The organism is Andreprevotia chitinilytica DSM 18519 (genome assembly GCF_000711875.1).
Classification (GTDB): Bacteria; Pseudomonadota; Gammaproteobacteria; order Burkholderiales; family Chitinibacteraceae; genus Andreprevotia; species Andreprevotia chitinilytica.
The window spans coordinates 1-57,671 of sequence record NZ_JONM01000008.1; the positions used below are offsets into that span (position 1 = coordinate 1).

At 59.9% G+C, this 57,671-nt stretch carries 51 protein-coding genes and 1 riboswitch (1 of these 52 running past the window's edge); of the genes, 20 read left to right on the top strand and 31 right to left on the bottom strand.

Going from position 1 to position 57,671, the window contains the following annotated elements; genetic code table 11:
* A partial coding sequence (locus tag BR41_RS23615; protein WP_156970670.1) for a helix-turn-helix domain-containing protein occupies window positions 1-188 on the bottom strand: 188 nt, incomplete at its 3' end.
* Between the two features lie 202 nt (window positions 189-390).
* Here BR41_RS23615 and BR41_RS11735 point away from each other — a divergent pair.
* A complete protein-coding gene (locus BR41_RS11735; RefSeq protein ID WP_084187079.1) occupies window positions 391-1,836 on the top strand; it encodes an MltF family protein in 1,446 nt (481 codons plus the stop codon).
* A gap of 180 nt (window positions 1,837-2,016) precedes the next feature.
* Here BR41_RS11735 and BR41_RS11740 read toward each other — a convergent pair whose 3' ends face one another.
* The 17 genes from BR41_RS11740 to def form a co-directional block, all read right to left on the bottom strand.
* Complete coding sequence (locus BR41_RS11740) at window positions 2,017-2,664, bottom strand: 4'-phosphopantetheinyl transferase family protein (protein WP_035056687.1); 648 nt, start codon at window positions 2,662-2,664, stop codon at window positions 2,017-2,019.
* Complete coding sequence (fabG, locus tag BR41_RS11745) at window positions 2,661-3,383, bottom strand: 3-oxoacyl-ACP reductase FabG (protein WP_035056689.1); 723 nt, start codon at window positions 3,381-3,383, stop codon at window positions 2,661-2,663. Before fabG ends, BR41_RS11740 begins: the two co-directional genes overlap by 4 nt.
* The gene (locus tag BR41_RS11750; RefSeq protein ID WP_051710781.1) at window positions 3,380-3,871 is read right to left on the bottom strand and encodes a hotdog family protein; all 492 of its coding nucleotides are present in this window, start codon (window positions 3,869-3,871) and stop codon (window positions 3,380-3,382) included. Before BR41_RS11750 ends, fabG begins: the two co-directional genes overlap by 4 nt.
* Entirely contained in the window at window positions 3,868-5,052 is a 1,185-nt protein-coding gene (locus BR41_RS11755; RefSeq protein ID WP_035056691.1) for a beta-ketoacyl-ACP synthase, read from the bottom strand. The genes BR41_RS11750 and BR41_RS11755 overlap by 4 nt, the downstream gene beginning before the upstream one ends.
* Before the next feature lie 10 nt (window positions 5,053-5,062).
* Entirely contained in the window at window positions 5,063-5,614 is a 552-nt protein-coding gene (locus BR41_RS11760; RefSeq protein ID WP_169741290.1) for a DUF3261 domain-containing protein, read from the bottom strand.
* A complete protein-coding gene (locus BR41_RS11765; RefSeq protein ID WP_035056696.1) occupies window positions 5,599-6,840 on the bottom strand; it encodes an NAD(P)/FAD-dependent oxidoreductase in 1,242 nt (413 codons plus the stop codon). The genes BR41_RS11760 and BR41_RS11765 overlap by 16 nt, the downstream gene beginning before the upstream one ends.
* Window positions 6,830-9,166 (bottom strand): MMPL family transporter, encoded by a 2,337-nt coding sequence (locus BR41_RS11770; protein WP_035056698.1) that lies wholly within the window; start codon window positions 9,164-9,166, stop codon window positions 6,830-6,832. Before BR41_RS11770 ends, BR41_RS11765 begins: the two co-directional genes overlap by 11 nt.
* An 84-nt stretch (window positions 9,167-9,250) precedes the next feature.
* On the bottom strand, window positions 9,251-9,814 hold the full coding sequence (locus BR41_RS11775; protein WP_051710783.1) for a LolA family protein: 564 nt from the start codon (window positions 9,812-9,814) through the stop codon (window positions 9,251-9,253).
* Between the two features lie 209 nt (window positions 9,815-10,023).
* Window positions 10,024-10,410, bottom strand: a complete 387-nt coding sequence (locus tag BR41_RS11780) for an acyl-CoA thioesterase (RefSeq protein WP_245615866.1) — start codon at window positions 10,408-10,410, stop codon at window positions 10,024-10,026.
* Window positions 10,411-10,576: 166 nt separating this feature from the next.
* Window positions 10,577-12,103 carry an HAL/PAL/TAL family ammonia-lyase gene (locus BR41_RS11785; RefSeq protein WP_035056700.1) on the bottom strand — a complete coding sequence of 509 codons (1,527 nt, stop codon included), beginning with the start codon at window positions 12,101-12,103 and terminating at the stop codon, window positions 10,577-10,579.
* Entirely contained in the window at window positions 12,100-13,032 is a 933-nt protein-coding gene (locus BR41_RS11790) for a lysophospholipid acyltransferase family protein (RefSeq protein WP_035056703.1), read from the bottom strand. Before BR41_RS11790 ends, BR41_RS11785 begins: the two co-directional genes overlap by 4 nt.
* Window positions 13,033-13,038: 6 nt before the next feature.
* Complete coding sequence (locus BR41_RS11795) at window positions 13,039-13,794, bottom strand: glycosyltransferase family 2 protein (RefSeq protein ID WP_051710862.1); 756 nt, start codon at window positions 13,792-13,794, stop codon at window positions 13,039-13,041.
* 7 nt (window positions 13,795-13,801) lie between these two features.
* Complete coding sequence (locus tag BR41_RS11800; RefSeq protein WP_051710785.1) at window positions 13,802-15,514, bottom strand: ApeI family dehydratase; 1,713 nt, start codon at window positions 15,512-15,514, stop codon at window positions 13,802-13,804.
* Complete coding sequence (locus BR41_RS11805; protein ID WP_035056705.1) at window positions 15,507-16,031, bottom strand: COG4648 family protein; 525 nt, start codon at window positions 16,029-16,031, stop codon at window positions 15,507-15,509. Before BR41_RS11805 ends, BR41_RS11800 begins: the two co-directional genes overlap by 8 nt.
* 18 nt (window positions 16,032-16,049) lie before the next feature.
* Window positions 16,050-16,322: a phosphopantetheine-binding protein gene (locus BR41_RS11810; protein WP_035056708.1), complete on the bottom strand. Its 273-nt coding sequence runs from the start codon at window positions 16,320-16,322 to the stop codon at window positions 16,050-16,052.
* A 26-nt stretch (window positions 16,323-16,348) separates the two neighbouring features.
* Window positions 16,349-17,107 carry a beta-ketoacyl synthase chain length factor gene (locus BR41_RS11815; protein WP_051710788.1) on the bottom strand — a complete coding sequence of 253 codons (759 nt, stop codon included), beginning with the start codon at window positions 17,105-17,107 and terminating at the stop codon, window positions 16,349-16,351.
* Between the two features lie 163 nt (window positions 17,108-17,270).
* Window positions 17,271-17,807 (bottom strand): peptide deformylase, encoded by a 537-nt coding sequence (gene def, locus BR41_RS11820; RefSeq protein WP_035056711.1) that lies wholly within the window; start codon window positions 17,805-17,807, stop codon window positions 17,271-17,273.
* 203 nt (window positions 17,808-18,010) lie between these two features.
* On the opposite strand from def, the gene BR41_RS11825 reads away from it, so the two are divergent.
* The 9 genes from BR41_RS11825 (at window position 18,011) to BR41_RS11865 (ending at window position 30,090) form a co-directional block, all read left to right on the top strand.
* Window positions 18,011-18,886: an NAD kinase gene (locus BR41_RS11825; RefSeq protein ID WP_035056714.1), complete on the top strand. Its 876-nt coding sequence runs from the start codon at window positions 18,011-18,013 to the stop codon at window positions 18,884-18,886.
* A gap of 10 nt (window positions 18,887-18,896) precedes the next feature.
* Window positions 18,897-20,552, top strand: coding sequence for a DNA repair protein RecN (gene recN / locus BR41_RS11830; protein WP_035056716.1), 1,656 nt, complete (start codon window positions 18,897-18,899; stop codon window positions 20,550-20,552).
* Between the two features lie 209 nt (window positions 20,553-20,761).
* Window positions 20,762-21,271 (top strand): tRNA adenosine(34) deaminase TadA, encoded by a 510-nt coding sequence (tadA, locus tag BR41_RS11835; RefSeq protein WP_035056719.1) that lies wholly within the window; start codon window positions 20,762-20,764, stop codon window positions 21,269-21,271.
* A 108-nt stretch (window positions 21,272-21,379) separates the two neighbouring features.
* Window positions 21,380-23,161 (top strand): glycoside hydrolase family 18 protein, encoded by a 1,782-nt coding sequence (locus tag BR41_RS11840; RefSeq protein WP_051710790.1) that lies wholly within the window; start codon window positions 21,380-21,382, stop codon window positions 23,159-23,161.
* Between the two features lie 118 nt (window positions 23,162-23,279).
* Window positions 23,280-24,200 (top strand): L,D-transpeptidase, encoded by a 921-nt coding sequence (locus BR41_RS23620; protein ID WP_084187124.1) that lies wholly within the window; start codon window positions 23,280-23,282, stop codon window positions 24,198-24,200.
* 249 nt (window positions 24,201-24,449) lie between these two features.
* Window positions 24,450-25,214 carry a substrate-binding periplasmic protein gene (locus BR41_RS11850; protein WP_035056721.1) on the top strand — a complete coding sequence of 255 codons (765 nt, stop codon included), beginning with the start codon at window positions 24,450-24,452 and terminating at the stop codon, window positions 25,212-25,214.
* A 121-nt stretch (window positions 25,215-25,335) separates the two neighbouring features.
* The gene (locus BR41_RS11855) at window positions 25,336-26,289 is read left to right on the top strand and encodes an Asd/ArgC dimerization domain-containing protein (protein ID WP_035056724.1); all 954 of its coding nucleotides are present in this window, start codon (window positions 25,336-25,338) and stop codon (window positions 26,287-26,289) included.
* A 14-nt stretch (window positions 26,290-26,303) separates the two neighbouring features.
* On the top strand, window positions 26,304-28,613 hold the full coding sequence (locus BR41_RS11860) for a Tex family protein (protein ID WP_035056726.1): 2,310 nt from the start codon (window positions 26,304-26,306) through the stop codon (window positions 28,611-28,613).
* 1 nt (window position 28,614) lies between these two features.
* Entirely contained in the window at window positions 28,615-30,090 is a 1,476-nt protein-coding gene (locus tag BR41_RS11865; RefSeq protein ID WP_035056729.1) for a tetratricopeptide repeat protein, read from the top strand.
* A gap of 120 nt (window positions 30,091-30,210) precedes the next feature.
* Here BR41_RS11865 and BR41_RS11870 read toward each other — a convergent pair whose 3' ends face one another.
* The 9 genes from BR41_RS11870 to dnaE all read right to left on the bottom strand — a co-directional run bounded on the left by BR41_RS11870 (window position 30,211) and on the right by dnaE (window position 43,160).
* Window positions 30,211-31,332, bottom strand: coding sequence for a porin (locus BR41_RS11870; protein ID WP_035056731.1), 1,122 nt, complete (start codon window positions 31,330-31,332; stop codon window positions 30,211-30,213).
* A 261-nt stretch (window positions 31,333-31,593) separates the two neighbouring features.
* Window positions 31,594-32,400, bottom strand: a complete 807-nt coding sequence (gene trpC, locus BR41_RS11875; protein ID WP_035056732.1) for an indole-3-glycerol phosphate synthase TrpC — start codon at window positions 32,398-32,400, stop codon at window positions 31,594-31,596.
* A 4-nt stretch (window positions 32,401-32,404) separates the two neighbouring features.
* Entirely contained in the window at window positions 32,405-33,433 is a 1,029-nt protein-coding gene (gene trpD, locus BR41_RS11880) for an anthranilate phosphoribosyltransferase (RefSeq protein WP_035056734.1), read from the bottom strand.
* A gap of 68 nt (window positions 33,434-33,501) precedes the next feature.
* A complete protein-coding gene (locus BR41_RS11885) occupies window positions 33,502-34,071 on the bottom strand; it encodes an aminodeoxychorismate/anthranilate synthase component II (protein WP_035056737.1) in 570 nt (189 codons plus the stop codon).
* Window positions 34,072-34,113: 42 nt separating this feature from the next.
* Window positions 34,114-35,583, bottom strand: a complete 1,470-nt coding sequence (trpE, locus tag BR41_RS11890) for an anthranilate synthase component I (protein ID WP_035056740.1) — start codon at window positions 35,581-35,583, stop codon at window positions 34,114-34,116.
* A 223-nt stretch (window positions 35,584-35,806) separates the two neighbouring features.
* Entirely contained in the window at window positions 35,807-36,958 is a 1,152-nt protein-coding gene (gene mltA, locus BR41_RS11895) for a murein transglycosylase A (protein WP_035056743.1), read from the bottom strand.
* A gap of 1 nt (window position 36,959) precedes the next feature.
* On the bottom strand, window positions 36,960-37,220 hold the full coding sequence (locus BR41_RS11900) for a PhaM family polyhydroxyalkanoate granule multifunctional regulatory protein (protein ID WP_035056745.1): 261 nt from the start codon (window positions 37,218-37,220) through the stop codon (window positions 36,960-36,962).
* 101 nt (window positions 37,221-37,321) lie between these two features.
* The gene (locus tag BR41_RS11905) at window positions 37,322-39,589 is read right to left on the bottom strand and encodes an NADP-dependent malic enzyme (RefSeq protein WP_035056748.1); all 2,268 of its coding nucleotides are present in this window, start codon (window positions 39,587-39,589) and stop codon (window positions 37,322-37,324) included.
* A gap of 133 nt (window positions 39,590-39,722) precedes the next feature.
* Window positions 39,723-43,160 carry a DNA polymerase III subunit alpha gene (dnaE, locus tag BR41_RS11910; protein ID WP_035056751.1) on the bottom strand — a complete coding sequence of 1,146 codons (3,438 nt, stop codon included), beginning with the start codon at window positions 43,158-43,160 and terminating at the stop codon, window positions 39,723-39,725.
* Window positions 43,161-43,263: 103 nt separating this feature from the next.
* Between dnaE and BR41_RS11915 the strand changes: the two genes are divergently transcribed.
* Window positions 43,264-43,458 carry a YjfB family protein gene (locus BR41_RS11915; RefSeq protein ID WP_035056754.1) on the top strand — a complete coding sequence of 65 codons (195 nt, stop codon included), beginning with the start codon at window positions 43,264-43,266 and terminating at the stop codon, window positions 43,456-43,458.
* Window positions 43,459-43,634: 176 nt separating this feature from the next.
* Window positions 43,635-44,177: a phasin family protein gene (locus BR41_RS11920; RefSeq protein ID WP_035056757.1), complete on the top strand. Its 543-nt coding sequence runs from the start codon at window positions 43,635-43,637 to the stop codon at window positions 44,175-44,177.
* 55 nt (window positions 44,178-44,232) lie between these two features.
* Here BR41_RS11920 and BR41_RS11925 read toward each other — a convergent pair whose 3' ends face one another.
* A complete protein-coding gene (locus tag BR41_RS11925) occupies window positions 44,233-44,967 on the bottom strand; it encodes a hypothetical protein (RefSeq protein ID WP_035056759.1) in 735 nt (244 codons plus the stop codon).
* 3 nt (window positions 44,968-44,970) lie between these two features.
* Window positions 44,971-45,717, bottom strand: coding sequence for a fumarate/nitrate reduction transcriptional regulator Fnr (fnr, locus tag BR41_RS11930; RefSeq protein ID WP_051710791.1), 747 nt, complete (start codon window positions 45,715-45,717; stop codon window positions 44,971-44,973).
* A 510-nt stretch (window positions 45,718-46,227) separates the two neighbouring features.
* Here fnr and BR41_RS11935 point away from each other — a divergent pair.
* The 8 genes from BR41_RS11935 to BR41_RS11970 all read left to right on the top strand — a co-directional run bounded on the left by BR41_RS11935 (window position 46,228) and on the right by BR41_RS11970 (window position 54,919).
* A complete protein-coding gene (locus BR41_RS11935; protein WP_035056762.1) occupies window positions 46,228-46,422 on the top strand; it encodes a hypothetical protein in 195 nt (64 codons plus the stop codon).
* 12 nt (window positions 46,423-46,434) lie between these two features.
* Window positions 46,435-46,983, top strand: a complete 549-nt coding sequence (locus BR41_RS11940; RefSeq protein ID WP_156970673.1) for a hypothetical protein — start codon at window positions 46,435-46,437, stop codon at window positions 46,981-46,983.
* A gap of 130 nt (window positions 46,984-47,113) precedes the next feature.
* A riboswitch (cyclic di-GMP riboswitch) is annotated at window positions 47,114-47,199 on the bottom strand.
* Window positions 47,200-47,536: 337 nt separating this feature from the next.
* Window positions 47,537-48,196, top strand: a complete 660-nt coding sequence (locus BR41_RS11945) for a sulfite exporter TauE/SafE family protein (RefSeq protein ID WP_035056768.1) — start codon at window positions 47,537-47,539, stop codon at window positions 48,194-48,196.
* Window positions 48,197-48,267: 71 nt separating this feature from the next.
* Window positions 48,268-50,190: a PrkA family serine protein kinase gene (locus BR41_RS11950; protein WP_035056771.1), complete on the top strand. Its 1,923-nt coding sequence runs from the start codon at window positions 48,268-48,270 to the stop codon at window positions 50,188-50,190.
* An 82-nt stretch (window positions 50,191-50,272) separates the two neighbouring features.
* Window positions 50,273-51,544, top strand: a complete 1,272-nt coding sequence (locus tag BR41_RS11955) for a YeaH/YhbH family protein (protein WP_035056773.1) — start codon at window positions 50,273-50,275, stop codon at window positions 51,542-51,544.
* Between the two features lie 145 nt (window positions 51,545-51,689).
* Window positions 51,690-53,240 carry a SpoVR family protein gene (locus tag BR41_RS11960; RefSeq protein ID WP_051710793.1) on the top strand — a complete coding sequence of 517 codons (1,551 nt, stop codon included), beginning with the start codon at window positions 51,690-51,692 and terminating at the stop codon, window positions 53,238-53,240.
* Between the two features lie 148 nt (window positions 53,241-53,388).
* Window positions 53,389-54,588 (top strand): PQQ-dependent sugar dehydrogenase, encoded by a 1,200-nt coding sequence (locus BR41_RS11965; RefSeq protein WP_035056775.1) that lies wholly within the window; start codon window positions 53,389-53,391, stop codon window positions 54,586-54,588.
* A gap of 127 nt (window positions 54,589-54,715) precedes the next feature.
* On the top strand, window positions 54,716-54,919 hold the full coding sequence (locus tag BR41_RS11970; RefSeq protein WP_035056776.1) for a hypothetical protein: 204 nt from the start codon (window positions 54,716-54,718) through the stop codon (window positions 54,917-54,919).
* A gap of 172 nt (window positions 54,920-55,091) precedes the next feature.
* On the opposite strand, the gene BR41_RS11975 is transcribed toward BR41_RS11970, so the two are convergent.
* On the bottom strand, window positions 55,092-56,981 hold the full coding sequence (locus BR41_RS11975; protein ID WP_084187088.1) for a M66 family metalloprotease: 1,890 nt from the start codon (window positions 56,979-56,981) through the stop codon (window positions 55,092-55,094).
* Between the two features lie 254 nt (window positions 56,982-57,235).
* Window positions 57,236-57,671, bottom strand: the final stretch of a protein-coding gene (locus tag BR41_RS11980; RefSeq protein ID WP_051710795.1) for a DUF2863 family protein. Its footprint extends 743 nt past the window's final position; the window shows 436 of its 1,179 coding nt (coding positions 744-1,179); its start codon lies off the right edge, out of view; its stop codon occupies window positions 57,236-57,238.

A 57,671-nucleotide genomic window follows, 5' to 3' on the forward strand; every position in this document is an offset into this window, starting at 1 on the left:
AGGGGTCGGCGGGAGCGATCCTGCAACCCGGCGGCGCCGTGTTCAGCGAAGCGGGCCAGCCATTTGTAGCCGGTCTTGGGGCTGATGTTGAAGGCGTGGCACAGCGCACGGACATTGGCGCCGGGGGCTTGGGCCAGCAAGACGAATTCGTGGCGTGAGGACATGGTGGAATACTCCTTCCAAGGCATCGCCTGCTCCTGTGAATGGTAAGGCGATGATCATAAAAGGTGTTACCCATGTCTCCCGACAAGTGTTACCTATGTCTCCCGGCTGAACACTGCGCTCAACCCAACCTACCGATGGCGATGGGTTTTCATGGCGGCAGGTAGAGCGACAGGCAAGTGAGATAACACCACCGGTATGACAAGAGGTTTCGGCTAGAATGGTCGAATGCGTCTGACATCAATCAGAACTACCTTATTTTTCATGGGTTTGGGGCTGGCCACCGTGCCGGCCTCTTCCGTCTGGGCCGCCCGGCATGCCAAGGCCAAAGTGGCCAAGGCGGCGCACAAGCCCGTGGCAGCTGCCGAAAATCCACAGCCGGATGCTGCACCAGCGAGCGAACTCGGTGATGCACCCTTCGACCCAGCCAAGCCGCCTGCGCGTCTACGGGTGCTGGTGGCGCAGGGCGCATCAACCTATTTCATCGCCAAGGGCAAGCCGCACGGTGTCGAATACGCCATGCTGCTGGAGCTGGAAAAATTCCTGAACAAGCAAAAAGCCAAGGGCGCGCAGGCGGTCAAGCTGCAGCTGATTCCGGTCGACTCCGGCGAGTTGATCCCGATGCTGAAGAATGGCGAAGGTGATATCGCAGCCGGCCTGATGCCGGTGAACGACGCCGCCAAAACCCTCGTCGCCTTCACCCAACCGTATCTGACCGACCGCTGGTGCGTGGCGCAGAACCGTAATGCGCCAGCGACGGATGAACCCTTCGACAAGTTGCTGCTGCCCGGTGCCAGCTACGGCAAGCGGGTGCTGGAAGACAGCGGCAAGTCGTATGAGGAAGCCCCGCTCGGCAGCAGCAGCGAAAAGCTGCTCGGCGGCCTGAACAAGCCGGGCGCGGACGGCAAAGCCACACTGGCAAGCCGCTACGTGCTCGATCTGTGGAGCAAGCGCTTTCCCAATGTGAAGGTCGGCAACTGTATCGATCAGCCGGGCTCGGTGGCTTGGGCGGTTTCGAAAGACCAACCGGTGCTGAAAGACACGCTGGACCGCTTCATCACCCAGCAAGGCCCGAAACTGGCCGAAACAGCGGCGAAGGTCACCCAGCGTTACCTCTCTGACGATGGCGCGGTGCCGACGCCGACCCAGATCGACCCGATCGACAAACTCGGCTTCTTCGCCCCGGCTTTTCAGTTGGTTGCCAGTGCCAATAACCTTGATTGGCTATTGCTCGCCGCCATCGGCCAGCGCGAAACCAAGCTCACGCCGATGGTGCGCAAGAACGGCGGCCCCACCGGAGTGATGCAGGTCAATCCACAAACGGCGCGCAAGATGGGCGTGACCGATCCGCACGGCAATGAAGGCAATATCACTGCCGCCGGGCGTTACCTTGCCTATCTGCGGCGGCTGTTCGACAACGCCGGCGTGTCAGACGATGACCAGCTGTATTTCATGATTGCCGCCTACAACGCCGGCGAAGGCCGCATCCAGCAACTACGCCGCCAAGCCGCCAAACAAGGATTGGACCCGAACCGCTGGCAGGGCAACGTCGAAACCGTCGCCCGCAAGAGCGTCGGCCCGCGCTTGCTGGATTACGTGAATACGGTCAGCCGCTATTACCTGGCGTATCAAAAGGCGGGCAAGGGCGCGGCGAGCGACGTAGCGGCGAAGTGATCGCGCAATCTTCCGCACGAGCCGTAGCCCGGACGGCATTGCCGGCCGGGGCCGCTATGTGAATGCCCCCGGGCCCGGGGGCGCTATGTAACCAACTTCCGGCCGGGGCCGCTGTGTGAGCAACCTCCGGCGGGGGGGCCTTAGCCAGCATCACATCCCCGGCCGGCAAAGCCGTCCGGGCTACGGTGGGACGCCAATATCCAGCAGCGCCAACTCGCATGGCTGCGGCCCGACAACCGTAATGCGATACGAGCCATGCATCGCGCTGGCCCAGCCCCATGCCGGTGAGATGTCTTCGTTGGTCAGCAGGCTGTCTCCGCCGACAACATGTTCACGCAACCCCGCTTTGAACGCTGCTTCCCGCAAAGTCCACAGCAGAAAGAAACGCCGCTTGGCCTCAATGGCATCTGCTTGGGCAATCCATTGCGCTTCATCGGCATGAAAGGCATGGGCCGAGAGCGCAATCGCATCGCGCTTTCTGGTGCAGTTCTCGATATCCAGCCCATAGCGATCCGCATTGACCGTGGCGGCAACAAGATCGCCGCTATGCGAGATGCTGCCCTGCAATTCCGGTGCGGTGGCAAAGACGGGATAAAGCGCACCCTCAACGATATCGACTAACGGATAGTCCCGGCCCAATTGGCGGGCAGCAGCTTGTGCCAATAACACCCGCCCGAGGATGAATTGCTTGCGGCGCACGGGGGCGTGGATTTGGGCGAGGCGGGTTTGGCTGGATTCCGACAGCTGCGCGATATCGGGTAGGTGCGCTGCACGATCCGAACGGCTATCGATCAGCAGCACAGTCAGAGCCGCAGGCAGCGTGGTCACGCCAACCCACCGTTCACCGAAATCACCTGCCGCGTGATGTAGCCGGCATCCGGCGACAGCAAAAAGCTCACTGCCGCCGCGACTTCCTCCGGCCGCCCGACCCGTTGTGCCGGGATCATTTTCATTGCCTGTTCCAGCACCAGCGGATCGACCATTTCGGTCTCGATCAGCCCCGGCGCGACGCAATTGACGGTGATGTTGCGCTTGGCCAGTTCCAGCGCCAGCGCCTTGGCCGCGCCGATGATGCCTGCCTTGGCGGCGCTGTAATTCACTTGGCCGCGATTACCGATCAGGCCGGAAACCGACGACAGCGCCACGATGCGGCCCGGCTTGCGGGTCTGGATCATCGGCATGGTCAGCGGGTGGAGTACGTTGTAGAAGGCGTCGAGGTTGGTGTGAATTACGCCGTCCCATTGCGCATCGGTCATGGCCGGAAACGCGTTGTCGGCGGCGATGCCGGCATTGCAGACCACGCCATACGGTGCGCCATATTCGGCAACATCAGCCTCAAGTGCCGCGCGAGTGGCGGCCCGGTCGGCGACATCGAATTGCAGGATGCGGGCGTTACGTCCCAGCGCGACGATTTCGGCAGCGACGGCTTCGGCTTCATCGAGGCGGCTGCGGCAATGCAGGATGACGTCGTAGCCATCACGTGCCAACCGCAAGGCGATGGCGCGGCCGATGCCACGACTGGAGCCGGTGACGAGGACGGTGCTCAAGCTTGTTGCTCCTGATTGTTCTGCAGCAGGGTGTCGAAGTTGTCTGGTTGCAAGACGGAGAGCGTAGCCTCGGCGAGCAGCTTTCCATCGGCAGCGCGGATCTCACAAGCCATCATTGTCATGCCGTTGCCAGCGGCGAAGTCATGTTTGGCATGGATCGACAGCGGTTCGCCCAGCGCAAAACCGCTCACGTGACAGACGTATTTGCGGGTGCCAAGCAGCAGCCCCGGTTTCACCGGTTCGCCGCGTTCGCGTGCTTCCCACCCCGCCAGCGCCGCCATCGCTTGCGCCATGTATTCGATCCCGACCCACGCGCCGATCTGACCAGTATTGCAAAACAGCGAATCCGCCCGAGGGGTGACGCCTGCGACAATTTCGCCGGGCGCGAGGGCCAGCACCGCATCCAGCAAGCGCATCGGGCCGGAATGGGGGACGAGTTCGGCGATGGTCGGCAGATTGTTTGGTATGGGGTCTGGCACGGAGGTCATCGGGTCAGCACCAGCGCAATATTGTTGCCGCCAAAGGCAAACGAATTCGATAGCGCGGCGCGGATTTCGCCAGTCTGGCCAACGTTGACCAGCGGCAGTGCTGGCAGGGCCGGATCAGCGACGCCGTCCCACACATGCGGTGGTAGGCGGTGCTCGGCATCGGTCAGCGCCAGCCAGCAGAAGGCGGCTTCGATTGCACCGGCCGCACCGAGCGTATGGCCGGTTAGCGACTTGGTTGAGCTGGCCGGCACACCCGGCAGCATGCCGGTGACGGTGAGGGCTTCCATTGCATCGTTTTGTGGTGTGGCTGTGCCGTGCAGATTGACGTAGCCGATGTCGGTCGCACTGAGATTGGCGCGGGCCAGCGCTTGGGTGATGGCCGCGATTGCCCCGGCCCCGGTCGGGTCTGGCGCGGAAATATGGTGGGCATCGGAGGTCTCGCCCCAACCGGCCAGTTGCACTGCGCCATCGTCGGGTTCGCGGCTCATCACGAACAAGGCTGCGCCTTCACCGATGTTGATGCCGCAGCGGGTGGCGGAAAACGGCCGGCAACGCGCTGCATCGACCGCCTCCAGTGACGAAAACCCGGCGATGGTAAATCGCGCCAAGGTATCGACACCGCCCGCCAAAACAACATCGGCCAAGCCGGCTTGCAGTAGTCGTGCGCCGCTGGCCAACGCCTTGGCGCTCGATGTGCAGGCGGTAGAAACGCAATACGCTGGCCCGCGCGTACCCAACTCGTATTGCAGCAGGGCCGCCGGCCCACCCAACTCTTGTTGCGCGTAATCGAACGCTGGAGGGAACTGGCCCGTGGTGGTGTGGGCCGCTATGGCAGCTTCGCCCTCGGCGATACCTGAGGTGCTGGTGCCAAGCACGATGGCGATGCGTTCTGGCGGTACGCCGGCACACAGCCGATCCAGTTCGGGGCGGATTTGCGCCAGCGCAGCCAGCAACACCGCGTTGTTGCGCGAGCGCAGGCCGATAGGCAGATGCGCGACGCTGGGGAGCGCTGCATCGATTAGCCCGAGCGTCAGCGTGCGACCGGGGCTGTAGGCATCCGTCTGTTGCATGCCGGGGCTGCTGCCGCTGAACAGATTGTGGCGCACGGTGGCCACGTCGTTGCCCAGCGCGCAGAGCAGGCCCAAGGCATTGAGATAAACGGGAGGGCGGGATGCGGTCATTCGAAGTCGCTCATTCGGAATCGGTCGCGGCGGAGTCGATGGTCAATATATAGCCCGCATCGCGGTGTTCCAGCTTGATGCGGCTGGCCCACGGTGCTTGGGCGGCGGGCGGATTGCCGGATAAGTAGGTCACCACGGCGACGATCTGACCGTTGCGCAGCAAGGTGCGCGTGTTGCCGACCGCATCGACGCTCCAGCCGCTTGGCAATGCGGCACGCAATGCATCGAGCGGGGTATAGGCCAGCAACAGGTCGTTGATGAGCTGCTCTGGCGGCAGCTTGAACGGCACGCTGCCTTTTTCGGCCTGTAGCGTGTCGCCGTCATAATCGAGGCTTAGCGCACGCAGGCCGAGTGCCATCAACACCACGCGCAGATGGTTGCTGTCGATCTCGGTGGCGGCGTCGATGGTCCAATGCTGGCCGGCGGCATCGATGCTGATCTGCTGGGCCATCGTGCGATCCGGGCCCAGCGATGATGGTGCAACGTGCCAGAGCGCGGGCGTGGTCAGCGCTGCGCATGCGGCCAGCGCTAGCGCCGCCAGTGCCATCAATCCGGCGCGCATGCTTTCACCAAGGCATTCAACCAGCGCTCCGGCTGCTGCACGCACGGGTTGGTCTGATCCCATGCATAGCCGGCCAGAATGGCGGAGATCATCCGGCGGATATCAGCGTTTTTGTCCTTGTAGAAGATCAACTGCTGGAAGCGGCCGTCGTACCACGCGTTGACGAAGGCGCGGAAGGTATCGACACCGCGTTTGAGCGGCACGGCATATTCGCTTTGCCAATCCACCGTTTCACCGTTGAACTGGCGCGCCAGCAAGCCTGCGGCCAGATGCGCCGAGGTCATGGCGATGGTTACGCCGCTGGAAAACACCGGGTCGAGGAATTCGCCGGCGTTGCCCAGCAGCGCGTAGTGCTGGCCCCACAAGGATTTGACGTTGGCCGCATAGCCGCTGATATGCCGCGCTGGCGTGTCCCATGTTGCATTTGCCAGCAAGGTGGCGAGTGACGGGTCTTCGTTCACCAGTGCCTGCAATCGTTCGGTATCACTGCCGGTGTAGCGATCCAGAAACGGTTGCGCGGCGACGACGCCGAGCGAGCAGCGGCCATTTGAAAACGGAATCAGCCAGTACCACACGTCCTGATGTTCAGGGTGGATGGTGACGCGGATCTTGTTGCGATCGAACGTACCCAGGGGAATGCCATCCGCAATATGGGTGAAGATCGCGCCACGCACCGGGAAGTCGGATGGTGTTTCCAGATCGAGCAGGCGTGGCAGGGTGCGGCCGAAACCGCTGGCGTCGAGCACGAAGGCTGCTTCGATCTCGTAGTCGTTGCCATCCGCATCGCGCACTTTCAGCCACGGCGCGTCGCCTTCCACATGCGCTTCCAACACTGTATGCCGGTAGCGGATATCCGCACCTTGCCTGGCTGCGCCATCAGCCAGCACCTTGTCGAAGGTGGCGCGCTGCACCTGATAGGTGGTGCCCCAGCCGGCAGAGAATTTGTCGCGAAAATCGAAATCGGTGTAGTCGTCACCGCAGACGAATGCCGCACCGTTCTTGTACTGGAAGCCGGCTTCGACCACGTCTTGCAGCAAGCCGGCTTTCTCGATCCATTCCATGCATTGGGGCAGCAGACTCTCGCCAATCGAAAAGCGCGGGAAGGTTTCCTTTTCCAGCACCACCACGTGCCGGCCTTGCCGACGCAAGAGCGCCGCGGCGACAGCACCGGCCGGGCCTGCACCGATCACCAGCACATCGGTTTGTTCGCGGGGTTTACTGCTCATGGGATGGGGTCTCGGTAAATAGGGCGACGTCTGCGCCGCTGCGGCGCAAACAAGGGGCGATCAACCAGGCAAGGCCAACGCCGGATAGCGTCGCGATGCCAAAGGTGGAGAGGGCCGGCGTGCGGCTGAATGCCAGCAGGCCGAAGGATAGGATGGTGCAGACTGCTGCGAGCGAAATGGCCAGCCGGATGCGGACCTCACCCGGATGCTCGTTGACGAAGATGCCGTAGTCGATGCCCATGCCGAGCAAGAGCAGCAAGGTCAGCACGGTGAGCAATTGCAGCGGAATGCCGATCCAGCCAAAGAGTGCCAGCGTGGCGATGCTGGCGAGGAGCGATGGCGCGAGTACGCGCCAGGTATCGCGCCGGTAGCGTCGCCATAGGATCAATGCGGTCAGCACATAAGCGGCGATCAGGCTCAGACCGAGCCGGTCGCGATAGCGGCCCAGCAGATCGGATACCTCTTGCGCCTTATCCACCCAGCGCACGCCGGGTAGCTGGAGCGCAGCCAAATTCTGCCGGGTCGCTGTATTCCAGAAGCCGCTCAGCATCACCATGCTGGCGTAACTGCCGTCCGGCATCTTGCCCAGCCACAGGTGACGGGCTGGCAGCGAGGCGGACGAGGCGAGCCAGTTTTCCAGCGTGAGGGGTGGTGTCGTAGTTTGTTGGCGGCGTATCCACTCGGCGGGCAAGCCGATGTCGTCGGCCAAGCTGTTGAGCAATGCCTGAGCGCGCAGGACTGCACGCTCATGCGCAATGGCGATTTGTTCAGTCAGCGGTGGCAGCCAGCGGGTGATGGCTTGGTAGCTATCGATTTCATGCCGGGCGACAAAGTCATCCAGCTGCCGCGCCAATGCCGTTTCACGCTCCAGCACTTGTTGCGGATCGTGCCCGGTGACGAAATAAAGCTGCGCGGGGCTGGCTAGTCCCAACAGCTTGCTGATTTCCATTTGCTCGGCCATCAATTGCGGATCGATGCCGGCCAGTGCGCGGACATCATCGCGGCGTTCCAGTTTCAGCAGCCCGCCAATCAACACCGGGGCAATCAGCAGCAACAGGATCAGCGCGGTACGGGGGCGCTGGATGCGTGGCCAATGGGCCAGTAGACGCAGAAGCTGTTCACCGAGCCAACCCGGCTCCAGCTTGGTTGGGGCAAGCCGGGGATACCACACCAGTTCGGATAGCCAAGCCGAAGCAATGCCAGTGGCAGCGAATACGGCCATTTGCGCCAGCCCGGGGAAGGGCGTGGCCATCAGCCACAAGTACGCCAGCGCGGTGAAGACGGTGGCGATCAACAGGCTGGGCAGCAAGCGCTCCAGCCGTTTGCCAGCTGGTACGGCTGCGCCGAGGCTGGTCGCGTGCAGCAACAAGCTGAAATCAACTGCTACGCCAATCAGGCTGGCGCCGAAGACCAGCGTCAGCATGTGGACCTTGGCGTAGACGGCGAACGTCACGGCGGCGGCAATGGTCGTGCCGGTGCCGATCGACAACGCCACCAGCGGCAAGGCCCGCCAGCCGCGAAACACCAGTAGCACCAGCAGCACGATGCCGATCAGTGAGCCGATACCGATGGTGGACATCTCGTGCTCGGCTTGCGCGGCAGCTTTGGCGGCGTGCAAAACGACACCGGCGCGCAACACAACGGCGTCGGGCTGTGCTGTCTTCAGGTCGGCAATGGCTTGATCCAGCCCGGCCGCCACGCGTTTTTGCACATCGAACGAAAAAGCGCTGCCCGCTACGGTGTACATCAATACCGCGTAATGACGGCCATCAGCTTCGACCCACAATTTGCCGCCATCCGGTCGCACCCGGCTCATGTCTCCAAGGCTGGCGAGCCAGTGGCCGAACAAGCCGAACGGGTCGTCTTGCCACGCCAGGCCGCTGGTCGAGACAGTGGCATAGGCATTGGCAAGCGCCTGGTTATGCCAGTCATAGGAGGACTGCAGCAGTTTGCGGTCGGCTGGGGTGACGAGGGCATCGCGGTACTGTGCGTAGAAATCACGCAGGGTGGCGAGATCGAGGCGGTTGCTTTCGTCACTGAGCGGCAAGGGCTTGAGCTTGGCGGCGATGAGATCAGCAGCGTGCGCGGCACGGGTTTTGTCCTGCGCGCCGACCAGTACGATCAGTTGCCGCTCGGATGCCTTGGCGAGTGAAGCCAGCGCTTTTTCGGCGACGGCATCGTGTTCATTACGCGGCAACAGGGCGAAGAGATCGGTATCGAGTCGTTGACCGAGTTGGGCGTGAGTGAGCGTCAGCCACCCGCCCGCCGTGAGCAGCACCAGTAACCAGACGAGGGCGAGCGTGCGCCAGAGGCGGGTTTCGGTCACCTGGGTGCTACGCCCCGCTGCAGGGTTTTACTTCCCCCTTCAAAAAAGGGGGGATGGAACAGCGAAAATTGAAATGTCCGGCTCTTATTCAAAATCAGCAATTTCCGCAGGGAGCAAAGCATCGCCATTGCTGACCTGACTGAAGGTGATGCGCGTGACATCGCCGCTGGCCGCATCCAGCTCGATCTGGTCGATGGCCTTGCTGCCATCGAGTTTCAGCCCGCGAATCAGTTTGGCGAGCGCCGCATCCTTGGGGGCGAGCTGCAGCTGCCAGCCTTTCACGCTGGCATCGCCAGTCACGTTGAAATAACGCTCCAGCGTGGCAAAGTCGCCGGCGAACAAGGCGAACAGCACAGTGCCGACGGTTTTTACCGCCGGCTCCTTGTCGGCCGAGAGTTGCATCAACACCTGATCGCCGCTCTTTTGCACGATCGCTTGCCGGCTGATTTTCAGCTTGCTGGCGAACGGTTTGATGGTCTGCCACACCACGCCGCGCTGCTTATCCACCACGAAATGGCCGGTGGATTTGAGCGGCTTCTTCACGCCGACCAGTTCGCGGGTTTGTGCGAAATCGCCGCGTACCACGCGGCTGTCGGTGACTTGTTTGGCGACGCGGTCGAGTAGGTCGCTGGCCTGGGCGCTTGTCATTGCGAACAAGAACAGGCATGCCCAAAGCAAGCAGCGAATTCTGCAGGAGCGAGCTTGTGCCCCACAAGCGTGCGATGGCTTGCCGTCGCTCAGCTTGGAAATACCCTTGGGGTGCTCGCGATGACGCTGCTTCGAATGACACATTGCCATCGCGAGCAAGCTCGCTCCTACAGGGGGGGCGATGCGATTTGCTAAGTCCGTGGCATGGTTCACGGGAGAGGTACTCCAAGCTTTTCAAACAGGATGGCTGGCGATACGAAGCACATCTCGCCGCTGGCAATGGCGACCGCGACCTGCACGGTATGGCCCTGCGTGAGCTTCTCGTCACTGGCTGCGTCGCGGATTTCGTACTGGACCTTCAACCGGTTCTGCCATTCGACCAGCGTTGCTTCGACGATGATTTTTTGCAGGTAGCCGATCGGTTTGGCGTAACGGATGTTCAGTTCGATCACGGGCCAGCTGTAGCCGGATGCCTGCATCTGCGGTACGTCGTAACCGATGTCTTGCAGCAGTGCCGTGCGGGCATGTTCGAAATAGCGTGGGTAGTTGCCGTGCCAGACGATGTTCAGCGGATCGAGATCGTGAAATTGCGGCACGAGCTCGACGCGTGCGCTGCGCAGTTTCGGGGACTGCTTGCTTCCCCCTTTTTGAAGGGGGATCGAGGGGGATTTCGAGGCTGCTGCAAGTTGAGATGTCGCAGAAACCCCCCCTAACCCCCCTTCAAAAAAGGGGGGAGGTGTTGAAGATTTCGACGGTCGCGTCTTAGTCATAAAGTGCCCAGCGGTGCGCCGCGATCGCCGCCAGCAACTCACGTAGCGTGGGCTCCAGCGCGCTGTCTTCGCTGATGAAAGGGATTTGGCCATTGAGGTCGGCGACGAACTGCGCCGCCGCCGCTTGCAACGGCAGAGCGCCGTTTTCGGTTCGCTCGCGCAAGGCGATGCCCTGGCGCACGGTGATCAGCATGGCGGCAACGACTTGCTCGGTGAGCGTGAGCACACGCAAGCAATCACGTGCCGCGATGGTGCCCATGCTGACCTTGTCCTGGTTGTGGCATTCGGTCGAGCGGCTGAATACCGAGGCGGGCATGGTCAGCTTCAGCGCTTCCGCAGTCCAGGCCGAGGCGCTGATCTGCAATGCCTTCAAGCCGTGGTTGATGGCAGCTCGCTCGCCGGTCGCGCCGGAAAGATTGGCGGGCAGGCCGTTGTTGTAGCGGGCATCGACCAGCAGCGCCATTTGCCGGTCCAGCAGATCGGCTACATTGGCGGCGAGGTTCTTGAGGCTATCCATGGCGAAGGCGATGTGGCCGCCGTAGAAGTGCCCGCCATGCAGTACCCGCTCGCCTTCACCATCGATGATCGGGTTGTCGTTGGCGCTGTTGAGTTCGTTCTCGATCATGCTGCGGAAGAATGGCAGCGCGTCTTGCAGGACGCCGATCACGTGTGGCGCACAGCGGAGCGAGTAGCGATCCTGCAAGCGATGATCCTGGCTGTTGGTATCCATCAGGTCGGCGCGCAAACGGGCGGCGATCGCTTGTTGGCCGGCATGCGGCTTGACCGAGAACAAGGTGGCGTCAAAGTGATACGGGTTGCCGCCAGCGGTGACGACTGCCAGGGCGGTGATGCGGGTCGCCAGCCGGGATAGATAGTCGGCACGCTGCCATGCCAGGCAAGCCAATGCGGTCATGACCGCCGTACCGTTCATGATCGCCAAGCCTTCCTTGGGGCGCAGCGTGAACGGTTTGCGCCCGACGGCCGCCAAGGCTTCGGCGGCCGGCACGATCTGGCCCCGGAAGCGCACGTCGCGTTCGCCGCACAGCGCGGCGGCCACGTAGGAGAGCGGGGTCAGGTCGCCGCTGGCACCGACCGAACCCTCGGCCGGGATCAGCGGCAGGATGTCGTGTTCCAGCAGCGCGGCGAGCTGTTCCAGCAAACCCCAACTCACGCCGGAAAATCCGCGCGTCAGTGATGCCAGCCGCGCGGCGAGAATCGCCCGCGTGGCCGGTGCATCGAAATGCTCGCCCAAGCCGCAGCCGTGATAGGTGTACAGATGGTGTGGCAGTTCGGCGACCAGATGCATGGGAATGCCAACGGTGCACGAGTCGCCATAACCGGTGGTAACGCCATAGATCACGCCTTCCTCCGCCAGCAAGCGATCCAGAAAGGCGGAGCCGGCATCGATGCGGGCGCGAAACGCTGGCGAGGAGTCGAGTACGGCGCGAGCGTTGCCGTGGGCGATGGCGACGATGTCGTCGATGGTGAGTGGTGCGGGGCCGAAGGGGATGTGTTTCATCGGGTCCAAAACGGGAAAAAGTTGAACCACTGGAATGGTGCGGTGCTGCATTCCTTAGCCATCATAGCTGCGAACGCTTGCGCGGGTTCGGCAGCGGCGGCCCGCCGGTTCTGCCGGGGCAGCACGACGCGTTCAGCCAGGGTGGCGAGGGTGATGTGAAAGCAGTTGTTGCGGCGACAGGCGATCATGCCGATCAGCGGGCATTTGAACAGGCTGGCGAGCAGATAGGGGCCGAATGGCAGCGGTGCGGCCGCGCCGAGGAAATCGACCTCAACGATGCCGCTGGCGTGTGCGTTGCTATCCGACAACGGCACGCGATCGCCGGCAATGACGACAAATTCGCCAGCCTCAACGCGCTCGGCCAAGAGCATGGCGGTGGCGGCAGAGATATCGCTCACCTGGATCAAATCAATCTGGCTGGCCGGGTTCAGCTCGCGCATCAGCTGGTTGAAGCGCTGGGCTTGTGGCGTATGCACCAGCACGTTCAGCCGGATGCTGCTTTTCTCGCGCGCGAGCACACGGCACAGCTCGGCATTGCCAATATGCGCCGTCACGATCACCGCGCCCTGGCCGGCGGCCATCCGGTCTCTTAAGACGCCCGGGTTTTCGATGGCGTAGATCACGCGATCGAGATCGCCGCTCCAGACCAGCAGCTTGTCGAGCATCATCTCGGCGAAGGCGGTGAAGTGCCGATAGATATTGGCAAGCGTAGGGGGCGGCGTGTGACCGGCTGACGCACGGTGCAGCCGGGTCAGATAGTCCTTGGAGGCGTGGCGCGCGATGGCGTTGGTGAGTACGTACCAAGCCAGTACCGGATAGAGCACCAGCCGGAATGGCCAGCGCCCGAGCCGGTGGTAGATGGCGAACATCAATTTCATGCCGGAGAGAAAGCCGGCTTCGCCAATTTTGGCCCAATGCGAAGATTGCATGCGGGGCTAAGCGGTTCGTTCGCCAGCGCGGCCGGTGACGACGCGCCACAGCAACATCGGCAAACGCGGCAGCATGCCGATCAGGAGCCGGACGCCTTGCCAGACCATCAGCAGGTTGTCACACCACAGGCGGTAATGCGAAACGCCATCCTGCGGATAATGCACGCGGGTGGGTACGGTGAGGATGGGTACGCCGGCCCAATCCAGCCGCACGATGATGCTGGAGTCGAAATCCATGTGCCGGCCGATGGGCGCATGCTGGATGACGTGCATGGACTCGGCGAGCGGGTACAGCCGGAAACCGCACATCGAATCGCGAATGCGCAGGCTAAGCGTGACGATCCACACGAATACATGAGTCAGGTAGCGGCCGTACAGGCGTTCTTTGGGGACGGTTTCGTCAAAGATCGGTACGCCGCAGATGATGCTGTCGGGGTGGGTGGCGGAGAGCCGCAGGAATTTGGGGACGTCGGCCACGTCGTGCTGACCATCCGCATCAAGTTGCAGGGCATGGGTATAGCCGCGCTCGAATGCATGGCGCAGCCCGTACAGCACTGCGGCTCCCTTGCCCTGATTGTGCGAGTGACGCAGCAGTTCGATATCGTCGCCGCTTGCCAGTGCATCGAGCACCTGCGCACAGGCCGCGCTGCTGCCGTCGTCGACCAGAATCACCGGCAAGCCCGCCGCACGCAATGCGGCCACCACCCGGCCAACTGCATGTTCATGGTTGTAGACCGGCACGATGGCGCATGGTCTATGCATTGCCACCTCAGTCATTGCCGGCTTCTCCTTCTGCTCGGTCTTCGTTGAATCGCAATTTACCGCTGGCACACACGTACTGGCCCTTCTGATAAACAAACTGTAATTGTCCCCGCTCCGGCTTGCATTCCAGCGTGAGCGTCACCACAGCGCCGGGCAGGATGGCGTGCTGGAACTTGATCGCATCCATGCCGGCAAAATGCGGCGGCAGTGTAAGCAGCTTACGGGCAAAATGCACGGCCCATTCGATCTGCACCACGCCAGCCAGCACCGGCGAGCCGGCAAAGTGCCCGTCGAACCAGGCCAGCTCCCGCCCGATTGCCAATTCAAGCGTAGCGGTGTTGCCGGTGGTTTGTTCGGTGATCACCTGCGGCCAGCGCTGCGGGGCGAATAGTGCTGCGATATCGTGAGCGGCGATCTTGCCCATTGCGTTCTGCGGCAGGGTGGTGACAAAGCGCCAGCGGCGCGGCAGGCCGATCCGCTCGATGCTTTGCGCGAGCAGGGTGCGCAAGGTGCGGGTGAAGGCGGGTTCGCCCTGGGTGGCTAGCTCATTGCGGCCGGTGGCATTGAGCACCACGGCCGCGCCAACCTCTGCACGTGCGCCTTCCAGCACCGTGACCCGTGCATCGTCGATCCAGCCGCTTGCGCGCAAGGCGTCTTCGATGCGGGTGAGCGAGATGCGTTTTTCTTCGATCTTGGCGATGCGGTCGGCGCGGCCGAGCAGCCGGAAACCGCTGGTGGTCAGCTCGGCACGGTCGGCACAGGCGAACCAGTCCTGGTCGGGCAGGAAGGGCGAGCGGGCATACAGCGCACCTTCTTCATCCACCTTGACCGCGACGCCGGGCAAGGCCGCCCAATCTGCCGTTGGGTCGTTCCGCCAGGCAATGCCGCCGGTTTCCGAACTGCCATAGATTTCATGCACCGATACGCCCAGCCGTCGCGTCGCGTCGCGACTGGCCTCTGCTGGCAACGGCCCGCCAGAGGAAACGATGGCACAGAAATGCCTAGCCAATTCCGGCCACGCCAGATGATCCGGCAGCCGTTTGAGAAAGGCCGGGCTGCTGATCAGCATGGCTGGCCGTTCGGCGGCCTGCCACAAGCCTTCCGGGTAGGCGATGGTGTCGCCGACGAGTACGCCGCCACTACTCAGTGGCCAAAGTACGCGAAAGAGCAGCCCGTACAGATGTTGCGGAGAAACGGTGCCGACGACCGGGGTACCGGGTGGGCAGCGCTGGCCGAACAGCTGCTGCTGCGCAGCCATTTCCGCGTCGAGCTGATGCAGCGCCTTGGCAATGCGTAGCGGCGCGCCGGTAGAGCCGGATGTGAAGACCTCGACCGCCACATGGTTGGCTGGAATCGGCGCGAGCGAAAGCGGGGCTGGATCGCACCGCCAGTCGGTCAGGCTGCCGTTGCCCAGATCGCCAATGTAAAGGTTGGCGTGCTCGCGCAAGGCGGCACAGCTTGTCACCGTGTTGTCACCCGGCAGGATGACCGTGCGGCGGTCGTGCCAACCGGCTAATAGCCAGACGGTAAAGCGGTAGACGTCCGGCTCGAACAAGGCGATCGGGCCGGCGGCTGATGCGGCGGCGAGGGTGGCGATGGCTTGCGTGACGTCATGGCGCAGGGTTGCCCGTGTGAGCAATTCGCCACCGTGCAGCGCAACCGGCAAGTCATCCGAACCGGCTAGCGCGCCGAGCGTTAAGGAATAGCGCGGCTCAAGCATGTTGACGTACCCGGCGGCGAATCAGCCATTCAATGCCAAACATCGTTCCGATCAGCAGGTAGGCAATCAGGCCGTTGTACAGCGCCCAGATTTTGGGCGGGGCAAAGACGGTGGCGAGCGCGATCAGGCCGTTGGCGGTGAAGAACACGCACCAGGCTTGGGTGACTTTGCGGGTGTAACGCACGCCGGATTCCGGCAAATCCGGCTCGCGCAGGCGCGCCAACCGTTCGATCACGGTTTGTGGCGCATGCAGGCTGGCAGCAAAGACGGCAAGCAAGCCGGCATTGACCAGCACCGGGTAAAGCTTGACCGGCAAATCCGAGCGCGCGATCAGGGCGGCTGCGCCGAGCAGTAGCGCAATCGGCCCGATCCAGCCGGCGCCGGGCAGCGCATGGCGTTTGTGCCAGGCAAGCGGCAGCAAGGCGAGTCCGGCTAGCCAGAATGGCCAGCCAAGCCAGTGGAACAACCAGAACAACAGCGGAAAAACGAGCCCGATCAGGCCGGAAAGCCAAGACATGCGTGTACAGATGGCCTGTTATTTGGTGCGATTGGCGCTGACGAAGGCGACCAGCGTCGCCACCGAGGCGAAGTGTTGTCGTGTTTCGGCTGAATCGGCAGACAGGCTCAGCCCGTAGCGTTTCTGTAGTGCCACGCCAAGTTCCAGCGCGTCGATGGAGTCCAGGCCCAGACCCTCAACAAACAACGGTGCATCGGTCTCAATATCTGCCGGTGTAACGTGCTCAAGATTCAGGCTATCGATGATCAGGGTCTTGATTTCATCGACCAAGGGATTGAGCGGGGGTGTCATGCGTCTTGCTTCCTTGCCTGAGTGTTCTAATTGCCAGCGTAAACGGCGGGGTGGATGAATGGGGTGGATTCATTGCGTACGAGCTGCCAGCCGTCGCTTAATGCCTGCGTTGTGGCGGTGCCGAGCATGAAACGCAGCAGTGCCAGCCCAGGTTCATTGTTGTCGAGGTGCACGCCTGCCTGGGTTTGCAGCGAGAAGTCGTCGCCACGCATCAACGCCAGTACGCATGAATAGGGTGCGGCATCGGCGCTGGAATTGGCGGCGGCAAAGTCGGCGTAAATCTCGGGTAGCGGGGCATCGCACAGTATTAACCGGACACTATTCGCACCATCTGCCAGCAGCCCGAGCGCTTCGACGATGCCCGCCAAGGCGCTGTCGCGACCGGCAGCAATCGCGGTGACGTTGACGACTTGTTTGCTGGCAATGGTGAACAAGCCGGCTGTCGCGTTGTGGACTGCCATGCTGAACGATTGCGGCGATACCTCGCCACTGCTGGCCAGCGACTGCAGCAGTTCGACCGAACGCGGCACTTCGCCATGCCGGGAAGCAAACACGATCGGGCTGGTGTCGTCGGGGAGTGCGTACAGCGATTCAAGCGCGATGCGGCCGAACCGCTGCGCGCGCCGCCGCAGCATGGGGGGCATGGCTGCTACGGCAGGTTCGCCGTCGACACCAATCTGCCGCTCGCCGCGTGCCCACGCCAGCCAGCTTTCGGCATCCGGCAATCCCGGAGCCCAAGCCGCCCAGTTTTTCAGGCGAAAACAATGCGCGGTGGAGGAGGTCATCTCGGCAAATCTTGGTAATGGCGTGCAACGGCGCAAGGTGATGCGCTGTTGCGGCAGCCGAAAAAAATAGCCGGAAATGATGCCGGAGCAGGGGAACTATTTCAATGCAGTGATAACCCTTGGTAGGCGATGGGTGTCAATAGGTCAATGCCGGGTACTGCATTCAATCGTCACCACGATCCTGCAAGTCTGGAAACAGCACCTCGTTGTACCCAAAGCGGGTCAGATCGCGAATCCGCCTGGGGTAGAGAACGCCCCACAGGTGATCGCATTCGTGTTGCACCACGCGGGCGTGAAAGCCGGATACCGTCCGGTCGATCACGTTGCCGTGGGCGTCGAAGCCTTGGTAGCGCAACTGGGTATGGCGCGGCACTTCGCCCCGCAGGCCGGGCACGGACAGGCAGCCTTCCCAGCCCAGTTCTTCCTCATCAGTCAACGCGGTAAGCACCGGGTTGATCAGCACCGTTTCCGGCACGGCCTCGGCAGCCGGGTAACGCGGGTTCTGCTGGAAGCCGAAGATCACCACCTGCAGGCTCACACCGATCTGCGGTGCGGCAATGCCGACACCGTTGTAGGCGTGCATGGTCTCGAACAGATCGGCGACCAGTTCATGCAGCTCTGGCGTATCGAACGCGGCGACCGGTTCAGCCTGCAGCAGCAGGATCGGATCGCCCATTTTCAGTACGGTGCGGACAGTCATTGCGGCTCTTTGATGGATGAATGGTGGGGAGTGCCGGGAAGTATATCGTCAGCAGAATGCTGCTTTCATAACCGTTTTTTGCGGTCATAGATCAGGTGGACGGGTAGGGCGGGTTGTAGTGAACGATATCGGCAACTCCCGCAATGTCGCCGCGCTATGGTTAAATTCGCCATCCAACGCTGGACCCGGTCCGAGAAACGATCATGCAAAGCTTGTTCAAGACGATTGCGCTGGTGGCCCGCCACAATTCGCCTGCCATCGGCGAACCGTTGAAGCAACTGGCCGCCGCGCTGGAAGGCTGCGGCATCAAGGTGTTGATAGAAGCGTCGGCAGCGGCCGAACACGGTATCGAAAACCACACCACCGTCGCCCGTGAGTTGATCGGCAATCAAGCCGATCTGGCGATCGTGATGGGCGGCGATGGCACGATGCTGGGGGTGGCGCGGATGCTGGCGCCGCACCAGATTCCGCTGATCGGTATCAATCAGGGCCGGCTCGGCTTCATGACCGATATCTCGCTGGATGACATGGAGCGCGTGGTCAAGGAAATGCTCTGCGGTGCATTCGTGCCAGAAGAACGCATCTTGCTTGAAACGGTGATCCGGCGCGGCGAAGAGGAATACGGCCCGGCGCTGGCGTTCAACGATGTGGTATTCAGCCGCGGCTCGGCCGGCTCGATGATCGAGTTCGAAATCTTCATCGACGGCCAATTCGTTTACAGCCAACGCTCGGACGGTCTGATCGTCTCCACGCCCACCGGCTCGACCGCTTATTCGCTGGCATCTGGCGGCCCGATCTTGCATCCAAGTTTGCCGGCTTTGGCGCTGGTGCCAATTTGCCCGCAATCGCTGTCGAACCGGCCAATTGTGGTCAACGATACGTCTGAAGTTGAATTTCTGTTGACCCGTTCCAGCGATTCGCGTGTTTATTTCGACAATCAATCCGATTACGAATTGAAGGAAATGGATCGGGTATTGATTCGCCGTTATCGCAATACGCTGCGGATTCTGCATCCGGTTGGATATAACTATTACGACATGCTCCGGGCGAAGTTGCATTGGGGGCAGAAACTGCTTTGAAGATCAGCCTATGTTGATTTCCCTCCGCTTAAAAAATTTCGTCATCGTCGATGAACTCGAACTTGATTTCACCTCCGGTTTGACCGTGCTTACCGGCGAGACCGGTGCCGGTAAATCCATCGTGCTGGATGCGCTCGGTCTGTTGCTGGGTGACCGGGCCGATGCCGGCATGCTCCGGCATGGTACGGATCGGGCTGAGCTGGCGGCAGGGTTTGATCTGGATGGAACCCCAGCCGCTGGTGAGTGGCTGGCTGAAAACGACATGACCGGCGACGAGGCGGATCGCTTATTGCTGCGTCGTACGCTCGATAGCGCGGGTAAGACCAAGGCGTTCATCAATGGCGCGCCAGCGACCTTGGCGCAGTTGAAAACATTGGGCGAGATGCTGGTTGATATCCACGGCCAGCATGCGCATCAATTGCTGCTGCGGCCGGATACGCAACGCGAGGTGCTGGATGGCTATGCCGCAGCCGGGCAACTCGCTGGCGATGTGGCGGCAGCCTTCCGCCACTGGCATCAACTCGCCGAGCAACTGGACGACTCCCGCCGTAACGCCGCTGCGTTCGATGCCGAGCGCGAGCGCCTGCAGTGGCAAATCGACGAGGTCGCGGCACTGAGTCTGGCCGAATCCGAGTGGGAAGAACTGCAGGCTGAGCACAAGCGCCTGCATCACGCTGCCAGCCTGATCGAGGGCGTGCAGATGGCGATCGGCGTGCTCGCGGACGGAGACGAGAACTGCCAGGGCTGGTTGTCGCAAGCGCAGCATCGCGTGGGTGAATTGGCCGGCTACGATGTGGCGCTGGATGAGTCGCTCGAACTGTTGGCGGGGGTCGATGCGCAGTTGACCGAAGCGGTGAATGCCTTGCGCCGCTATGCCGATCATTTGGAGCTGGACCCGGCCCGTTTGCAGGATGTCGAGACGCGGATGGATGCCGTGTGGCGCATTGCCCGCAAGTATCGGGTCGAGCCGGAGCAGCTGGTCGCTGAATTGACCGCATGGCAATTCCGGCTGGCCGAACTGGGTGGCAGCGAAGGGCTGCGCAAGCTGGAGCAGGCTGTGGTTGCCGCCGAAGCCAGTTATCGCAAACAGGCCGGAGCGCTGTCCAAAGCCCGCCGCCGCGCCGCGCCCGAGCTGGCTGCGGCGGTGACGCGAGAAATGAAGCCGCTGGCCTTGGCCGATTCGAAGCTGGAGATCGTGCTGGAAGCGTGTGAGCCGTCTGCGCATGGATTGGAAGGCGTCGATTTCCGCGTGGCACATGGCGAGGCACCGGCGCGCGCCTTGGGCAAAATTGTGTCGGGTGGTGAGTTGTCCCGGATCAGTCTGGCGCTGCAGGTGATCGTCTCCAGCCGTGCAGGTGTTGCGACGCTGGTGTTCGATGAAGTGGATGTCGGCATCGGGGGCCGCGTGGCGGAGATCGTCGGCCGTCTGCTGGCGCAGTTGGGTGATGCTCGCCAAGTGCTGTGCATTACCCACTTGCCACAAGTGGCGGCGCAAGGTCGCCAGCATCTGCAGGTGAGCAAGGCCAAGACCGGCTCCGGCATCATCAGCGCAGTGCGCAGCCTGAGCATCGAAGAGCGCATTGATGAGATTGCCCGCATGCTGGGCGGGGTCGATATCACCGAAACGACCCGCAAGCATGCGGCGGAGTTGCTTGGGTATGTTTGAGCAAAGGCATTTTGACTCTGCTCAAAGTCTATCCCGGCAACGTATTGGTTGCCGTTCCCCCCTTTTTGAAGGGGGGCCAGGGGGGATTTCTGCGGCATCTCAACTCGCAATGACGTCGAAATCCCCCTCCATCCCCCTTCATAAAGGGGGAGGCCAAAGGCTGCCGCGCTTTGAACAGGTGATTAGCGAGATTTTAAACTGGTTCAAAAATGGTCTCTGAGCCAATTCCAGTCTGGACCCCCGACGATGAGCGCTTCATGCGCGCTGCGTTGGCCGAGGCAAAGAAAGCTTGGGCCAAGGGTGAGGTGCCGGTCGGCGCGGTGATCGTCAAACACGGCGAGATTGTCGGCCGTGGGCACAATCAGCCGATCGTTCGCCATGATCCATCCGCCCATGCCGAGATGATGGCGCTACGCCAGGCCGCACGCCGGCTAGAGAACTACCGCCTGCCGGGCAGTACGATGTACATCACGCTGGAGCCTTGTCTGATGTGCGTTGGCGCGATGTTGCATGCACGGTTGCAGCGCATCGTCTTCGCTGCCGAAGATCCCAAGACCGGCGCGGCCGGCAGCGTGATCAATCCTTTCCCGGATCGTCGTCTTAACCATCACACCGAGGTGGTGGGCGGGCTGCTGCAGGCCGAAGCGAGCGAGATGCTCAAGCAGTTTTTTCGGGAACGGCGCGATGCTGAAAAGGTGCGTAAGCAGCAAGCTGTCTGATTTTCCTCACACTCCGTAGGGCGGTGCTTGGCGTATGCCAATGAAGTAGTACACTAGCCGCGCGAGGCACTTATAAGTGTTTTCACCTAGGGATAAGGAGAACAAGCAATGAGGAAGCTGCTGTTGCCGCTGATGTTGGTCGCGGCCGGGTTTACGGCTGGCGCACGCGCTGAAAGCGTTGTGTTCCAGGACAATTTCGATAAAGACCTTGGCTCGTGGGTGGGGCAAGGCGGCGATGGCTCAGTGCCGATGCACGTCAGCATCGTCGACGACCCGCTCGTTCCAGGTACAAAGGCGGCGCGGTTCGATCAGCCGGTGAATAGCGGCGATATCTTCACCAAACAGACTTTCCCGGCCGGCAAATACAAGATTGCATTCGATTACCTCGGTACGTGTTCATTCAATTGCGGCGGTACGCTGGGGATTCATATTGGCTATCCCGGCAATAAAGAATACTGGATTGCCGGTACGGCTAATTCCGGTTTCCCGAATCGACTGTCCGACAATGGCAAGTGGAATCACTATGAATTCGAATTCACCGGCAAATTCGATTTCCATGTGACGTGGGAACAATGGGATAGCGCCAAGGGCAAGGGCAAGGACGTTTACCTCAAGAATCTGGTCCTGACCAGTTTGGGTGGTAGCGCACCGGCTGCAGCAGCTGCGAAGGTCACCCCGGTGACTGGCGGTGCTCCTGCGCCGCAAACCCCGCAATCGGTGATGTATTTCACCGCTTGGGGCAAGGGCCATGGCTTCTGGGTGAAGAATCTCGACACCAGCGGTGCCGCCAAGAAAATCACCGTGCTTGAATACGCATTCGGCAATGTAGATGGCAAGAAATGCGTCGTCGGCGTGGATAAGGCCGGCGTAGGCGCAGCAGCGGACGACTATTGGGACCCGATCCCGACCGCCAATACGCTCGATGGTCAGGCAGACAAGGGCGATAACGGTCTATATGGCCATTGGAACCAGCTCAAGCAGCTGAAGAAGAAATACCCGAACCTCAAGGTCGTGATCAGCCTGGGTGGTTGGACCTGGTCCAAGTATTTCTCTGATGCTGCTTTGCCGGCCAATCGCGAAGCCTTCGTCAAATCGTGCGTCGAGGCCTACATCAAGGGCAATGTGCCGAACAAAAATGGCAAGGTCATCGATGGCTTGGCCGCTGGCGTGTTCGACGGCTTCGATATCGACTGGGAATACCCGGCCGCACCGGGTAACGACGGCAATATCGTCCGCCCGGAAGATACCCAGAACTACACCGCGCTACTGGCCGAGTTCCGCAAACAGCTCGATGCCGTCAAGCCGGGTTACCTGCTGACCATCGCTGCACCGGCCCCGTCGTCCAAGACGGATCTGATCGAGCTGGACAAGATTCCCTTGTCGCTCAACTGGATCAACCTGATGACGTACGACTTCTCCGGCCCGTGGGACAAGTTGGCTGCGCCGCACTCCACGCTGTACGGTGGCCCGAAAGACCGCGTTTCCATCGATGCATCGGTGAAGGAATACCTGAGCCGTGGCGTGCCATCGCAGAAGATCGTGCTGGGCGTGCCGTTCTACGGCTATGGCTGGATTTTGAACAGCACCGACGGCAACGGCCTGTATCAGACCGCCAAGTCGTCCGCCAAGGGCACTTATGAAACGGGCACCGCCAGCTACGCCGATGTGAAGGCCAAGCCGGGCAAGGTGTTCCGCGATGAGAAAACCCGCGCCGTGTGGAAGCTCGATGGCAATGAAATCTGGGTTTACGACGACGTACAGCTGATCAAGGACAAGATCGATTTCGTGAAGAAGCAGAAACTGGGCGGCATCATGGCCTGGGAATTGTCGGGCGATACGCCGGATAGCGAACTGGTTTCCACGATTTACGACAACCTGATCAAGCAGTAATGATCACGCGGTAAACAGCCGTAGCAGTAGACAAAACGGGGCGCTGGTCGCCCCGTTTTGTTTGGCCGCGCCGAAGCGCTGGTTTGAAACGGCAGGGCCGGAATGGCAAGATAAAACGATGAAATCTTCCCGCAATCGCATCGAAGTCGATATTCCTCAGCAACGCCTGCGCCTGTTCAATGCGGCGGGCGAACTGCAGCGCGAATACACGGTATCCACTGCCAGGAATGGCGTTGGCGAATTGTCCGGCAGCTACCAGACGCCCCGTGGCCGGCATGTGATCCGCGCCAAGATCGGGGCCGGCATGCCGCTCAACGCGGTATTTCGTGGCCGCCGGCCGACCGGTGAAGTGCATACGCCCGAGCTGGCTGCCGCCAACCCGGATCGAGACTGGATTCTCACCCGTATTCTGTGGCTGAGCGGCATGCAGCCAGGGTTCAACCGGCTGGGCGGCGTGGATTCGATGCATCGCTATATCTACATCCACGGCACACCCGATTCGGAACCAATGGGCGAGCCGGCCTCGCATGGCTGCATCCGCATGCGCAACGCCGATGTGGCGGCGTTGTTCGAGCTGGTCGATGCCGGGACCGAGGTGCGGATTCTTGCTCCGACAACGAACGCGGTGTGCTACCCGGTCGGGACGAAGGTAGCCGATGCGCTGGCGGCAAGGCTGCAGCCACCGACTGGCGTTACACCCCATAGTCCGGTGCCTTGCATCGCTCCCCCGGCCTTGGCGATGTTCGATCATGCGGGTGAGGTGCTAGCACTGGGGCGACTGGTTCCGGGCGGGAATGCTGAACTGCATGGGCGGCCGAACAACGGGTTGCCGGTGCCGCTATTGCGCGCCTTGCAGCAGCAGGCGGGCGCTTTGGGGTGGTACAACCTGCGCGCGTTGGTCCCTGATTCGTGGCTCCAAGCTTGTCTGGATGCAGGCGGCGAGGTGGTGTCCGAACCGTTGCCATCTGGTGAATGGATGGGCGAGCGGGCGGTCCGCTGGCCATCCTTTGCACAAAAAACCATTGTCACGCCTGACTGATAGAACGCGTCGACCTGAAGCCGTTCGCGATCGATCCGGTACAATCCGCCGCGCTTTTCGGCGTGCTTACCGCGTGCTGTCGTTGATTGCCGGCACCCAAACCGTTCGTGCCGGTAGGCCGGCTGCTCCAGCTAATCTCTCCGCCATACCGCGCTTAAAAGCGCTATGAAACAAACATGCGCTGAGCATTTCGATGGTTGCGCATGGCCAGAGACAGTCAGCAGAGACGATGCAAATGAAGGATGAAGAATGCGATATATCACCGTGCTGATCCTGCTATTGACCGGCATTGTCCGCGCGGAGCCGACCATTACGCTCACCTTGCAGGAATATCCGCCCTTCATGGGTGAGTCGCTGCCCGACAAGGGCTTGATGACTAGCGCGGTGGTGGCGGTGTTCCACCACGCCGGCTACCTCGTGGTGTTGCAACCCACGCCGAACAACCGCGCCATCGAAGCGCCACGCCGGGGTCTGGTCGATGGCAGTTTTGGCTGGGCGAAAACGTCAGAGCGGGAACGAGACCTTTACTTCACCGAGCCGGTGATGGCGCTGCGCATGGTGTTCTGCCAACAAAAGGGGCTGAATCACCCGTGGCAAACGCTGACGGACGTCGCCCACTACCGGGTTGGCACCACGCTCGGCAATTTCTATTCGGATGAATTCGATGCGTTGGTGCATGCCGGCACGCTGAAACCGGACGTCGCCCAGAGCGATGAGGCCAATCTGCATAAGCTTGCCCTCGGCCGGATCGACCTGTTTCCCATCGATGCCGAAGTCGGCCCCTATCTGATGAGCCATACGCTGACGCCGGAAGAGCGCAGCAAGCTGACCTGCCCGGATCAGGCCTACTGGAGTGCACCGCTGCACGTGGTGATCTCGAAGAAACTGGCCGATGGGGCCGCCATTGCAGCTGCGTTCGACAAGTCGCTGAATAGCATGCGCAAGACCGGCGAGCTGCAGCGGGTCATCGATACCACGCGGCAAAAAATCCTGAGCGAGGCGGCGCATAAGTAGGGCGCGGCGCGGGGCCTGACCACCTCGCGCACAAATGCTCGTCATTTCCGCCGATCCGGTACAATCCCTCATCCTTTCAGGGCGCCCGCCGCGCCCTGTTTTCATTTTTGGAGTTATCGCCATGGCCCATCTCTCGCTCGCCTTATTGGGCGCTTCATCCTCGCTTGGCCAGGCACTGCTGGACGTGATTTCCGACAGCACTTTGCGTTTGTCCGCCTTGTTTCCACTGACCACTGCCGAAGAAGAAGGCCTGATTGAATTCCGTGGCGAAGACGTGCCTGAGTTTGCCGTCGTCGGCTTCGATTGGTCGCAGACCCGCGTGTTGGTGAACTGCCAGCCCGACGTTGCAGCGGTGTTGAACGAAGCGGCCGATGCCGGCCTGATCGTGATCGATCTCACCGGCCTGACTTCTCCGGGTGGCAAGTTGGCGCATGGTCATGTGCTGTCGCTGCCTGATCCGTTTGCGCAACAACTCGCCACGCTGGTTTCCCCGCTGGCCGAACTGGGCACGGTGACGCAGGTCACGGCCACTGGTTTGCTCTCGGTCTCGACCGAAGGCCAGGCCGGCATCGACGTGCTATCCGGCCAGACGCGTTCCTTGTTCGCGCAAACCGAACATGAAACCGCCGTTTACCCGAAGCGGATTGCCTACAACATCCTCGGCGGCTTCGGCCCGCTGGATGATGCCGGCATCACCGCCGAGGAAACCGCCGCCATCGCCTTGCTGCAAAAGCAGCTGCCATCCGATTGCACCATCGACGTCACCTGCACTCGCACCCCGCATTTCTTTGGCCACGGCGCCAGCCTGACCGTGCGCTTTGCCCAGCCGGTGGACCGTGATGCGGTATTGGCAGCCCTCAAAGCGGCCGAGCGCGTATTCGTGCTACAGGCTTCCGGTGAATCCGGCATCGCCGCCAGCCAGGATGCCGTCGGTGGCGACAAAGTCTGGGTGAGCCGTCTGCGCCAGTCAGCCGATGGCCGCAGCATCACCCTGTGGAGCGTGGCTGACAACACCCGCTTGCCGGCGCTGGCCGTGTTGCAATTGCTGACCTTCATCGCCGCGAAAGAACAGTAAAACGGAACAACACCATGCTGCCCCCGATCTCCCAACGCATTGCCACCGAAATCAACTGCCGCGCCGCCCAGGTCGATGCGGCCATCCAGCTGCTGGATGAAGGCGCCACCGTTCCCTTCATCTCCCGCTATCGCAAGGAAGTCACCGGTGGGCTGGACGACACGCAATTGCGCAATCTGGAAGAGCGTCTGCGTTATCTGCGCGAGCTGGAAGAGCGCCGCACGGCGGTGATCGCCAGCGTGCAGGAACAAGGCAAGCTCACGCCGGATTTGCAGGCCGCCTTGCTCGATGCCGATAACAAACAGCGGCTCGAAGACCTTTATTTGCCGTACAAGCAAAAGCGCCGCACCCGTGCCCAGATCGCCCGCGAAGCTGGCCTGCAACCGTTGGCGGACATGCTGCTGGCCGATCCGACGCTCAACCCGGAAGCGCAAGCCGGTGGCTATCTGAATGAGCAGGTGGCAGATACCAAGGCCGCGCTCGACGGTGCCCGCGCCATCCTGATGGAACAGTTCGGTGAAGATGCCGAGCTGCTGGGCAACCTGCGTGAATACCTCGCCAAGAACGCCAGCGTGAAAACCGGCGTGGTCGAGGGCAAGGCGGAAGAGGGCGCCAAGTTCAGCGACTATTTCGAATATCACGAGCCGCTGGCGGCGATGCCGTCGCACCGGATTCTGGCAGTGCTGCGTGGCCGCAACGAGGGCGTGCTGACCTTCACGCTGGCGCTGCCGGAAGATCTGGAGGCCGATGCCAAGTCGACCGGCCCGAATGTCTGCGAAATGAAGATCGCCAAGCGTTTCGGCATCGAGCACCAAGGCCGTGCCGCCGACAAATGGCTGGCCGATACCGTGCGCCTGACCTGGCGCGCCAAAATCTTCCTGAGCCTGGAAACCGAACTGGTGAGCCAGTTGCGCGAAAAAGCCGAACTGGATGCGATCAAGGTGTTTGCCAGCAACCTCAAAGACCTGCTGCTGGCGGCACCGGCCGGCCCGAAGGCAACGATGGGACTCGATCCCGGCCTGCGCACCGGCGTGAAGGTGGCGGTGGTCGATGCCACCGGCAAACTGGTCGATACCGCGACGATCTATCCGCATGCCCCGCGTGACGATTGGGATCGCTCGATTGCCATCCTGGCGGCATTGGCGGCCAAGCATAAGGTCGAATTGATCGCCATCGGCAACGGCACTGCCAGTCGCGAGACGGACAAGCTGGCTGCCGAACTGATGAAGAAATATGCCGAGCTGAAACTGACCAAACTGGTTGTCTCTGAAGCCGGGGCATCGGTGTATTCGGCATCCGAACTTGCTGCCCGCGAATTCCCCGATCTGGATGTGAGCATCCGTGGCGCGGTGTCGATTGCCCGTCGCCTGCAAGACCCACTGGCTGAGCTAGTGAAGATCGATCCGAAATCGATTGGCGTCGGCCAGTATCAACACGATGTGAATCAGGGTGAACTGGCGCGTTCGCTCGATGCGGTGGTCGAGGACTGCGTGAACGCGGTCGGCGTGGATGTGAACACCGCATCCGCTGCGTTGCTGGCGCGGGTGTCTGGCCTGACCAGCACGCTGGCCAGCAATATCGTGCAATTCCGCGATGCCAACGGCGCATTTGCCGACCGTGCCGCCTTACTCAAGGTGCCACGCCTGGGCGACAAGACCTATGAGTTGGCCGCGGGCTTTTTGCGTGTGATGAATGGCCGCAATCCGCTCGATGCTTCGGCCGTGCACCCGGAAGCGTACCCGGTGGTCGAGAAGATTATCGCCAAGGTGCAGAAGGACGTGAAAGCGCTGATTGGCGATGCCGGTTTCCTGAAAAAGTTGAACCCGGCTGAATTCACCGATGAGAAATTCGGCGTGCCCACCGTGAAAGACATCCTCGCCGAACTGGAAAAACCCGGTCGCGATCCCCGCCCGGAATTCAAGACCGCCAGCTTTGCCGACGGGGTGGAAGACCTCAAAGACCTGCAACTGGACATGGTGCTGGAAGGCGTGGTGACCAACGTGACCAACTTCGGCGCGTTCGTCGATATTGGCGTGCATCAGGATGGCCTCGTGCATATCTCGGCCTTGTCGAACCGCTTCGTCAAAGACCCGCGTGAAGTGGTGAAGGCCGGCGACGTGGTGAAGGTGAAAGTGCTTGAAGTGGACATCAAGCGCAAACGGATCGCGCTGACCATGCGTCTGACCGATTCAGCACGGGATAACGCCGGTGCGGATACGGGCAGCAAGGCACCAGCCAGCCGTAATCAACAACGCGCAGTGCAGAAGCAGCCAGAGCCGCAAGGCGCGATGGCCGCCGCACTGGCCGGCTTGCTCAAGCGCTGATATGGATTGGCACGGCCAAGGGATCGCTGCTGCTCGAGCCGGACGGCTGGACGAAGCGGTGGCGCTGCTGCGCCATGCCGTCAAGGCTGCGCCGAAAGATGCCGGCGTCCATGCCGATCTCGGCCTGACGCTGGCGCGCCAGTCCGATTGGCCGGCGGCACAAGCGGCGTTGTCGCGGTCGCTTGAGCTGGCACCGCGCCATTCGGCGGCACGGCTCAATCTGGCGAATGTGCTGCGCAAAATGGGCAACGACGACGCGGCCCGCGATCAGCTGGAGCAACTGCTGCGGCGCGACCCTCACCATGCGCCGGCTCGCTTCAATCTTGGGAATCTGCTGAAAGACCATCAGGATTGGTCGGCCGCCGAAGCGCAGTATCGCCAAGCGTTATTGGCGAATCCAGACCACCAGGAGGCTGCGCACGGACTGGGCAATATGCTGCTGCAGCAAAACCGGCTGGAAGAGGCGGTGGCGACTTTACAAAAGACCGCCAAAGCATCACCACGGCCAGCCGCCTGGCATGATTTGGGCAATGTCTATCGCGCCGCCGGACAGTGGGCGGATGCCAGAGCGGCATATTGCCAAGCGTTGAATCTGAAGCCGGATTTTGCCTTGTCGCGCTATGTGCTCGGAACGCTGGATTTGCAGGAAGGCAATTGGCACGAGGGCTGGCAGGGCTACGAAATGCGCTTCGAGGCGCTGGGCCGCCCATTGCCGAAGAGCAGACTGCTGCGCTGGCGTGGCGAAGTCGTTCACCGCTCGGCGGCCTTGCTGGTGTACCCGGAGCAAGGCTTGGGTGATCTGATCCAGTTCGCACGCTTTCTGCCGCAGCTGCGTGAGCGTTTTGGTCGGGTTGCGATGGTGTGCCCGTCGTCGCTGCTGCGCTTGTTTCAGGCCAGTTTTCCAGATATCGCGTTTTTGGCACGGGCCGAGGATGAGACGGGATTCAGCCACTTCATCCCGATGATGTCGCTCGGTGCGTTGTTGGGTATCACGGAAGCATCGTTGGACGGTCGTCCTTATCTGCTAGCGGGTGAGTCATCTGCGTTGTCGGTCAACGGTTTGAAGGTCGGCTTGGCTTGGACAGGCAGCCCGGCTCAGGCGGATAACCGCTGGCGCAGCATTCCGTTTGATGAGCTGGCCCCGTTTTGGCATACGCCCGGTGTTGCCTGGTTCAGTCTGCAATATGGTGTCGAGGCTGATGCGCCCTTGCGCAAACTGCCTGATGGCGATTTTGCCGATACGGCGGCGCTGATTTCACAGCTCGATCTGGTACTGACCGTCTGCACATCCATTGCGCATCTTGCTGGCGGACTCGGCAGGCCAGTGTGGCTGATGAGCCGGTTTGATGCGGATTGGCGTTGGCAGAACGAGCGGGTGGATTCGCCTTGGTATGGTAGTTTGCGGATTTATCGGCAATCCCAGCGGGCGCAATGGGGTGGATTGATTGCCGACGTTCAGCGTGGCCTTGGCACCTAGGAAAGGGGCTGATGCCACGGAGGCGGCAGGGCGCTCTTGCGAAGGGTGGATCGATCATGGATTTTCCACCAAAGAAAAAACCGGGCATTAGCCCGGTTTTTTCCTTTCTGCAACAGCCGATTAGAAATCGGTGCGCATGCCAACCGAGAACTGGTTGGATGTTTCGCCCGGCAGAGCAACCAGGGAACCCGAGTTGTTCTGGAACGAAGCACCGCCCTTGGCGGCATCGTTCTTCAGGTGAACGAGGTAGGTGTACAGGCGGGTTTGCTTGGTGGTGAAGTACACCAGACCCAAGGTGCCTTGTTGACCGTTCTGACCATCCACACCCAGGTATTTACGGCTGTAGCCGTACAGACCTTGTGCTTGCAGTTTCGGGCTGAAGTTATAGTTGCCGGTTACCACATAGTTGTTCCATGTGAAGGTGCCGGTTGGGCGTTTGTCGCTAATGTGTTCCCAGCCTGCGCCGATCTGGGCAACGTCGAATTTGTAGCCCACTGCGACTTCGGTGCCATTGACCGAGGCGCCCGAAGTGACGTTGGTGCCGACATTGTTGGTTGCATCGGTGATGCCTGCGACGTTGGAGAACGTACGATTGCGGGCATATTGATCAGTCAAACCCAAGACCAGGCCGCCGTTCGTATAAAGGCCGGATACCCCCACAATTGGCGCACCCTTGCCAATCGTTGTCGCAGTATCCTGGCCATACGTTGTGCGTACCTGGAAGCCGCTAAATACCGGCGAGTCATAGCTGAAGCTGGAGTTCAGGCGAGCGTTCAGCTGGGCAAAGACAGCCTTGTTGCCCTTGAAGTCGCCATCATCTGCAAAGTTATCGAAAATGGACGACAGATTGCTGGAGGTCAGCAGCGTTTTGTACGCGCTGTCATAGTTACCTACACGTAGCGTGCCGTAGTTATTGCTTTGTACACCGATGAAGTTGTTCCGCGTGCCCCAGTTTGTGCCGCCCAAGGACTTGTTGCCGTTTGCGTCTTTGGCGCCTTGAGCGCTTTCAACTTGCCAAATGGTAGCGAAGCTGGAGTCATCCCACTTGTCGACGCCCTTGAAGCCGATGCGGGAGCTTTGATCCCAACCCGTTGCCTTGTTATTCGGTGTGGCGCCATACGGGTTGTTGCCGTAGTTGTTGTAATCGAGGGAGTAGCGGATGGAACCGTAGATGGTCACATCGGCAAAAGCCACCGGTGCAACAAAGGCGGCGCTAATCGCGGCAGCGATCAGTTTTTTCATTTGAATTTCTCCTAAGCGTCAAAAGCAGTCATGGTCAGGCTCACTGACCACGAATCTGGAAACCAATGGTCTATGCCATCAGGGTTATCATTCCGGGTTGACCGGGTTGATAACAAGCGGTCGTTTGCCACAACTTGACATGGCAATCGCCCTCCTTGTATGCCGACCCAAAGTGTAAGCACACAATGTGTATGGAATATTACAATTGGATTTACAAGGACGCTTAGGACTAAGAGGGTATTTTTTTAGAGTAAATAGTGATTAGAAGTTGGTGTAAACAGAAGAAAACAGCGTTTTTAGTGCGGTTCCGGGTGATAACTGTCGCATAAATGCCTCACCCACCAGGTAAGAGTGAATGTTGTTTTGTTGCATTAATGCGACATCCTCGCTCGCGAGGATCCCGCTCTCGGTGACAACGATCCGATCAGCAGGGATCCGGGGCAGCAGACCCAGCGTGGTATCAAGGGTGACTTCGAAGGTACGCAGGTTACGGTTGTTGATGCCCACCAGCGGGGTTTTCAGTTCCAGCGCAGTATCGAGTTCCTCGCCGTTATGCACTTCCACCAACACGGCCATCCCCAGCGCATCGGCGATGGCTTCGAAGTCTTTCATTTCAGCGAGCGAGAGTTCTGCCGCGATCAGCAGAATGCAGTCCGCCCCCCAGGCGCGAGCCTCGAACAGCTGATATTCATCGACCATGAAATCCTTGCGCAGTACCGGCAGGGCGCAAGCGGCACGTGCGGCTTTCAGGTAGGACTCGTGACCTTGAAAGTACTGCACATCGGTCAGCACAGACAAGCAAGCCGCGCCGTTCGCCGCGTAGTCGGCAGCGTGCTCGGCGGGCTGGAAGTCGGCGCGGATCACGCCCTTGGACGGGCTAGCTTTCTTGATCTCGGCAATGATGCCCGGTAGCCCTTGGGCGTGCTTGGCGCGGATGGCGCCGACAAAATCGCGATGGTCAGCGTTGGCTTCGGCTTGGGCGCGGATTTCGGCTAATGGAATAACTTTGCAGGCGGCGGCCACTTCTTCGCGCTTGGTCGCCCAGATCTTTTTCAGGATGTCGGACATATATTCATTTCCCGAATGATTGGGTGAGATTGATCAGCGCATCGAGCTTGGCGCGTGCCGCGCCGCTGGTCAGTGCTTCGTGGGCGGCATTGATGCCATCCTCAAAACTCACCGCCTTGTTGGCGGCGTAGATGGCCGCGCCGGCGTTGAGCAGCACGATATCGCGACAGGGACCAGTTTCGCCGGCAAGGATGCGATCGATGATTGCCTTTGACTGTGACACGTCGGCCGCATGCAGCGCCTTCACGTCACAGAATTCGAAACCGAAATCACGCGGGTCGATCTCGTACTCGTTGATCTGGCCGTCTTTCAGTTCTGCCACCAGCGTTTTATCCATCAGGCTGATCTCGTCCAGACCATCCTTGCCGTGCACGACCATGACGTGTTTGCTGCCCAGTTGCCGCAACACGCGCGCCTGGATGCCGACGAGGTCCGGATGGAATACGCCCATCAACTGATTTTCTGCACCGGCCGGATTTGTCAGCGGGCCGAGGATATTGAAAATGGTGCGTACGCCCAATTCACGGCGGATCGGGGCGACGTATTTCATCGCCGGGTGATGGTTCGGCGCGAACATGAAACCCAAGCCGAGTTCGTCGATACATTGGCCTACTTGCTCCGGGGTCAGGTTCAGATTGATGCCGAGCGCTTCGATCACGTCGGCCGAGCCGCTCGAGGACGATACCGAACGCCCACCGTGCTTGGCGACGCTCACGCCGGCCGCGGCGGCCACGAAGGTTGAACAGGTCGAGATATTGAAGGTGTGGGCGTTGTCGCCGCCGGTGCCGACGATATCAACCAGGTTGGTGCGATCCTTGACCTCGACCTTGGTGGCGAACTCGCGCATCACGGCGGCGGCGGCGGCGATTTCCGACACGCTTTCGACCTTTGTGCGCAGGCCCATCAGCAGGGCGGAGATTTGTACCGGCGTGAGTTCGCCGGACATGATTTGCCGCATCAGATGCAACATCTCGTCGTAAAACAGCTCGTTGCTGTCGATCAGCCGGTTGAGGGCTGCTTGAATGGTGATCATGGCTTTGCTCCTGGCATGCTCGCCGCATGGGGCCGGGTTGCCGACGCCGATGCGGGATCAGGCCGCTATCAGGCGAATTCTTTGAGGAAGTTATCGAGCATCTGGTGGCCGTGCTCGGTCAGGATCGATTCCGGGTGGAATTGCACACCCTCGATGGGCAGGGTCTTGTGCCGCACACCCATGATTTCGCCGTCGGCAGTCCAGGCGGTCACTTCGAGGCAATCCGGGCACGTGGCACGCTCGATCGCGAGCGAGTGATAGCGTGTCACGGTGAAGGGCGAGGGCAGATCCTTGAACACGCCTTTGCCGGTGTGCTCGATCGGCGAAACCTTGCCGTGCATCAGCGTTTGCGCGTGAATGATCTTGCCGCCGAACGCTTGGCCGATGGATTGGTGGCCGAGGCAGACACCCAGAATCGGCAGCTTGCCGGCGAAATGCTTGATGGCTGGCACCGAAATGCCTGCTTCGGTCGGCGAGCATGGGCCGGGGGAAACCACGAGGTACTTGGGTTTCAGCGCCTCGATTTCTTCCAGCGTGATTTCGTCGTTGCGATACACGTGCACGTCCTGGCCAAGTTCGCCGAAGTATTGGACGAGGTTATAAGTAAACGAATCAAAGTTATCGATCATCAGCAGCATGGCAGTATTCCTTGTATCCAGTCAGGGGCGGAGCCGGTCAGCTCAAGCATCCAGTCCGTGTTGAACCAGCTCGGCGGCGCGCAGCACGGCGCGGGCCTTGTTCAACGTTTCCTGCCATTCGCTTTCGGGGACAGAGTCAGCAACGATGCCGGCGCCTGCTTGCATATACAGGGTGTTGTTCTTGACGACGGCGGTGCGCAAGGCAATCGCCACATCCATGTCGCCATTGAAGCCGAGATAGCCAACCGCACCCGCGTAGACGCCGCGCTTGGTGGGTTCTAGCTCGTTGATGATTTCCATTGCCCGGACTTTGGGCGCGCCGGAGACAGTGCCGGCCGGGAAAGTCGCCTTGAGGACATCAATGGCGCTTTGGCCTTGTTTCAGCTGCCCTTCGACGCTGGAAACGATGTGCATCACGTGCGAGTAACGCTCGATGACCATCTTGTCCACGAGCTTCACCGAGCCAGTCTGTGCCACACGGCCGGCATCGTTGCGGCCGAGATCGATCAGCATGACGTGTTCGGCGATCTCCTTGGCATCGGCCAGTAGTTCTTCGGCCAATGCTTCATCCTGCTCGCGGGTTTTGCCACGCGGACGGGTGCCGGCGATCGGGCGTACGGTGACGGTTTCGCCTTCGAGCCGGACCAGGATTTCCGGTGAAGCCCCCACGATGTGCATGTCGCCGAAATGATAGAAGAACATGTACGGCGACGGGTTGATGCTGCGCAGCGAGCGATAGAGCGACAGCGGCGATTCGGCAAATGGCACGGTCATCCGTTGCGACAGCACCACCTGCATTACATCGCCATCGCGGATGTAGTCCTTGATCTTCAGTACACCATCCTTGAATGGCTGTTCGCCGAATTCCGAGACGGCAGTGCCAACTTCCTTGGCCGGGCCCTGCAGCGGGAGGCGCGCGGGTTCACGCAGCTTCAAGCGCAGTTCGAATAGGCGCTCTTCCGCCGTGTTGTATGCATTCGGCGTGTTCGGGTCGGCGTAGACCACGAGGTAGAGCTTGCCGGAGAGGTTGTCGACAACGACGATTTCTTCGGACAGCAGCAGCTGGATATCCGGTGCACCGATCGGATCGGGCTTGTTGCTGTGGGCGAGTTTTTTCTCGATATAACCAATGGTTTCGTAGCCGAAGTAACCAACCAGTCCACCGAGAAAGCGCGGCAGGCCGGTGTTGGGCGGGGCTTTGAAACGGGACTGGAAGGCTGCGATGAAGTCGAGCGGATTGGCGTCGCTGCGTTCGATGACTTGATCGTCTTGAATGACTTCGGTGTGTTGGCCGACCACCTTGAGGCGGGTACGTGCCGGCAGGCCGATGAAGGAGTAGCGCCCGAAGCGCTCACCGCCAACAACGGATTCCAACAAATAGGAATACGGTTGATTGGCGAGCTTCAGGTAAACGGAAAGAGGGGTATCGAGGTCGGCAAACAGCTCAAGGATCAGCGGAATGCGGTTATAGCCCTGTTGTGCCAGAGCGGCGAATTCGTCGCGCGAGATCATGGTGACTCCAATGAAACGTGGTCAAAGCGGAAAGGGGGTCTGCTGGAAGGGTTACCAGCGACGCCATCGCCATTCGAGCCAGATTTCGTTGGAGTGAAATGCCATGATTGCGGAAAATTCGTGTCGGTGAAATGTGGGCCTATTCTTGCCGAATTGGCGAAGATCGGTCAACCGCGCCCCAGCAAATAAGTGCGTGCGGCTGAGGAAATCCGACAATTCGCCCCTAGAGCGCGGGTAGCGCTTCACCTTTTGGCCACAGCAGCCACAGTTTTCCGCGTTGTTTCATCTTGCCTGCGAGTGCGCCGGCGGCGTCGCCTTTGCCAAAGAAGAAGTCGGCACGGACTTGGCCGGTGATGGCATCACCTGTGTCTTGCGCTGCAGCAACGCGTGTCAACGCCGCGCCATCCGGTGTGGTGGTCGCGATGAGTAGCGGGCTGCCCGGTGGCACATGTTTCACATCCACTGCCAAGCTGTAGCCGGGGGTCAGCGGTACACCGAGCGAGCCGGGCGGGCCGTCGTTACTGGCGGGCAAGGGGCGGAAAAACACGTAACTTGGGTTGCTGGCGAGCAATTCTGGCGTGCGTTGCGGGTGCGCCACCGCCCAGGCGCGAATGCTCTGCATGCTGACGTCTTCAGCCTTCAGCTCGCCTTGTGCGATCAGCCATTTGCCGATGGCGCTGTAGGGGTGGCCGTTCTGGTCGGCATAGCCCAAGCGAATCTCTCGGCCATCGTCCAGTTTTACCCGGCCAGAGCCCTGGACTTGCAGGAACTGCAGGTCCATCGGGTCTTCCAGCCAGGCCAGCACTGGCGCGCTTAAGCCGCTCTCGGCGATATCGTTGGCGGCGGGATAGGGAACGAGTTTCTTGCCTTCCAGTTTGCCGCGGATACGCTTGCCTTTGAGTTCCGGGTAGAGGCTATCCAGCTGTACGGTGATCAGGTCGGCAGGTACGCCATAGGCAGGAACATTTGCTTTGGCGGTGCGGGTGAGTGAGCCGGGGTAGACCGGTTCGTAATAGCCAGTAATCAGTCCCTGGTCGCCACCATCTGGATTGCGCAAGGAGATGGGCGTGAGCCGGCTTTGCATGAAGGCGCGAACCTTGGCGGCATCTTGCGGCAAGGCTTTGGCATCGGTGCAAACTGCGCTCCAGCGGGTTTGCTTTGCAAGTACGCCGCAGCCGTTTTTCCAGGCGTTGAAGCCGGCGAGCCAATCGGCATTGCTGATCGTCGGCAGTTCGTTCCAGCCCACCGTGACGTACTTGGGTTCGGCTGATTGCGAATACGGCGTGGTGCTTGGTGGCGTAGCGCAGCCGGCGGGAAACGCGAAGCCCAAGGCTGGTAGGACATGGCTGAAAAAGCTGAAAAAACGGCGAATCAAATCAGGCGTCTCCGCTCGGATGCTTGGGTTCCAGACCTTGTTTGAAGGCCGCGAGCCCAGCACGCTGCAGCTCCAGCGTTTGCACTGTCATTTGCAACATGCCGACTTGCATTTGCAGCCATTGCTCGATGGTTTTCAGTTCTACGATCTTGCGCTCGATTTCTTCTTCAGTGAGCGGCGGCATGAAGGGGTTGGGCGCGCCAGTGCCGGCTTTCATGAACTGGCTGAAAAAAGCGAACGGATCATTTGGGGTGTCGGCCATGGCAAAGCTCCTTTGACGGTTGGCTAGTGTAGTGCTTCGCGATGTACTACCGCTAAAACAAGAAAGCGGGCAATCGCCCGCTTTCTGTCTAGCTCACGTGCTTAGTCCTTCAGTGTAGCGGCTTCAACCGATGCCAAGGCCGACATGTTGACGATACGGCGTACCGATGCCGTTGGCGTCAGGATGTGGGCCGGTGCGGTAATGCCCAGCAGGATCGGGCCAATGGTCACGCCATCGCCAGCGGTCATCTTCAGCAGATTGAACGAGATGTTGGCGGCGTCCAGATTCGGCATGATCAGCAGATTGGCTTCGCCTTTTAGTGTCGATTCCGGCAAGACCTGTTGGCGCAACGATTCCGAAAGCGCGGCATCGCCATGCATTTCGCCGTCGACTTCCAGATCCGGCGCGGCTTTGCGCACCAGTTCCAGCGTGGCCTGCATTTTGCGGGCGGACGGACTGTCCACGCTGCCGAAGCTGGAGTGGCTCAGCAACGCCACCTTGGGCTGGATGCCGAACTTGCGCACGGTCTCGGCGGCCATCAAGGTGATTTCGGCCAGCTGTTCCGGGCACGGGTCCTGATTCACGTAGGTGTCGGTGATGAAGATGTTGCCGGTCGGCAGCAGCAGCGCATTCATTGCCGCAGTGGTCTTGCCGGGCTGACCGAGCACGTTCTGGATATACCAATGGTGGCGGTGATACTGGCCGTGTGTGCCGCAAATCAGCGCATCGGCTTCGCCACGCTGGACCATGATCGCGCCGATCAGCGTGGTCTTGGTGCGGATCTCGGCACGCGCCAGTTCTTCAGAGACACCACGACGCATCATCAACTGATAGTAGTGCGTCCAGTATTCGCGGTAGCGCGGGTCGTTTTCCGGGTTGCAGACCTCGATATCCACGCCTTCCTTGATGCGCAGGCCGAGTTTCTCGATCCGGCTCTGGATAACGGCCGGGCGGCCGATCAGGATCGGTTTGCACAGGCCCATGTCGACCACTTCCTGCACGGCATGCAGCACGCGGAATTCTTCGCCTTCACAGTAGACGACGCGCTTCTTGGCCTTGCGCGCAGCAGAGAACACCGGACGCATGAACAGGTTGGATTTGTAGACGAACTGAGTCAGGTCTTCGATGTAGGCGCCGAAGTCTTCGATCGGACGTGTTGCCACGCCAGCATCCATCGCTGCCTTGGCCACAGCCGGGGCGATCTTGACGATCAGGCGCGGGTCGAACGGTTTCGGAATCAGGTAGTCCGGGCCGAAGGTCAGATTCTGGCCGACGTAGGTATCGGCAACGACATCCGATTGTTCGGCGTGAGCCAGCTCGGCGATGGCATCGACCGCAGCGATCTTCATGCTCTCGGTGATCGCGGTGGCGCCGACATCGAGCGCACCGCGGAACATGAACGGGAAGCACAAGACGTTGTTGACTTGATTCGGGTAGTCAGAACGGCCGGTGCAAACGATGGCATCGGCGCGGGCGGCGCGAGCATCCGGCGGAGTGATTTCCGGGTCCGGGTTGGCCAGCGCAAGAATCAGCGGGTTCGCTTGCATCTTCTGGACCATCTCGCCGGTGACGAGACCTGCACCAGAGAGGCCGAGGAAGATATCCGCGCCGACCAACGCTTCCTGCACGGTGCGGTGCGGGGTATTGCGTGCGTAGCGCTGCTTGGTTTCATCCAGGCCGGTGCGCTCGGTGTGGATCACGCCCTTGGAGTCACAGACCAGGATGTTTTCCGGGTTGACGCCCAGCGAGACGAGCAGATCAAGGCAGGCAATCGCTGCTGCGCCGGCACCACTGGCGACCAGTTTGACTTGGCCGATATCTTTGCCGACGTAACGCAGACCGTTTTTCACGGCGGCGCCGACGATGATGGCGGTGCCGTGCTGATCGTCATGGAAAACGGGGATTTTCATCCGCTCGCGCAGCTTCTTCTCGATGTAGAAGCACTCGGGCGCTTTGATGTCTTCGAGGTTGATGCCGCCGAAGGTGGGTTCCATCGCTGCGATGGCTTCGATCAGCTTGTCCGGGTCTTTTTGTTCCAGCTCGATGTCGAACACATCGATGCCGGCGAATTTCTTGAACAGGACGCCTTTGCCTTCCATGACCGGCTTGCCGGCGAGCGGGCCGATGTCGCCCAGGCCCAGCACGGCGGTGCCGTTGGTAATCACGGCAACGAGGTTGCCACGGGCGGTCAGGTTGCGGGCTTCGGCGGGGTCTTCGACGATGGCGGTGCACGCATAAGCGACACCAGGAGAGTAAGCAAGGGCCAGTTCACGCTGGCTGGAAAGCCCTTTGGTCGGGGAGACCTGAATCTTGCCGGGGCGGGGGTAGCGGTGATATTCGAGGGCTTTCTTTTTGAGTTCTTCATCCATGGTGGAGCTCTATGCAGTGGTCGATGTAGTCGATGAATGCTGGACTTCAGTCAGCAAGCAAGCAAGTCAGGGATTTGCCGGATGAGACAAATGCCTATGGAAAATATCCATAGGCCAGCCCTTTCAGCCTAGTTCAGAATCGGACGGATACCGCCTGATCTCCCAGCCAGCCGCGCAATTCCGCGATCATTTCCTCGCGCAGCGTTACCCGCCAGTCGATCCCCAATTGCACCAGACACCGTGCACCACCACCTTGGTAATCGATCTCGACCGGGCATACGCCGCCCGCATTATTCGCGATGGTGGCTTTCAACTTGCCTACATCGGCGTTGCCATTGATCTGCAAGGTGAGGGCGCGGGCGAACTGGCTGCGCGCTTCGGCCACATCCATCACCGCATCGGCAACGATGCGCACCCCGCCGTTGAAGCGGTCCTCGGAAACTTTGCCGGCAATGATCAGCAGAGCGTCGTCCTTGAGCTTGGCGCGATTTTCTTCGAGCACTTCGGAGAACAACGACACCTCGATCTTGCCGCGGCCATCGTCGATCTGCACAAACGCCATGCGGCCACGATCGTTCACTTTGATGCGAATTGCCGTCACGATGCCGGCCAGATACTGCATTTCCTTGCGCGGCTGCAATTGGTCGAGGCGGGTCTTGATGAAGCCGCGAATACCCTTGGCGTGGGCGTCGAACGGGTGGCCGGACAGGTAGAAACCGACAGCGGTTTTTTCCTCGGCCAGCGTGATCTTGTCGTCCCAACGCGGTACTTCGATTTCCGCCACGCTCGGCACGGATGCGGCATCGAACACATCAAACAGCGAGCCTTGGTTGACGTTGGCCGCTTCGGTTTCCGCCAACTGCATGGCTTGTTCGACATTAGCGAGCAACTGGGCGCGGTGATTGGTAATCGCGTCGAACGCGCCTGCGCGGATCAATGCTTCAATCACGCGTTTGTTGACTTCCTTCTTGTCGGTACGGCGGCAGAAGTCGAACAGGTCCTTGAACGGGCCATTCTCGGTGCGCTCGCGCACGATCATCTCGACCGCGCCTTCGCCCACGCCCTTGACCGCGCCAAGCGCGTAGCGAATCTCGCGTTTGCCGACCGGTACGAAGCGATAGAAGCTTTCGTTCACGTCCGGCGCGAGGATTTTCAGTTTGTTGATGTCGACGCAATCGTCGTAGAACACCTTGAGCTGATCGGTGTTGTCCAGTTCGGACGACATGGTGGCGGCCATGAAGGCAGCCGGAAAGTGGGCCTTGAGCCACGCGGTATGGTAGGAGACGACCGCGTAGGCGGCGGTGTGCGACTTGTTGAAGCCGTACTCGGCGAACTTCGCCATCAAGTCGAACAGCATTTCCGCGAGCTTGGGGTCGTAGCCTTTTTCGGCCGCACCTTGCGCGATCTTGCCGCGATGCTCCGCCATTTCCTCGGCTTTCTTCTTACCCATGGCGCGGCGCAACATATCCGCGCCACCGAGCGTATAGCCGCCGATGATCTGCGAAATCTGCATCACCTGTTCCTGGTACACGATGACGCCGTAGGTCGGCTCCAGGCATCGCTCCAGATCGGGGTGGAAGTAGTCGGGCTGCTCGATGCCCTTTTTACGGTTGATGAAGGAATCCACCATGCCTGAGCCAAGCGGGCCTGGTCGGTAGAGCGCCAGCACAGCGATGATGTCTTCGAAACGGTCGGGCTGCAGTTTTTCCAGCAGCCGCTTCATGCCGTCCGACTCGACCTGGAAGACGGCGGTGGTGTTGGCGTCGCGGAAGACTTGATAGGCGGCTTGGTCCTCGAAGCCCAAGCTCATCAGGTCGAGTTTCTGACCGGTCTGCTTTTCGATGTACTGCAGCGCGAGTTCGATAATCGTCAGGTTGCGCAGACCCAAGAAGTCGAACTTCACCAGACCGATCTGTTCGACGTCGTCCTTATCCAGCATCGAGACCGGCGATGATTCCGCGCCGCTGGCTTGATAAACCGGGCAGAAGTCGGTGATCTGGCCGGGCGCGATCAAGACGCCACCAGCGTGCATGCCGATATTCCGTGTGAGGCCTTCGAGTTTCTTGGCCAGCCCCCACAGCTCGTTCAGTTCGTCTTCTTTCTCCAGTCGCTCGGCCAGTTCCGGCACCATTTCCACTGCATCGTCGAGCGAGTATTGCTTGCCCGGCGCGGCGGGGATTAGCTTGGAGATGCCATCACAGAACATATAAGGCAGATCGAGCACGCGACCGACGTCGCGCACAACGGCCTTGGCGGCCATGGTGCCGAAGGTAGCGATCTGGCTGACGGCCTCGGCACCATATTTCTCGCGCACGTATTCGATCACGCGCCAACGGTTGTCTTGGCAGAAGTCGATATCGAAGTCAGGCATCGATACCCGTTCCGGGTTCAGGAAGCGCTCGAACAGCAAGGCGTAGGCGGTCGGATCGATATCGGTAATGCCGAGCGAGTAGGCGACGAGTGAACCTGCGCCGGAACCCCGGCCCGGGCCGACCGGGCAGCCGTTGTGCTTCGCCCAGACGATAAAGTCCGCCACGATCAGGAAGTAGCCGGGGAAGCCCATCTGAATGATGGTATCGGTCTCGAACTTGAGCCGCTCCAGATAGCGTGGGCGCTCGGCATCGCGCTTTGCTTCGTCGGGATAGAGCAGCGCCAACCGTTGTTCCAGGCCTTCCTTGGCCAGATGAACGAGGTAATCGTCCAGCGTCATGCCATCGGGTGTCGGGAAGTCCGGCAGGTAGTTCTTGCCGAGCGTGACGCTGACGTTGCAGCGCTCTGCGATATGCACGCTGTTTTCGAGCGCGGTCGGCACGTCGGCGAAGAGGGCGGCCATTTCATCTGGCGTCTTGAAATACTGTTCTTCGGTGAATGTGCGTGGGCGGCGTTTATCGCCGACGACATAGCCTTCGGCAATGCAAACACGCGCTTCATGGGCTTTGAAGTCGTCCGCATCCATGAACTGGATCGGGTGGGTGGCGACGACGGGTAGATCAAGATCTGAGGCAAGATCGAGATGACCTTGTACCGAAGTCTCGTGCTCGTTCTTGCCGGCGCGTTGTAGTTCCAGATAGAAGCTGCCAGGGAAGAGGGCGGACCACCAGCGCGTCGCAGCCAGGGCAGCATCGTAATTGCCGTTGATCAATGCCTGGCCGATTTCGCCCAGATGCGCGCCCGAAAGGCAGATCAGTCCGGCGTTATTGCCGTTGCTGAGCCATTCTTTTTTCAGCTCGGCGCGTTCGCGGTACTGGTTGGTACGAAAGGCGCTGGTCAGGAGTTCACAGAGCCGGCCATAACCATCGCGGTTTTTGGCCAGCAGCAGAATGCGTTGCGGTTTGTCGCGGTCTTCCTCGTTTTCGACCCAGGCGTCGACGCCAATGATCGGTTTGAGGCCGTTGCTGCGGCAGACCTTGTAAAGCTTGACCATGCCGAACAGGTTCATCAGGTCGGTGGTCGGCACGGCGGGAAGGCCGAGGGTCTTGGCGCGTTTGACCGCATCATCGATACGGACGATGCCATCGGTTACGGAAAATTCGGAGTGCAGGCGGAGATGTACAAAGGCGGGCTGTTTCATCCACGCATTTTACCATCCGCGTTTCGGTGCTGCCCGTGTGTCGGCGCCCACTTGTTTGATGAATTTCCGACGCGTAAGCTGCAGTCGTACTTCGGAGGTACTTATGGACTCAGTTAGTTCGCTCGTCAACGCAGCCAGCAGTGCTACGGGCGTGCAGGCCGCTGCCGGCACCCAGGTGTTGCGCAAGGCGTTGGATCTGCAGGCGCAGACCGCTGCAACCCTGTTGCAATCGGTGCCGCCGCCGGCGCAATACAATAATCCTTCCAATCTTGGCCAGAGTATTGATGTAAAGGCTTGATCGTTCAGCTGTTTCACACAGTTATTCAAGGCGACCCCCGGTCGCCTTTGTTGTTTCTGATGCATGGGTTTGGGAGAGATCGTGGTGTTTTGTGCGGCGCACAAAAAAATGCTTGACACACTTGCTTCGGGTGTCAACAATGCGTCTTATGTTGCAACGCACAAAGGAGATCTACCATGTCGTTCATTAACCAGTTCACCGAAATTCAGCAATCCAACCTCGAAAAATCGCTGCGCCTGAGCAATATTGCGCTGGCCGGTGTCGAGCGTCTGATCAACCTGCAACTCGGCATCGCCCGCGATCTGATCGCTGAGAATGCTGAAACCGCCAAGGCGCTGTCTGAAGTCAAGGACGTGAATGGCCTGGTTGCTTTCCAACGTCAACTGGCCCAACCGGCTGTTGAAAAGAGCCTGACCGTTGCTCGCAACGTGTTTGAAACCGCCAGCGCGACTCAGCATGAGCTGAACTCCCTGGTGGAAGAGCAAGTTCTGGCGTTCAACAAGAACCTGGTTTCGTCGCTGGACAAGGCCATTGAATCCGCTCCGGCTGGTGCTGGCGCTGCGGTTAGCGTGCTGCGCAATGCGGTTGAATCGGCTGCCAACGCCTACGACACCGCCAGCAAGACCACCAAGAAAATCGTGACCGAGCTGACCGATGCTGCTGTTAGCGGCGCCGAGAAGACCGCCAAGGCTGCATCCCGCGGTGGTAAGGCTGCTTAATTAGCTGCGCTTACGCTCTTGCATCATAAAAAACGGCCTCTTCGGAGGCCGTTTTTTATTGCGCGCCTGACGTGGGCAAAGGCTGCATGGGTAAAGGCTGAATTTGCAGCAGTAACTGAGCCAATAAACTGGCGGGCTCTACTGGTACGGCGCTGCTGCTGATGCCGGGAAGACCTGTCTGCCAATCTGGAGTCGGGTGGCAAGGGACGAAGGGTCGTTCATCGGCCCAATCCAGATAGCATTGCGCGTCATCCTGAATCGAGATGAGCTGTTCCTGCGCCAGTTGCTGCCACGAGGCCGGATCAAATTGGGTCATGGCTTTGCCGGGGATTTTGTGTTCGCCATCGGTCGATAGCCAATCCAGCACGGCGGTTTGCTGATTCACATAGCGCTGATAGAGCGATGCCAGAAACGCGCCTGCACCACCGCCACCTGCGTGTAGCCATGCGTGAGGAAGTTGCGGGGCCAGGGCATCGATCAGCGGCGTGAGCATTTGCAGGTTCGCTAATGTTCCCCCCGCTGCAATCATCCAACCGAATTGCGCTGCCAAAGCGGGTTCGCCGGCGAGCATCACATCAACGCCATCTACCCCTGCGGCATCCCACAAGAAAAAATCATCCAGCGTCAGGTTGACCCACAAATGTATCGATTCATGCTCGGCCTCGTTCGCCGGTGTACCGGCGTTTTGCCAGCGCAACGCGAACGTGCTGAAGCCAGCCAATCGTTGCTGCATGGCCGGGATCAGCGCGTCTGGCGCCACGATCACGACGGGAGTCGGTCCCGGCATCATCTTCTAATGGCCTTCACATTGGTTGAGTAGCTGTTTCATGGCGGTGAGATCGAGTAACTCGATCAGCCGGTTCTGCACCTTGATCAGCCCTTGGTCTTGGAAGCGGGACAGCGTGCGGCTAACCGTTTCCAGTTTCAACCCGAGATAACTGCCGATTTCCTCGCGCGTCATGCGCAGATGGAAACTGCTGCTGGCGTATTGGCGTTGGGCAAACCGATGCGACAGATTGAGCAGGAAGGCGGCGACGCGCTCATCCGCAGTCATGTTGCCCAACAACAGCATCACGTCCTGATCGCGGACGATTTCGCGACTCATCACTTTGTAGAAGTGACGTTGCAGCGCCGGGATCTGGCGCGACAGGCTTTCCATTTCGGTGAAGGGCAGTTCGCAGACTTCGCTGTCTTCCAGCGCGATGGCATCGCACATGTAATGGTCGGCGCTGATGGCATCAAAGCCCATGAGATCACCGCTCATTTGGAAACCGGTGATCTGCTCGCGGCCGTCTTCCGAGACCACGCTGGTCTTGAAGAAGCCCACCCGGACTGCAAACAGCGCCTTGAACGGCTCGCCAGCCCGGTACAGCGCCTCACCCCGTTTGATCGGCTTGCCTTGGGTCACCAGCTGTTCCACCGCCTGCATGTCTTCGACCGAGAGCCCCGTTGGCAGGCACAGCTCGCGCAAACTGCAAGTCGAGCATGCATGGCGCAAGTGAGGGAAGCTGATGTCGTGTACGTGGATTGGAGAAAGCATGGGAGGGCCGCGACTCTGTTGCTTGATGGAAACGACACGTCAGCCAAACTGGCGACGTGCGCTGGCAGGTATCAGTAGCCATCATACAGCGCTGTTTCGGCGATGAATAATCAAGCGGCGTGTGTTTTGGGGCCAAGCTTCGGCGGCGGATGGTCGTTTTCCCGGATGAAGGGTATTTCGCGTGCGTAACTGAGACGGAAATCACGCATATACACAGATCATTTATATGCTTTCGTGTTTTGCAAAGAAATGGCCGGTTTTGATTAATTGAAATGCTTGAGGGTGAGTAAGTCATTTTGCATGTTATTGCGGCGGATGGATTTGCTATCTCAATAATTTAATTCAGGGATATGTGCACGTAAGCGATTGCTGGTGATTGTTGTTGATGGGTTTCATGTTTAATAAAAAACGCCCGACGAATCGGGCGTTTTTTATTGGCTAAATGAAAGTGAGTGTTTTATAGGGCCGTCGCATTATTTCCGGCCGGATGATTTACCGGTTTGCGCGGCGGTGGAATTGCTGGTCGATTTCGCAGAGGTGCTCGAAGTCGAAGAGGTCGAAGAAGTTGTGGTGCTTGTCGCAGTGCTTGAGGGCGACTCGGTATGCGTGGTCGAAGTGCTGGTTTTGCCAGTCGTAGACGACGGAGCGGTGCTCGAAGGCGATTCGGTGTGTGTGGTCGTGGTGCTGGTTTTGCTGGTGAAGTAGGCCGAGGGTGCTGTGCTCGAAGGAGATTCGGTATGCGTAGTCGATGTGCTGGTCTTGCTGGTGCTGGTCGATGGCACCGTGCTCGAAGGCGACTCGGTATGCGTAGTCGATGTGCTGGTCTTGCTGGTACTGGTCGATGGCACAGTGCTCGACGGCGATTCGGTGTGCGTAGTCGAAGTACTGGTTTTGCTGGTGCTGGTCGACGGCGCGGTGCTCGAAGGCGACTCGGTATGTGTAGTCGACGTGCTGGTTTTGCTGGTGCTGGTCGACGGCGCAGTGCTCGAAGGCGACTCGGTATGTGTAGTCGACGTGCTGGTTTTGCTGGTGCTGGTCGACGGTGCAGTGCTCGAAGGCGATTCGGTATGCGTGGTCGAAGTGCTGGTTTTGCTGGTGCTGGTCGATGGCGCAGTGTTCGAGGGCGATTCGGTGTGCGTAGTCGAAGTGCTGGTTTTGCTGGTGGAATACGACGGCGCAGTGCTCTTGCTTGTGTTCGATGTAGATGTCGAGGTCGATGTCTTGCTGGTCGACTTCGTCGTCGTGTACGAAGACTCGACGGCATAGGCGGTAGAATAGGCCATTGCACTGCAAAGCAGGGTGGCAAGCAAGGTGGTTTGAGTGTGGTTCTTCATTTCGTTCTCCAATCAAAAAGTCGATGGCAGAACAAAACCCGAAAAGGGAGGATCGCATTGAATCAGGCGGCCCCGCTGCCATATCCCGATGGGACTTAGGTCGGAAGCTTTGCGTCCCCAGCTTTCACTGGTTTTGCCTCTACTGGAGTTGAGTCCAATTGGGGTTCGAATTGATTCGAATGGTTTCCAATTGGCTTCAACTTGGTTTGCAGTGTAATTGGGGTTTTCTGAATCGAATGTGATGTTTCCTACACTCAGGCGCTCGAACGGGATTAACGGCAGCGTGAAAAGGATCGGCGGTAAAGATTGCAGTTTTTGAAATGATTGTTTGTGATGGTGATCACATTCAATTCTTGTCTACAGGATTGCCCCATGGCGCAAACGGCGCAGAAATTGATATCCCCGGCAATGCGCCGACAGCAGGGCGCGTTATCGCGCAGCGATTCCATGCCCTGTTGGCATCCACATCACATTGATGCTTCTGCATGTTCGAACTTGATCTAGGCGCCTTGTTTCTGGCCGGCTTGCTGGGTGGCGGGCATTGCCTTGGCATGTGCGGTGGCGTGGTGACTGCATTCAGCCTGCAGCTGCCACCTGGCCCGCGCTGGCGCTATCACCTCGGCTTCAATCTCGGCCGCTTGCTGGGCTACGCGCTGATCGGTGCGATTGTCGGCGGGCTGGGTTCGCTGACCACGTTGCTGTCGCTGCAAGCCGTCAAGACGGTGCTGTTCGCATTGGCGCAAGCCTTGCTGATCCTGATGGGCTTGTATCTGGCCGGATGGTCTGGCTGGCTGCGCCGGGTCGAGAAACTGGGCGTGCCGGTGTGGCAGCGCATCCAGCCCGTTTTGCGGCGACTGTTGCCAATTCGCAACTGGCCGCAAAGTGTCGCCGTCGGCATGTTGTGGGGCTGGTTGCCGTGTGGATTGGTCTATACCGCTAGCCTTTCTGCCTTGGCGAGTGCCTCACCCGTCAAGGGGGCCGCAATCCTTTTTCTTTTTGGAATCGGCACCTTACCGAATTTGTTGCTGATCGGCGCTGCATCTGGCTCGCTCCTTGCCTGGATGCGGGCGCAGTGGGTGCGAAAAACCAGCGGCGTGTTACTGATTGCAATCGGGGTGTTCCGGCTCTGCCAGATGGCGCTATAACGTGATTGGGCGGTCGAACTTTTAGTGTTGACCTTGCCTAACCGACAAGCAGCGTTCAGGGGAGACCGGTCATGGATATCTTCGACACCTTCGCTTCGCGGTACGAGCGGAACCGGGAGGAGGAGCTTACGCTCAAGGAATACCTTGAGCTGTGCAAGGCGGACCGAGCGGCATACGCCACAGCGCCAGAGCGGATGCTGATGGCGATCGGCGAGCCAGAGTCGATCGACACTCGGCTCGATTCGAGGCTCTCGCGCATATTCCAGAACAAGATCATGCGGCTTTATCCTGCCTTCAGAGAGTTTTACGGCATGGAGGAGGTGATCGAACAAGTGGTCGCTTACTTCCGGCACGCCGCGCAAGGGCTGGAAGAAAAGAAACAAATCCTCTATCTCCTGGGGCCGGTGGGCGGCGGTAAGTCGTCGATCGCCGAAAAGCTCAAGGAGCTGATGGAGAAAGTGCCGTTTTATTGCCTCAAAGGCAGCCCGGTACATGAATCGCCGCTTGGCCTGTTCCACGAATCCGAAGACGGCCCGATTCTGGAAGAGGAATACGGCATCCCCCGCCGTTATCTCAAGAACATCCCCAGCCCGTGGGCGGTGAAGCGGCTGCATGAATTCAATGGCGACGTGAACCAGTTCCGCGTGGTGAAGCGCTACCCGTCGGTGCTGCGGCAGATCGCGATTGCCAAGACCGAGCCGGGTGACGAAAACAATCAGGATATTTCATCGCTGGTCGGCAAGGTCGATATCCGCAAGCTCGAGAAATACGCACAGGACGACCCGGATGCCTACAGCTATTCCGGCGGTCTGTGCCTGGCGAACCAGGGGCTGCTGGAATTCGTCGAAATGTTCAAGGCACCGATCAAGGTGTTGCACCCGTTGCTGACGGCTACGCAGGAAGGCAACTTCAAGGGCACGGAAGGCTTCGGCGCGATTCCGTTCGAGGGCATCATCCTTGCCCACAGCAATGAATCGGAATGGAAGCAGTTCAAGAACAACAAGAACAACGAGGCTTTCCTCGACCGGATTTACATCGTCAAGGTGCCGTACTGCCTGCGCGTGAATGAAGAAACGCGTATCTACGACAAGCTGCTGCGCAATTCCTCGCTGTCCAAAGCGCCGTGCGCACCCGGCACGCTGAAGATGATGGCGCAATTCGCCGTGTTGTCGCGGCTGAAAGACCCGGAGAACTCCAGCCTGTATTCCAAGATGCAGGTCTACGACGGCGAGAACCTGAAAGATGTCGACCCGAAAGCCAAGTCGATGCAGGAGTACCGCGACTTTGCCGGGGTCGATGAAGGCATGGCCGGGCTGTCGACGCGCTTTGCGTTCAAGATTCTCTCCAAGGTGTTCAACTTCGATCATCAGGAAGTGGCCGCCAATCCGGTGCACTTGCTGTATGTGCTGGAGCAACAGGTCGAGCGCGAGCAGTTCCCGCCGGAAGCCGAGCAGCGCTACATCGCCTATGTGAAGGAATTCCTCGCGCCGAAGTACGTCGAGTTCATCGGCAAGGAAATCCAGACGGCTTATTTGGAAAGCTACTCGGAATACGGCCAGAACATCTTTGATCGCTATGTGACCTTCGCCGACTACTGGATTCAGGATCAGGAATACCGCGATCCGGATACCGGCGAGAGCTTCGATCGCAACTCGCTCAACAACGAGCTGGAAAAGATCGAGAAACCGGCCGGGATTTCCAACCCGAAGGACTTCCGCAACGAGATCGTCAACTTCGTGCTGCGGGCGCGGGCCAGCAACAACGGCAAGAACCCGGCATGGACGAGTTACGAGAAGCTGCGGATGGTGATCGAGAAGAAGATGTTCTCGAATACCGAAGAGCTGCTGCCGGTGATCTCCTTCAATGCCAAGGCCAGTGCCGACGAGCTGAAGAAACACGAAGACTTTGTGAACCGCATGGTGACCAAGGGCTACACGCCCAAGCAGGTGCGCTTGCTGTGCGAATGGTATCTGCGGGTTCGCAAGTCGTCTTGACGTGTGAGGCGTGAGGTTTTGAAGGGAACGGCATTGGCGCCTTATCCCCCAACCCTCGCGCTTCACCCCTCGCGGGGTTGCTATGTTTCATCTGATCGACCGGCGTTTGAACGGCAAGAACAAGTCCGCGGTGAACCGCGAGCGCTTCTTGCGTCGTTTCAAGACACAGATCAAGGAAGCGGTGGCACGAGCGGTCAAGGATCGTTCGATCACCGATATCGAGAAAGGCGAAAAGGTCTCGATCCCGGTCAAGGACGTGAGCGAGCCGACGCTAGGGCATGCGCAGGGTGGCGTGACCGAACGTGTATTTCCCGGCAATCGCGAATATCTGCGCGGTGACGAGATTGACCGGCCGGAGGGCGGGGGCGGTGCCGGCGGGAGTGGCGGCGCGGGCAATGACGGTGGTGGCGAGGACGACTTCGTCTTCGAACTCTCGCGCGAGGAATTTCTCGATTTCTTCTTCGACGATCTCGAACTGCCGCATCTGATCAAGACGCAGATGCAGCAGACGGTGACGATGAAGTCGATCCGCGCCGGGTTTACCAGCGATGGCACGCCGACCAATATCCATGTGCTGCGCAGCCTGCGTTCTGCCATGGGACGGAGAATCGCGCTGTCTGCCGAGCCGACCGAAGAACTCGATACCTTGCAGGAACAACTCGACGAGCTGCTGGAAAGCTGCAACGAGCACTCGCCGGAAGTCGCCATGCTGCAAGCCGAAATCCGCCGGGTAAAAGGGCGGCTGTCGAGCATTCCCTACCTTGATCCGTTCGACCTCAAATACACCAATCGCGTCCGCATTCCGATGCCGACCACGCAAGCGGTGATGTTCTGCGTGATGGACGTCTCGGGGTCGATGGATGAGCAGAAGAAGGACATCGCCAAGCGCTTCTTCATCCTGCTCTATCTGTTTCTCACCCGCGCTTACGACAAGATCGAACTGGTGTTCATTCGCCACCACACGCAGGCCTTCGAGGTGAACGAAGACGAGTTCTTCCACGCCCGCGATACTGGCGGCACGGTGGTCTCCAGTGCGCTCAAGCTGGTGAAGCAAGTCATCCACGAGCGCTATGCCAGCAGCGACTGGAACATCTATGTGGCGCAGGCGAGTGATGGCGATAACTGGGATTCGGATTCCCCGATCTGCCGTGATTTGCTGGCTACCGACTTGTTGCCGCTGCTGCAGTACTACGCCTATGTCGAGATCACACAAGGGGACCCGCAAAACCTGTGGTACGAGTACGAAGCCGTCGCCTCGCAGCACAAGCACTTTGCCATGCGGCGAATCAAGGAGGCCGGTGAGATCTGGCCGGTGTTCCGAGATCTGTTCAAGAAGGAAAAAGTGGGAGCCTGAGCCGCCAATAAAACCCTGCTGGCGGCGTTGTGCTCGCTTGCCGTACGCGTTGTACTGTCTGCGTTTCGCACGCCTTGCCAGCACTGCTGCGCTGGGTTTTCTTAGCGGCTCAATAGCCCCTTACTGACCCAAAGGGAGCCCTTGAATGACCACCACATCGAAGGCACGCCGCAAGAGCGCGCCAACCCGCACCCCGCTTTCCACCGGCTCGGAATGGACCTTTGAGCTGATCGAACGTTATTACGACGAAATCGCCCGCATCGCTGGCGATTTCGGCCTGGACACCTACCCGAACCAGCTTGAAGTCATCTCTGCTGAACAAATGATGGATGCCTATGCCTCGGTCGGCATGCCGGTGATGTACAACCACTGGAGCTACGGCAAGCATTTCCTCGCCACGCAAAAGAACTACCAGCGCGGCGCCATGGGCCTCGCCTATGAAATCGTCATCAACTCCAACCCTTGCATCGCCTATCTGATGGAAGAGAACACGATGACGATGCAGGCGCTCGTCATCGCGCACGCGGCGTTCGGGCATAACAGCTTCTTCAAGGGCAATTACCTGTTCCGCACCTGGACCGAGGCTGATGCGATCATCGATTACCTCGTGTTCGCCCGCGGTTACATTGCCGAATGCGAAGCGCGTTATGGCGAAGATCGCGTCGAAGAATTGCTCGACTCGTGCCACGCGCTGATGAATTACGGTGTGGATCGCTACAAGCGACCGCAAAAGCTCTCGCTGGACAAGGAACTGGCCAAGCAGGCCGAGCGCGAGTCCTATCTGCAAAGCCAGGTCAATACGCTCTGGCGCACCATCCCCAAATTGATGGAGGAGCGGGAAGCCGAATCGGAGGCACGGCGTTTTCCGGCTGAGCCGCAGGAAAACCTACTCTATTTCATCGAGAAATTCGCGCCGCTGCTGGAGCCGTGGCAGCGCGAGATCGTGCGCATCATCCGCAAGGTGGCGCAGTACTTCTATCCGCAGCGGCAAACGCAGGTGATGAACGAAGGCTGGGCGACGTTCTGGCATTACACGATCATGAATCAGCTGTATGACGAAGGCCTGATTACCGATGCGGCGGTGATGGAATTCCTGCATAGCCACACCAACGTGGTATTCCAGCCGGGCATCGATAGCCCGTACTTCAACGGCATCAACCCGTATGCGCTGGGTTTTGCGATGTACCGCGATATCCAGCGCATCTGCCGCGAGCCGACCAAGGAGGACGAAATCTGGTTCCCGGAGCTGGCCGGCCAGGATTGGCGTCAGTCGCTCGATTTCGCCATGCGTAACTTCAAGGACGAGAGCTTTATCAGCCAGTACCTCTCGCCGAAACTGATCCGCGATTTCCGCTTCTTCGCCATCAAGGACGATGATTACCAGCCGCGGCTGCAGGTGTCGGCGATCCACGATGATGCCGGTTATCGCGAGATCCGGCAGATGTTGGCCGCGCAGTACGATCTGACCAATCGCGAACCCAATATCCAGATCTACGACGTGAATACCCGTGGCGACCGTATGCTCACGCTGCGCCATTACCAGCACAATCGCCGCCCGCTGGCCAACAGCGTGCACGAAGTGCTCAAGCACATCGCACGGCTGTGGGGGTTCTCGGTGAAGCTGGAAAGTGTCGATGCCGAGGGCAAGACCATCCTCAGTTACGAGTGCCGGCTGGAAAAGCGCCACGGGCAGTGAACTGAACCAAGCAGAATCATCTGTAGGAGCGAGCTTGCTCGCGGTGACGCCGGTTCATTCGGCGGGGCAATCGCGGGTAAGCTCGCTCCTGCAATATTTTCAAACCGGGCGATAAACTACCCGGATCGTTTGCCCGTTGGAGTCATCCATGCGTTTCCTGCTCGCCCTTGCCAGCTTGGTCACTGCCACCGCCTTTGCCGGTGAGGCTTACCAAGCACAAGGCGAATGCAACGGTTTGCCCAAGTTGCCGATGACGGTCGCCAGCGGCTTTTGCGTCGGGTTGGCTGCCGCCGATCTGGGCATGCCACGCGGAGTATTGCCGCTCAAGGACGGCAGCGTGCTCGTGACCGATATGGGGGGGTGGGGACGCGGCAAGGGGCGATTGTTGCAGCTCAAGCGCGATGGTAATCGCTACGTGCCCACCGTGTTGCTGACCGAATTGAACCGCCCGCACGCGCTGCAGTTCGGGGCGGATGGCATGGTTTATCTGGGCGAGGACGACCGGATTGTCCGCTTCGATCCGGCGCAGCAGCCCGTCAAGCCGGAGGTCGTGATCAACGATCATCCGCCCGTTGGTCGCCATCCACTCTCGACGTTCGCTTTCGGCAAGCAAGGTGAGCTGTATGTGAATGTCGGTTCGGCGTCCGATAATTGCGAAGAACACATCGATACGGCCGCACCGGTTCTGAAATCCTGCACCGAGGCGGAAGGTATCCAAGGCCCGATGCGCGGTGTGATCCGCAAATACGTGCAGAAAAATGGCAAATGGACTTGGACACTCTTCGCGCGTGGCCTGCGCAATTCGATGGCGTTGGCGGTTAACCCGGTGAATGGCGTGCTCTGGCAAGGCGAAAATGCCCGCGATTACATCAACCGCAAAATGCCCGAGCTGAAGGATGACGAAAACCTGCCGCACGAAGAGCTCAACAAGGTGGTGCAGGGCGGGCATTACGGCTGGCCGTATTGCTACGACGATAACGTCGCCGCGCCGGAATTTCCGAACGCCGACTGCAAGGCGATGACTGCACCGGTACGCCTCTGGCCCGGCCACGCCGCACCGCTGGGCATGACGTGGTACAGCACCCCCAAGGCGCCGGCCACATGGCGCGACGGATTCATCGTGACCTTCCACGGCTATCGCAATAATGGCCATCGCCTTGTGTTCCAGCCATTCAACAAGAAAGGCGAGCCGGAAGGGGACTACAAGGAACTGATCGGCGGTTGGGAGAACATCGCCGGCAAGCAGCCGATGGGCGCACCGACTGACGTGAAAATGGATGCAAATGGTGTGTTATGGGTGACGGAAGATCGCAACGGTACGCTGCTTGCCGTCGTACCGGGCCAATAACTTACGCAATAAAAAAGACGGATGCATGACAAGTGCCGTCCATCGTATGGATGGAGAAAGCGCTCGTATGTCACACCTGCTGTTCTAGCATGAGGGCTCGACCGATCAAGTTGCGAAGGGGCGAGTCATGAAAGCACCGGTATTTGGCTGCGTATCACATGAATGGCTGCGCGAGTTGTCGTCGGCAGACCTGGAGCTGCTTGATAAAGGCTTGTGCGAACTACTGCGGAAACGCCCAGGTGCGTTCTCGTTGTTTACCGCCAAGGCGATACGCGATTCGATCCAGTGCATCTTGTTCGATCGCTACCTAGCCCGGGGCCGGGTAGCGTAAAAAAAAGCCGCTCAAGGTTGAGCGGCTTTTTTTGTATTGCGTGGGCGAGCCTTAGAGGCTGTTCAAAGTCTTTTTCGGCAACGGCTTACGTTGCCACTCCCCCCTTCACAAAGGGGGAAGTAAAACCCTGCAGCGCTTCTAGTTGGCGGGTTGCGAGACTTTGAACAGGTTCTTAACGGCTGAGCAATACGGTCGGCGATGCAGGCAAGCCCAACCACACCATCGGGGTATTCAGCAGTTCGATCTTGCTGATGGCCTTGCTACCCGGCACGTTGATTACCCAGCTCTTGAAGCTGCCGCCGTTCAGCGGATCTGACGCCGTTGCCGGAATAGCGGCGGTTGGCGCGAACCAGCTGCGGAAGCCGCCTTGCAGTACGCGGTAGATTTGCGAGTTATCCGCGTAGGTCACGCGCACCGTGTAGTCGCAGCCACTGCCTTTGCAATACCAGTAGTACTTGCCGGTATCGATCTTGAAGTCGCTCAGGTCTTGCGCGCTGCTGGGGTCGAAGTTCTGCAGCAGATTGCCGGTGTATTGCAGCGGCGGGTAAATCTGCGAAACGCCAGCAGTACCGGCATAGCTATAAGTGATCGCAATGCTGTAGACCGGCACGCCGGTTTGCACCGGCAAGCCCTGATTGAGCCCCCATATACCGCCACTGGTCGTCGCCACCTGCACCGGCACGCGTTGGCGCGAGAGCGTATCCCAGCGCGAATAGCCGGTGGCTGATTTCGCGTCGACATACATCACGCCGCCGCTATAGCTATGCACACCGTTGGTGTCGGTGGTGGTGTTGCCCTCGAACCATTCCTGCATCTTGCCAGCGTTGAAGTCGGCAAAAGTGGCGAATTTGTAGCCGGGGCTTTGGTCGCCGGCGCCGCCCTGCATCGGGTCTTGCTTGTAGCAATTGCCGCTGGCATTCAGCTGATGGCCGGATTTGCAGCTGTTGTAGCTGGACGCGGTACTCGGCACCAAGGGGCTGAGAAATTCCTTGCGATTGACGTCGTAACCCCAGGCAGAGCCGTTCAAGCTGCCGCCAACGTAGGGGAATTTGCCGACCGCGTAGGCTTCCCCTGCATGCGGCAAGCCATAGGCGTGGCCTTGCTCGTGAATGAAGATGCCGGAATAGCGATAGTCACCCACGCCAGCGTTTCCGCCACCCAAACCGCCACCCGGATCGTGGTATTTGCCAGAGGCGGTATCGATAGCAAGGATCGGCGCGTAGTACTGGTTATCGGTGCCGCCGTCACCATTGGCCGCACGGATGGACTGGATCAGTGACAGCACGGCGCTCATCACGCCAAAGCCGTCTTTTTGCTGATCCATCGACGTCACGGCATAAGCTGGTTGGTTCACGCTGTTGCTATCAGCGCGGGGGCCGACGACCAGACTGGGCCAATTGACCCGCCCGATGGCATGCGTTTGCACATTCAGCGAGGCTGCTGGCCATTTGGCGAACATCTCCAGTTGCGTGGCCGCATCTGGCGCTTTGGTCGTCGCGTAGGGCTGGGTGTTGCTGTCATTCGCGCCAAACAGATAGAACGGCAGCACGTAGAGATTCATGGTCGAATCCGCGCCCACGTTCAAGGCATGCGCCACGCTGGTGGTGTAATTGCTGGATGAAACCTTGATGCTCACACCGGGCGCCAACCATGCGCCGGGGACGACTGCGCTCCAGCGATCAGTGGCATAAGCGGGGCCGGCTGATTCGGATGGGGGTAGGGCCGATGGCGGATTGAGCGCGATGCTGCCGACTTTGGTGCTGCCTTGCCAGGCTTCCAGTGTCGGCTTTTGCACGTCCGCCTGGGCAATGGCGATCAAGGCCAGCGCATCGCGATTGCCGATCAGGTTGAGCCGGCCGGTGGTGTTCGGCAGCGTCCAGCTCAGCCCGTTTTCCGGTACGACGTGGGTTTGCGCGAATTCGACTTTGCTCAGCGAGACTGTGCTGCTGGTGCTGCCGCCGCTGTCACTTCCGTTTCCTCCCCCGCCGCCACCGCAGCCGGCGATCAGACTGAGCGAGCATAACAAGGCGGATAAAGCATGGCGGGGACGGCTGTAACGCATAGCGGATTCCGAGAGAAGGGCTGTAAGGTCAGTGACGCAGCAGCCTTTATACCTTACATCAGCGATTGATGATGCTTGGGGTGTAAGGTCTAGACCTTATCTCGGAAAACTGTTGTTTAAATGCAAATGAGGGATTGCATTGAGCCGCCAACAAACCCCAGCGTAGCGGTGCTGGCAAGCCGTGCGAAACGCAGGCAGTACTCAACGTACGACAAGTGAGCACAACGCCGCCAGCAGGGTTTTGCTGGTGGCTTTCAGTGCAGCATGGTGGGTTGCGCGCCCGGCTCTTCTTCCGCCATTTCGGCATGCAACAACTCGCCCTCCAGATTCGGGTAAAGCGGTGTGCCGCAGTCGTCGCAATAGTCGAGCGGGAAATCGTGCTCGTGCACGTGGATCGCGGTGATGCCGATTTCCTTGAGGATGGCTTCGATTTCGCTGATGCAGTCGGTGTGCTCGTCTTCGCCATCCAGCAGCGGCCAGACCACGCCGTGCAACACCTTGTCGTCGCCACGCCGGGTGAAGCCGACTCGGTACTCCTCCAGCTGCTGACTGTGGAAGGGCCCGATCACCGCCTGCAATTGGCGCGGCTCGATATTGAGCGTCATCAGCAGATAGGCCACGGTAGCTTGCAATGAATAGCCGCGTGACAGCCGATCCGCCTCGCGCCAGGCGTTGTGATACGACCCCGGC

What these genes read in the sequence shown, in the direction of transcription:
- BR41_RS11735 (WP_084187079.1), top strand. Translation starts at nt 391, where the DNA reads ATGCGTCTGACATCAATCAGAACTACCTTATTTTTCATGGGTTTGGGG.
- BR41_RS11750 (WP_051710781.1), bottom strand. Translation starts at nt 3,871, where the DNA reads ATGACCTCCGTGCCAGACCCCATACCAAACAATCTGCCGACCATCGCC.
- BR41_RS11755 (WP_035056691.1), bottom strand. Translation starts at nt 5,052, where the DNA reads ATGACCGCATCCCGCCCTCCCGTTTATCTCAATGCCTTGGGCCTGCTC.
- BR41_RS11760 (WP_169741290.1), bottom strand. Translation starts at nt 5,614, where the DNA reads ATGCGCGCCGGATTGATGGCACTGGCGGCGCTAGCGCTGGCCGCATGC.
- BR41_RS11765 (WP_035056696.1), bottom strand. Translation starts at nt 6,840, where the DNA reads ATGAGCAGTAAACCCCGCGAACAAACCGATGTGCTGGTGATCGGTGCA.
- BR41_RS11775 (WP_051710783.1), bottom strand. Translation starts at nt 9,814, where the DNA reads ATGACAAGCGCCCAGGCCAGCGACCTACTCGACCGCGTCGCCAAACAA.
- BR41_RS11785 (WP_035056700.1), bottom strand. Translation starts at nt 12,103, where the DNA reads ATGAAACACATCCCCTTCGGCCCCGCACCACTCACCATCGACGACATC.
- BR41_RS11790 (WP_035056703.1), bottom strand. Translation starts at nt 13,032, where the DNA reads ATGCAATCTTCGCATTGGGCCAAAATTGGCGAAGCCGGCTTTCTCTCC.
- BR41_RS11795 (WP_051710862.1), bottom strand. Translation starts at nt 13,794, where the DNA reads ATGCATAGACCATGCGCCATCGTGCCGGTCTACAACCATGAACATGCA.
- BR41_RS11800 (WP_051710785.1), bottom strand. Translation starts at nt 15,514, where the DNA reads ATGCTTGAGCCGCGCTATTCCTTAACGCTCGGCGCGCTAGCCGGTTCG.
- BR41_RS11805 (WP_035056705.1), bottom strand. Translation starts at nt 16,031, where the DNA reads ATGTCTTGGCTTTCCGGCCTGATCGGGCTCGTTTTTCCGCTGTTGTTC.
- BR41_RS11810 (WP_035056708.1), bottom strand. Translation starts at nt 16,322, where the DNA reads ATGACACCCCCGCTCAATCCCTTGGTCGATGAAATCAAGACCCTGATC.
- BR41_RS11815 (WP_051710788.1), bottom strand. Translation starts at nt 17,107, where the DNA reads ATGACCTCCTCCACCGCGCATTGTTTTCGCCTGAAAAACTGGGCGGCT.
- def (WP_035056711.1), bottom strand. Translation starts at nt 17,807, where the DNA reads ATGACTGTCCGCACCGTACTGAAAATGGGCGATCCGATCCTGCTGCTG.
- BR41_RS11825 (WP_035056714.1), top strand. Translation starts at nt 18,011, where the DNA reads ATGCAAAGCTTGTTCAAGACGATTGCGCTGGTGGCCCGCCACAATTCG.
- recN (WP_035056716.1), top strand. Translation starts at nt 18,897, where the DNA reads ATGTTGATTTCCCTCCGCTTAAAAAATTTCGTCATCGTCGATGAACTC.
- tadA (WP_035056719.1), top strand. Translation starts at nt 20,762, where the DNA reads ATGGTCTCTGAGCCAATTCCAGTCTGGACCCCCGACGATGAGCGCTTC.
- BR41_RS11840 (WP_051710790.1), top strand. Translation starts at nt 21,380, where the DNA reads ATGAGGAAGCTGCTGTTGCCGCTGATGTTGGTCGCGGCCGGGTTTACG.
- BR41_RS23620 (WP_084187124.1), top strand. Translation starts at nt 23,280, where the DNA reads ATGAAATCTTCCCGCAATCGCATCGAAGTCGATATTCCTCAGCAACGC.
- BR41_RS11850 (WP_035056721.1), top strand. Translation starts at nt 24,450, where the DNA reads ATGCGATATATCACCGTGCTGATCCTGCTATTGACCGGCATTGTCCGC.
- BR41_RS11855 (WP_035056724.1), top strand. Translation starts at nt 25,336, where the DNA reads ATGGCCCATCTCTCGCTCGCCTTATTGGGCGCTTCATCCTCGCTTGGC.
- BR41_RS11860 (WP_035056726.1), top strand. Translation starts at nt 26,304, where the DNA reads ATGCTGCCCCCGATCTCCCAACGCATTGCCACCGAAATCAACTGCCGC.
- BR41_RS11865 (WP_035056729.1), top strand. Translation starts at nt 28,615, where the DNA reads ATGGATTGGCACGGCCAAGGGATCGCTGCTGCTCGAGCCGGACGGCTG.
- BR41_RS11870 (WP_035056731.1), bottom strand. Translation starts at nt 31,332, where the DNA reads ATGAAAAAACTGATCGCTGCCGCGATTAGCGCCGCCTTTGTTGCACCG.
- trpC (WP_035056732.1), bottom strand. Translation starts at nt 32,400, where the DNA reads ATGTCCGACATCCTGAAAAAGATCTGGGCGACCAAGCGCGAAGAAGTG.
- trpD (WP_035056734.1), bottom strand. Translation starts at nt 33,433, where the DNA reads ATGATCACCATTCAAGCAGCCCTCAACCGGCTGATCGACAGCAACGAG.
- BR41_RS11885 (WP_035056737.1), bottom strand. Translation starts at nt 34,071, where the DNA reads ATGCTGCTGATGATCGATAACTTTGATTCGTTTACTTATAACCTCGTC.
- trpE (WP_035056740.1), bottom strand. Translation starts at nt 35,583, where the DNA reads ATGATCTCGCGCGACGAATTCGCCGCTCTGGCACAACAGGGCTATAAC.
- BR41_RS11900 (WP_035056745.1), bottom strand. Translation starts at nt 37,220, where the DNA reads ATGGCCGACACCCCAAATGATCCGTTCGCTTTTTTCAGCCAGTTCATG.
- BR41_RS11905 (WP_035056748.1), bottom strand. Translation starts at nt 39,589, where the DNA reads ATGGATGAAGAACTCAAAAAGAAAGCCCTCGAATATCACCGCTACCCC.
- dnaE (WP_035056751.1), bottom strand. Translation starts at nt 43,160, where the DNA reads ATGAAACAGCCCGCCTTTGTACATCTCCGCCTGCACTCCGAATTTTCC.
- BR41_RS11915 (WP_035056754.1), top strand. Translation starts at nt 43,264, where the DNA reads ATGGACTCAGTTAGTTCGCTCGTCAACGCAGCCAGCAGTGCTACGGGC.
- BR41_RS11920 (WP_035056757.1), top strand. Translation starts at nt 43,635, where the DNA reads ATGTCGTTCATTAACCAGTTCACCGAAATTCAGCAATCCAACCTCGAA.
- BR41_RS11925 (WP_035056759.1), bottom strand. Translation starts at nt 44,967, where the DNA reads ATGATGCCGGGACCGACTCCCGTCGTGATCGTGGCGCCAGACGCGCTG.
- fnr (WP_051710791.1), bottom strand. Translation starts at nt 45,717, where the DNA reads ATGCTTTCTCCAATCCACGTACACGACATCAGCTTCCCTCACTTGCGC.
- BR41_RS11945 (WP_035056768.1), top strand. Translation starts at nt 47,537, where the DNA reads ATGTTCGAACTTGATCTAGGCGCCTTGTTTCTGGCCGGCTTGCTGGGT.
- BR41_RS11950 (WP_035056771.1), top strand. Translation starts at nt 48,268, where the DNA reads ATGGATATCTTCGACACCTTCGCTTCGCGGTACGAGCGGAACCGGGAG.
- BR41_RS11955 (WP_035056773.1), top strand. Translation starts at nt 50,273, where the DNA reads ATGTTTCATCTGATCGACCGGCGTTTGAACGGCAAGAACAAGTCCGCG.
- BR41_RS11960 (WP_051710793.1), top strand. Translation starts at nt 51,690, where the DNA reads ATGACCACCACATCGAAGGCACGCCGCAAGAGCGCGCCAACCCGCACC.
- BR41_RS11965 (WP_035056775.1), top strand. Translation starts at nt 53,389, where the DNA reads ATGCGTTTCCTGCTCGCCCTTGCCAGCTTGGTCACTGCCACCGCCTTT.
- BR41_RS11970 (WP_035056776.1), top strand. Translation starts at nt 54,716, where the DNA reads ATGAAAGCACCGGTATTTGGCTGCGTATCACATGAATGGCTGCGCGAG.
- BR41_RS11975 (WP_084187088.1), bottom strand. Translation starts at nt 56,981, where the DNA reads ATGCGTTACAGCCGTCCCCGCCATGCTTTATCCGCCTTGTTATGCTCG.